Below are 57,671 nucleotides of genomic sequence, written 5' to 3' on the forward strand. Positions count from 1 at the left end.
CACGCTGGGCGATCTGCTCGCCGTCTGCCGCAACGATAACGAACGCAAGAAGCTTCAAAGCGAATTGTCGGCCAAGAGGCTTCGTTATCAGTCGCTAATGGCTGACCGCGGATGGCTGAATTCGGAAACGTTCACCGAATACGAGGATCAGATCCAACGAAAACTAACCGAGAACAAATAAGAAGCATATTAGCCCGCCCGAGGTTGTTCTGACAGCCCCGGGCGGGTTTTCTGTCCCCGCCATGTCATACAATATGCAGAAATTTGTATATTCTGTATATTTCATTGCTAAATACCGCAAAATAATTTCAGCAAGTAACAACACTTAAAACTTGGGGGGATTCAGGTTATGGGAATTTTCTCAACCCAAAATAACGAAAGTACCGATAAGAAGTCGTTAACAGCAGCTGAAGTATCAGCTCTTTGGCTTCAATACATGGGCGATACGATGGCGGTCTGTATGTACAAATATTTTCTGCAAATTGTTGAAGACAAAGAAATACAGCCCGTCTTGAAGCTCGCGTTACAATTAGCCGAGAGTCATGTTGCAAAAATCACCGCGTTCTTGAAAAGCGCAAATTTTCAGGTCCCCGTAGGATTTACGAATGATGACGTCAACCTTAGTGCTCCGCGTCTTTTTTCCGACCACTTTTTACTCTTCTACTCCTATATTATGACCATACATGGACTAACCGCTTATGGTTTGGCTATTACAAGCAGCGAGCGGCAAGACATCCAAAATTACTATTCTGAATGCATGGAATCAACAAATAAATTGTTTCAAAAAATAACGGCTTTAGGTAAAACTCATCCTAAATTTTCGAGCATGCCCACTATCCCTTCTCCTCATGGGGCGGAATTTATGAATTCTACGGGGATCCTTTCAAATCTATTAGGGGATAAGAGACCGCTCAATAGCTCTGAAATCGGTAATCTTTTCTTTAATTCCAAGAAAACCGCATTTGTTAGAACGTTAAGTTTAGCTTTTAGCCAAGTGACGGAACGGGAAGACGTTCGAAAATTTATGCAGAAAAACATTAAACTGGCGGGTAAAGACGCTGACAGCTTTAACGCTATTTTATTACAAGATGATTTGTCCATCCCTCAGAGGTGGGACGACGAGATCACGGATTCAACCGTAAGTCCGTTCTCGGACAAATTGATGATGTTTCATGCGGCTTTTTTAGTAAACGCGGCACTTTCTTATTATGGCGCAGCTATAGGCTCCAGCTTAAGAACGGATGTTGTTTTAAACTACAAGCAAGTATTTAATCACGCCATGCAGGCCGGCGTTATTTGTTACAATATTATGGTCAAATACGGCTGGATGGAGAAACAACCGGAAGCGGCTGACAGGAAGTCCCTATCGCAAAGCTCGTCGAAATGAGACGGAACAAGTGTTTTTAGCATATTCATGGTCGTCTCCCGGAACGTCTCGGTTAATAGGATCAACCGTTAATTTCCATATATTGATGACGTTATTCGTTACACCCGGTCGTAATCGGCTCTCCAATTTTGAATACCCCGCTTGATATGATCCGGGGTTGCGTTATCGCTCGTCGCCTTAGCGCATAAAACCAAAAATTCCTCATCCGAAGCAAAACGGAGCGCGATGATCTGATTGATCGTCAGACGGGGGTCCAGCAGCTTGCCTGTCAATACGAAGTGCCGCAGATTTTCCTCCGCACGAATCGCCCGATCCTGAGCCTTACAAGCAAATGCCCGGGAAAATATCATGGTCATGACCATCATGAGGGAAAGGACTGCGAGTAACAGAGGGGCAAATAGCGAGTCTCCGCTTCCCACCGAAAGAATCAGAAACACGATTGCAGCGATCAGCGTGATCAAACCGAGCGGTACAAGGAAAAAATGAAAAGCCGGAATCAACCTTACGTAGTTGCCGTAGTTTTGTGGTTTCATGTAGAGCATTCTCCTTTTTTGTCGGATTTTGAGTGAGTCCACACTCATGTCGCATCATACGCTTTTCCAGCATATCCTTGCTCACCCTTACATACCCTATTACATCCCGTAACACCTCTTGACATTGAGTGATCACACACTCATAATATGAGCATAAACAGCTTTTTATGACCTGTCAATAGAGCGAGGGATAATATTGGATTTAAAAACCAAAATAGCCGAAGCAGCCGAACGGGTGCTGTTAACGAACGGGCTTGCCAAAACCACGACAAAGGAAATCGCCCGGGCAGCCGGCTGTTCCGAAGGATCGTTATATAACCATTATAGAAGCAAGGAAGATATATTTCTCCATGTTCTACGAGGGCAATTAATAAATTTGATGAGAACCTTAACATCGCTTCAAAGCCTTGCCGGTAAAGAAACGGTGCGGAGAAATCTGGAGCAGGTGGCTCTTGCGGCGCTGGAGGATTACCATAATTCCATGTCTTTGATCTGCTCCATCTTCTCGGAACCGGAGATTTTGCTTCGTCACCGGGAAGGTTTTACTTTGCGCAATGAAGGACCGCATTGCGCCAACGAGGCGGTTGAAGCTTACTTGTTAAAGGAGAAACATCTTGGCCGAATCCGGGAGGAAGCGAATCCGGGAGCCGTAGCGGATTTGTTGCTGGGAAGCTGCTTTCAACATGCGTTCCAGTCGAACTTTTTAGGCAAAGAAGAATCCCAAGAAGAACGGATTGAATTTGCGAACCGTGTTTTGGATGCGTTGGATCCCGGACTAGCCTAAGGACATTCACGCGTTACGGCGAGAATTTAAAGGGCACTCCTACGGGAGCGCCCTCTAAAAATCTCATTGTTCGTCCATGCTTGCTTACCCCCTCTCAAAGCGGAACGCATCGAAGTCGAAGCTGCTTCCCGGCAGGAAGATGAAGGTCACCTTTTGCATCCCCGTCACCCTCTCCAAATCGAATGCTCTTTCTTCATATCCGTCGGATTTCTCGAATTCCACGAGTTGATTGCTTTCGCCGTCCTCGCCTGCAAACCGGATATGGATGGTGTTCTTGTCGATGGGCGATCTGCCGTTTATGACAAGCCTCGAAGTCCCTTCACCGGTAAAATCCATATGCGCGAATTCGAGGGAGACGTTATTCCCGATGCCTTCTACACGGCCGTCCAAGGCGGTAAACGCATCGCCGTAGATCCGGTCGCAGGAAGCCGCCGCGTTACGTTCGAACGCCCGGCTCTGACGCGCAAAGGAAAACCCTTTGATGTGCACCTTCTGACGCAGCACGAAACAAATCGACGTAATCCCGCGCAGCCTCTTGGTCAAGCGGTAGGTTTCTTCCTGATACACGTTCCATTTGGAAGGCTTCTGATAGATCACGTCGGCGACTAAGGCGCTGCCCGCTTCACCCGGCATGCCTTCCCAAATTTGCAGCGCATAAGGCTCGCTGGATAAAGCGAAGATCGGAATCGTGATGGTATCGGAGCCGAATGGGCCAAAGTCGATATCGCGGAAGCCTACCTGCGTTTCGCCGTCGCGGCTGGTCGCCACGCCTCTCTCGTTGCCGTTCCCGACATCGCCTTTGCCGTAATCGTAAAGCCCCGCCGAGATAAACCCGTACGGATCCTTATAGGCCGTGCCGAGACCAGTTGCCGTGAACTCCAGCTGGGAGATGAGCTTCGTCTTGTCCGTGCCGTTCCTGCTCGTGCAGCGAAGACGGAATGCGCCGTCGCCGATCGCGGTGATCTTCGCTTCAAGCCCGCTTCCTTCGACCTTGGCGATATTCGAGTCGATCCCTTCATCCGTAACGACGCGCCACTCTACGTCCCGATACGAAGTATTCTCCGGCCATAGCTTGGCCCGGACAACGATCTCTTTGGCGGATTCGTTGAAGCTCTGCCCCGCTTCGCTGACGATTTCGATCTTTCGCAGCGGAATTTCCTCCTTGCAGCCGGCCACGCATGGCAATTCTTGATTCCTTACGCTCGCGGACAGCCCTTCCGGCACCCCGCCTTCAGCCGCATAAGATACGAACTCCGCAGCCTCGGATGGCATGCCCTCGGAGGATACTTCGATTCTGATCTTCCCGGGCTGCAGCGTTGCGCCAATGATCGCCATAAGTTTGCCGCTGAACAATCTTCTGCTGACGCCCTTGTAGGGATCAAAATCAGTGCTGTCCCCATTATCGAGCCCAAGCAGCCTGCCTTCACCCGTAACCTCCACGCGTACGCGATTATTCGCGTTGTCGACGGGATGTCCCTCTTCGTCCGCCATGCCGATTTCCACGAAAATAAGATCCGTGCCGTCCGCCGCGAGATTCTCTTTGTCCGCTTGAAGAGTAATCGATTTCGCATCGCTGAAGGATCTTCGGACATCGGCAGCAATGATATTGCCCGCTTCGTCATAAGCGATCGCCTTGATCTCCCCCTGCGCGTAAGGGAGCTTCCACCAACCGACCAGCTGCGTTCCATGCTCATGATCGATCTCATGCGTTCCGACGGTCTCATCGTTGAACAGGAGCTCGATCTTTGGGGCGTTCGAGCAGACGCGAATATCGATGGTTTGCCCGTTGTTGAAGTCCCAGTACGGGAACACATGCACCATCGGATGCGTGCGGTAATCGGTCCAGGCAGCCTGATAGATATAATAGGAGTCTTTCGGGAACGTAGCCGTATCGATCTGTCCGAAATAACTGTTTTTGGTATGGTACGGGGTAGGTTCGCCGATATAGTCGAATCCCGTCCATAGGAATTGGCCCAGGGAGAACGGCGTATCTCTCTCCGCCAAGATACAGGCCTCCGCGGACTTCGCCCCCCAGCTTGTCGAACTGTTCCCCAGAGCGGAGCATTGCTCGTCGTCGTCGGCCAGAATCGACTTGTCGAACGGGAAGTGATAGATGCCCCTGCTCTGAACGACCGAGGCGGTCTCGCTCCCATAGATAATCCAATCCGGATGCTCTTCATGATGCTTGCGGTAATATTTCTCCGCATAGTTATAGCCGGCAAGCTTCACGATATCGGCGCACTTCTGCGCATTCTCCCAAGGCATGTAGTTGGAGCCGATCGTCACTCTCGCGTTCTGCTTCGGATCGAACTCCTGCACATACGCCATGAGCATTCTGACGACTTCTTGCCCTCTCTCGTCCGCATGCGTATCGTAAATTTCGTTCCCGATGCTCCACATGAGCAAGCTCGGATGGTTTCGGTCCCGCAGCACCCAGCTTCTCACGTCGCGATAAGCCCACTCTTCAAAAAATCTTGCATAATCGTACGGCGTCTTGGATCGTTCCCACATGTCGAACGCTTCCGAGACGATGAACAGTCCCATCTCATCCGCCAAATCCATGAGTTCCGGAGCCGGCATATTGTGAGCCGTACGGATCGCGTTTACGCCCATCTCTTTCAAAATCACGATTCTTCTCCGCAACGCGTTGACGTTGAACGCCGCTCCCAGAGCGCCAAGATCGTGATGCTCGCAGACGCCGTTCAGCTTCAGCTTTCTCCCGTTCACCTGAAGTCCCTGCTCCGGATCGAGCACAATCGTCCGGAAGCCGAGATGCTGCGTAATCGTCTCTTGGACTACGAAAGGTTGTTCTTCAGCCGGCTCGTCCGCCCTGCTCTGCAGCCGGGTGACCAATTGGTACAGGTTGGGCTCGTCAGGGCTCCATAACAAAGGCTTCTCCACGATTAAGGTTTGGCGATTCCGCGTAATTGAGTCTCGGCCAGCCGTTACCTGCTCTGAACCGGCAGCGATCGGCTGGCCCTGATAGATGACTTGATGCGAGATGATTGCATCTTCTTCGCTGTGCACATCCGTGTCGATCTCCACGGACCAAACGTCGCCCTGCCGCTTGGTCGAGACGTACACGCCGTCCGTTGCGATATAAGAGCTGTCCCTCGTCTTCAACCAGACGTTCCGATAGATGCCCGCTCCCGAATACCATCGGCTGTTCGGACTCTGGTGCACCACCTTCACGACGATTTCGTTATCCCCTTCTGCGACGGCCTCCGTCATGTCGTGCTCGAAGGAAGAGTAACCATACTTCCATTCGCCGACCAACCGTCCGTTGACATAGACGGATGAATCCATGTATACGCCGTCGAAGCATAGCAGAAGCTGTTGTTTCCGGCTGCCGTCCTCTTTCGTCCGGGTAAACCTTTTCCGATACCAGCCGATACCGTTCTCATAAAGCGCGGTCGTTTGGTAAATCAGCCAATCATGAGGCAAATCCACCGGTTCGAAGCGCAACCCGACTTGATCCGCAGCATCCGGGCCGCTCTTGGCAAATTCCCATCCGTCGTTGAACAATTTTTTCATATTCATAGTCGATGAGCTCGCTTTCGTTTATTTTCAATAAATCAGGCGGCCTTGCCGGTCGGCAATACCCGACTTCCGGTAGAAATACGTATTAATGACGTCCCGCCATTCCTTGGCGTGCTGACTTTGCTCGGTCAAACGGAAGGCGACAAGCTCGTAATAAGCTTCGTCAATCCTGCCTCTGAGCGTTTGCCATGATTCCAACAAAGCAGCTGCTTCTTCCACGCCGTCGAAGTGCGTGTCGTAAATATGCTGGATCACCGTCTTGCCGCTCTTTAAGACATGGGTGTATGGGACATGATGGAAGAACAGCAACAGTTCATCGGGACAAAGCTCCAGTGAGTTATACGTCTCGCGCCAAGGAGAATGGTATTGCGCCGCGTATCCGGTTCCCGTCTCGATCGTTCGATCGACCCCGATGCCTTGGCAATCCGCGAAGTGGTACGTCCCCCACTTCGAATACTCGTATCCATCCACGTTCGGCCCGTAATGATGATTCGGATTGACCATCCAGCCGACGCCGAGCGGTGAGGTGTAGCTCTCATAGATCCTCCAAGACTTCAGCAGGATGTCCGAGACGACCTCTTCAACTGCCGGATCGCATCCGAGGCTGAGCCGAATCCATTCACTCGTTATCCGCTCGGCGGATAACGCCGGGTTCCAAGCCAAGCGTCCGTAACCGTACAGGTTCGCCTGGGCAAGCGGATGCCCGGTCCAGCACGCATCGTCCCCGATGTTCGATACGGCCGCCAGTCCTCCGTATGGACGGCCCTGCAAGGCGCCGCTCGCGATCTTGTCGACGGTGGAACCCTCGCCGTGGGCATGCGTATCGAAACCGAGCACCTCTTTCCATAACGGCACCAGGTAGCAGACATGCTTCTGCTGCCCCGTATATTCCTGCGTAATTTGCAGCTCCAGCATTTGGTTCGTACGGCTCAGTCCTCCGAACAAAGGCGATACCGGCTCGCGTACCTGGAAATCCATCGGCCCGTTCTTGATTTGCAGGATGACGTTGTCCGCGAAGCGGCCGTCGAGCGGCATGAAATGATCGTAGGCCGCCTTGGCGCGGTCCGTCGACCGGTCGCGCCAATCCTGAAGGCAGTTGTAGACGAAGCAGCGCCAGATGACTAACCCGCCGTGCGGAGCAAGCGCCTCCGCCAGCAGGTTCGCTCCGTCGGCATGGTCCCGTCCGTAAGTGAAAGGACCGGGACGAAATTCGGAGTCGGCCTTCACGAGAAAACCGCCGAAATCGGGAATCGCACGGTAGAGATCCGCCGCTCGTTCGGCCCACCAATTTTTCACCGATGGATCCAGGGGGTCGGCCGTTTGCAGTCCGCCGATCGCGATCGGACTCGCAAAGTTAATGCTAAGAAATAATTTGATGCCGTACGCTCCAAGAACATCCGCCATTTTCGATAACGTCTGCTCATACTCCGCGGTTATTAATTTGGTTTCTTCGCGATGAACATTGACATTATTGATCGCGATGGCGTTGATCCCGGCAGAGGCCAAGAGCCGGGCATAGTCTCGGATTCGCGCGAAGTCCTCTACAAAACCGTTGTTGCGGTAAAAAAACGATTTTCCCGCATACCCGCGTTCAATCGAACCGTCCATGTTGTCCCATTGATTGATCATCCGCAAGCCGCTCGCGGGACTCTCCGCGATGTACAGCTCGTCTATCGGCTCTCTCATCTGCATGATCCGAATCAGGTGAAAGACGCCATACAACGCGCCCCGATCCGACGCCCCGATGACCGCAATACGGTCCGGCTCTCCCTTCTCGCCTTTGAGCGTCCGAATCACATACCCTTCATCGCCGAGCGCAGCCGCACCTGAGACAACCATCTGATCGATCTCCGTATCGCCTCTGCCTGTAACGCCGATCATTACGTCCGGCATCTGACGATCTCGACTCGAAGCAAGCCCGGGTTTGTGCCCGGTCATGGCCTCAACCGCTTCCGCCAGCTCTCTTGCTGCCGTATTCAGCACTTTGGTCTGCCCGGCGATTGCGATTGCCTGGCAACGCATACGGTACGCTTCCCGCAGCACGTCCCTCTCGACCGATTCATACCGCAGCCACGCTTCATAACCCATCTTTGCGCCTGTTTCCATTTTAAAGATCCCTCCGTTTTAACGAAAGGGCCAAATGCATGATCCATTGGAACAACATGCACCCAGCCCTGTTTTATTAAAACCTATTCATAGCCCAGCAAGCTCTTCGTCTTCTGGAAGATTTCATTCGCCTGGCTCGTATACCGCTCGCTGCCGTTGGCTTCCGCTTGTGCCTTGTATTTGTCCCAGTTGTCTAAGCTTTCCTGACCGGTAATGAACTTCAAAGTCATCGTCTTGACGTAGTCGATAAGAGGCGTAGAGATGAGGTTCATCTGTTCGCTCTCCTCCGCCGTACCCATAATCGGCGGCGCCAGCTTGCGCGGCTCCCGGGTACTCAGAATCCGGTTGAAGTAATCCTTCTCTCCCTCGGTCATCTTGGACGTCTTCAGCTTCGTATTGCCCCCATACGCAAACATGCCGCCGGCAAAACCGAAATCGGCATTCAACTGCTTCGCTGCCCCTTCGTTCATCCCGTTGTAATAAATATCCGAATGAAGCACAATGTTTCCTTCTGCATCCTTGGTATAGGTTTCTCCTTCTACGCCCCATAAGCTGAGCGTCTGGCCTTCATTGGAATACCAGAACCAGTCGATGAAACGAAGCATCTTGATGAATCCTTCTTCTCCCAGATCGTCGAGCGCGTTCTGACTGACCATAATGCCGTTCTCGAGCCTTGAGGTCTCGACCTGCTGCATGCCTTTCGGACCGCCCGGTTGGACGATCATGTACAGCTCGCTGCCTTGATCCTGCATTTTGGATTTGAAATCCGCCAGCTGCTGGTAGTTCCCGTTAATGACGTAACTGTCGCCCTTAAAGAACTTCGCTTGCGCGGTATCGTTTTCCTGCGTGAAGGATTCGGGATCCATAATACCGTCAGTTACTAACTTGTTGAAATAGCCCAGGTAGCTCTTGAAATCCTCCGATGTGTCGGCGAACTGGAACTGCTGCTTCTCGTGATCGAAGGTTACGCCGTTCGACACGCCCCAACCGCCGGTTACGCCGTATTGAACGGCCGCAATATTAAGCGTGGATTCGCCCAGGAACTGGTCGGAGAAGACATACTTCGCGCCCGTATGTTCCTTGACCTTCTTCATCGCCTCGTAGAACTCCTCGTACGTCCATTTCGCTTCTTGTCCGAGGACGTCTACGCCAGCCGCTTCGAATACGTCCTTGCGGATAATGTAGGAATAACCGCCGCCGGCGACTTCCCACATGCCCGGAAGCACGTAATATTTGCCGTCTTCCTTCATCTTGGCCTTCAGATCCTCTTCCATCCCCCAATCCTTGACGGCCTTCATGTAGTTCGGCATGTATTGCACCCAGTCGCTGACGGCCACGATTTGACCGGATGCGACGAACGCCGATTCATCGTACGTTTTAGGAATAATATAAGGGGCGTCGCCGCTGTTCACCAGCAACGATTTTTGATTCTCGTATTCTGTTCTTGCCGTAATGGACAAGTCGAAGCTTACATTCGTTTTTTCTTTAATGGCGCTCCATAGTCTCCAGTCCTCTTTATAAGGGTAATTCTCATGATCGCTGTACATCATGGAATAGGATACCGGTTCATTGGAGCGGAACGTCTGATCTTCGCCGAAGGCGTAATCCGCCGGCTTGTCTTCCGTGCCCGGGTTTTCCGATGGAGCGTTCGTGCTTTTGTTTGGAGCGTTGTCGTTTCCGGACGAACATGCCGCCATAAAAACGAGCATCACAACCAGCAATACCGATACCGTTGCTTTACTGAATCTAATCATTGCTCTGCCTCCCTTATTGGTTGAAGCTTTCTTTGGTTTCGCCGAAACGGCTGCGTCCATAGAAGGACGCGTATAAGCGTTTCTGCTTGTATATAACGGATTAGGCAGTTGCCTCACCGATTATATCGATTAACCCTTTACGGCGCCGATCATCATTCCTTGCACGAAATACCTCTGTACGAAAGGATACAGGCATATAATCGGCAGCGAAGTGAGCACCATGGCGGTCGACTTGACGCTTGCCGCGATTTGGCCGGTCTGCTCGGACGCAGCCCCGATTTCGGCCGGACTAACCGCATTGTCGATAATTTGCTTCAAATACAAGGCGATCGGCCACTTCTCCTTACTCTGCAAGAAGAGCGACGGTCCGAACCAGTTGTTCCACATGCCGACGATGACGAACAACGTGATCGTTGCCAGGATCGGTTTTGATAAAGGAATCGTGATCTTGGTGAAAATTCCGAATACGCCCAGGCCGTCGACGCGGCCCGCTTCCTCCAGTTCGTTCGGCAAATTGGCGAAAAACGTCTTCATCAGGATGACATTAAACGCGCTGATCGCCCCGGGGATGACAATGGCCCAGATCGTATCCCTCATGCCCAAGGTTTTAGCGACCAGGATGTAGTTCGGGATGAGTCCGCCGCCGAAATACATCGTAAACAGCACGAACGGGATAAAAAATTTGTTAAGGCGCAGCTTCGCTTTGGAAAGAGGATAAGAAATCACGGCCGTCGCGCTTACCGCGATGAACGTGCCTAATACGGAGTACAGAATCGTATTGCCGTAGTAACGGAAGAAGTCGGGCTTGCTCAGGATGACTTCGTAGGTCTGGGTCGTGAACTCCACCGGAAAGAAGCTAACCTTCCCGGCATAGATGGCGGCCTCCGAACTGAAGGACTGCGCCACGAGATAGATGAACGGGTATAACGTGAAGAGGACGACCAGGATCATGATGAATCCGTTTACAAGATTAAAACCGTTAAAGGATAAGGTTCGCTTCATAAATAGTCTCCTTTCTACCAGAGGCTTGATTTCGTCGTGCGCTTGGATATTTCATTCGCGATTGTCACTAATATGAGGCCGATGATGCCCTCGAACAAACCAACCGCTGTCGCATAGCTGAAGTTGCCTCCGGTAATGCCCATCCGGTAAACGTAAGTGGAGATGACATCCGCCGTTTCATAGGTCAAAGGATTGTACAAGAGCAGGATTTTCTCGAAATTCGAGCCTAGAATGCTGCCGATGTCCAGGATCAAGAGCACCATGACCGTTGGCAGTATGCCTGGAATCGTGACATGCAAGGCCAGACGGAACCGGCTTGCTCCATCGATCCTCGCCGCTTCGTAGAGCTCCGTATTGATGGCGGTCATCGCCGCCAAATACAGAATCGTTCCCCATCCGAGGCTCTGCCAAATGCCCGAGGTGACGTAAATCGATGAGAACCATTCCGGCAAGGAAATGAACGAGGTCGGCTCGTGCCCGAGCCATGCCAAGAAGGCGTTAATGGGGCCGCTTAAGGAAACCATCTCCTTGACCATCCCCGCTACGATAACCATCGAGATGAAATGCGGCAGGTACGATACCGTTTGCACGAATTTCTTCCACTTCATCCACCGTATTTCATTCAATAGCAGCGCGAAAATCAAGGTGAGCGGGAATTTGACCACAAGATAACTGACGCTTAACGTTAAATCATTGAAGAATGCCCGCCAGAAGGTCGGATCCTTCATGAACATCTCGAAGTACCTGAACCCGACCCAGTCGGATCCCAAAATATTCGGCCCTCCCCTATACTTCCGGAAGGCGATAATGTTGCCGATCATCGGCGCGTACTTGAAGATAATGAAGTAGATAACGGGAATGATCAGGAATGAATACAGCTTCCATTCCTTTCTGACATGCTTCCATAGCGGGCTTGTATCTACAACATTGTCGTGCGCATGAGCTGCCATGCATGATCACATCCTTACGAATTTTTGCCCTTGCCGCGATGCGGTTGCTTGCCCCATCAATGTACCTCCCGCGCCTCTCGGCTATCAATGTTCACTATCGAACATGATGTACGATAACAAGAAAATGACGGGTGACAACTTGAAATCAAGGTTCAATTTCATGAAATCCAGCGTAAACGGCTGTCGTACCCACAAAAAAAAGACGACTTCCGGTTGACGGAAGTCATCTGTTGATATAGCGCTCATATGCTTCTTGTTTTATTTCCAGTACCCGCCCGATTCCGAGCAGCCTCAGCTGCTTCACCATCTCGTCGTAGGCCTCGATGGGATCGACGCCCAATATGATGCGAAGCTCCGCATCATTCACAAACCCGCTAATCCCGCCCATAAGCGCGGACAGCTCATTTGCTTCTTCCGTCGTCGGCGTAATGGGAGGCAGCAAGTAATTTTCGTGCTTCGTTTTTTTCCACACATCAAGGGCTTGGTTGGTCTCCTCAAACTTCCATATCAGCTGCGCGTCCCGTTGAATCATCGGATAGTTCGTTTGGTGCGCATACTGAAGCATGACTTGATCGCTTGATAACCCGTCGGGATTCGCGACGACCAGATCCGTATACGTCGGCACGCCGTTCCCCATCGTATACGTTACGCCTTCGATGCCGTACGTATTCAGCAGGCTGCCTTCTTCCGAATAGGCGTAATCCAGCCAGCGAACCGCCGCCTCTAAGTGCTTCGTGGTGGCCTTGATCGCTGCCGAGCTGGTCCCCGCATACGCGTTGTCCAGCTGCCCGAATTCCGGGATCGCCCCTTGGATCAGCGTCGGATAGGGGGCGGCGACATATCGGGCAGCCGAGTCGTTCGACTGCGCCGCGAGGTTATATTTCTCGATGTAAGCATGCCAGCCGATCGTGGCGCCGCTTGTCCCGGAAGTCATCTTCTTATCCACGGTTTCCAGATCCAGGACGGCAAAATCTTTGTCGATCAATCCTTCCTTATACCACTGGCTCATCGTCGCCAAATAATCGCGATACCCCGGCTCCAAATAACCGTATGTGACCTTCCCGTCCTTGACGTAGAAATTGCCCATCACGCCGAACGCCCCCGCAAAACCAGCCGTGCGTTCGCCCAAGAACAAGGTTCGAAACGTCACCGGAGCGGAAGCTCCTTTCTTCTCCTTGAAAGCCTTCAACATTGCGTGCCACTCGTCGATCGTCGCCGGGACGGCTAGTCCCAGCTCGTCCAGCCAATCCTTGCGAACAATCGGCCCGCCGTATACCCTGTCCGATTCGGCACGAATAAACGGAAACGCATAGTAGACGCCGCTGTCCGTCTTCACCATTTTATCGATATCCGGGTGCTGCTCCAGTACTCGCTTAAAGTTCGGCGCATACCGGTCGATGACGTCGTTCAGAGGCAAAATGTATCCTTGCTCGATTGCCTTCTCCGGACCTCCCGGATATCCAAGCCAGTTATTCATAAAGATATCCGGCAAATTCCCCGAGGCCAGAAGATAACTGAATTTATTATCCTGCATAGGGACGCCGCCGAGATGCCGTATGGCGATACCCGTTCGTTTCTCGTATTCTTGGTCGATCGCCCCCCGGTTCGGCATCCCCATATCGGGAAATTCCGTCATTAGCGTTAGCTTGGCGGTTCCTTGCATCGGATACTCGAACGGCTTGCTGTCCGCTTCCGGACTATGCCGTTCCGAATTTGTTGTTTCCTTCGGGATATTCGCCTGCGTTCGTTCTTCTCCGCTATCCCCTCCGAAGCATCCGGATGCGAACAGGGCAAAGCCGATCATCACGATCCGGCCTCTCCTCAGCCAACCGAACATTTGCGCTTTCATGGCAAACGGCCTCCTTTCTCTTCTTGCCCGCTTCCGCGAACGTCAATGAATCGTTTTATATTTCCCGGGCGTAATCCCTTCGTATTTCTTGAATACGCGAATAAAGGCATGGCCGCTCGCGAAGCCGACCCTAGACGCCGTGTCGTCGATGCTCGCCCCTTCAAGCAACAGCGCCTTGGCGGCTTCAACGCGGGTCTGGCTAATATAATCGTGCAGCCCTCGATCCGTGTGCTCGCGGAATAGCCGGGATATATATTGCGGCGACAGACGGAAGTGGTCGCCGATCATCGACACGCTCAAGTTCGTATCGCTGTAGTTCCCTCGCACGAATTCGGCCACTTTATCTCCGATCCCGATACTCGTCTGGACGGCCAGCTTGCTTCGAAGCACGCCGAATACCCGGTCTAATATTTCCAGAAGCTCTTGATGAAACTCCGTCTTCGTGGAGCAAGACAGAAGTCTCTTAAGCGGTCGCCATTCATCCCACGCGATACCGGCTTGCTCCTGATCGGGAATCGTCTTGATCAGCGTCGTCGCTACGTCAAGCAAGACACATTTCGCGATTTCCAGCGACGATTGTCTTTGGAACGCCTGGTTCACGACGTCGTCGATCATCTGCTTCGCTTTGTCGAACTCGTCGGCCTTCAAGAAATTGATCAGAACCATCTGGTCGTTCACCGTGAAGAAATAACTGCTTTCGCTCGGCTTCACGTCTCCGTACCAGATTAACATCCCTTCCCCTAGCACCATGCGGTACTCTTGAGCTTCCAGCGCCTGCAGGAACGCTTGGTGCACGCCGTCCAAGCCGGTTTGCAGATCGCTCCCCGCCGTTGTGAACCGCAGCTTATAGCGGGCTGTGATGAATTCGGATGACTGAGCCAGGGCGTCCTCCATATCCTCCTTCCACAGCTCCTCTCGATCCGGATCGACGTTCACGACCGCCGAAAGCGTACCGTCCACATCCGCGAAATGAATCGTTAAGCGGTCGCCGATCACATCGCCCAGAATATTGGACACGATAAACTGCGATATATCCAGCAGCTTAACCTCGCCCTCGACGCTCTCGATATAAAATAGCAGCACCGCGAAACGGTCGGATGTCCAGGCCAAATGATGCGCCTTTGACAGCTCCGCGAGCGGTACGTTCCGATCCGCCTGACCTTTCAATAGCCTTCCTAAATAGTAGTTCTGCAAAACCCGAAGCTGCTGATCGTGTTTATTGCTCATGTCGTCCCGCTCGCGAATCGTCTCAAGCACGCTTCTCTGTATGAACGAATACTCGTCCAAGTCGGCTCCGGCCCCCTGCAGCGGACTCCTGGAGAAGACGCTCACAAGCTGCTTGACCGGGTCATAGTTTTTGCGTGAAAAATAATAAATGACCGCTCCGCCGATCGCAACGCAAAGCAGAAGTCCGAGCACATTCATCGTCTGGATGTCCCTTGCGCGTTCCCAGAAAACGTCCGTCGGGAATACGCTCACATACTTCCACCCCGTTGTATCGGACGACTCGATCGTAATCATCGACTCCGTTCCCTGGAAAGTACCGGTGAACGTACCCGTCCCGCGGTCTTTCCACTCATGGTCAGACGAAGATACCGGCAGCGCTTCTCCGGCATTCTGAAACAGGATTTGGTCGTTCGCATCCATAATGAACACTCGCCCTTGTTCGACCCAGTCGATATTTTCAAGCATCGTCCGGATCTTCTCGATATTGAGCGGAAATAACATCGTCCCCGCCGGGCCGTCTCCCGCTTGCATCGGGAACGACCGGATGTAGGAAGGCGTGCTCGTGCTTTTTCCTTGATTCTCAACCGGCAGCAGCACGTACCGCCCCGGCTGCTCTGTCTTCATCAAGTCAAGCCAGTCCTCGTAGGCGAATTTGTCCGTCTCGTGTTTGATCTCGAAAAACATCCGCTCCTCTACATACGTCTCGCTCGAGAGCACCGCCTGGCGAACATTCGAATAGATGTATATGCCTTTAATGAAATCATTCGTGGACAGCAGTTTGTTCAGTTCCCGTTTCGTTTTATAAATAAGGTAAGCGCTTTCTTCCGAAGGATCGTTTAACAGCTCCCGGACATCCGAATGAATCGACAATTGCGCGGCCAGACTCTCCGTCTGAAGCAGCTCCCCGTCTACAATATATCTGACTTGCTGCAGCATCGCACTGCTCGCCCGTTCGATCTCGTATTCCACGATTCCTCTTGTCTGGCTATAGATAATCACGCTAAGTATAACGGGTATGAACAAAATAACGGCGTACGAAACCATCCACCGGAAAGCCACGCTTCGCGTAAAGTTACCTTTTCCCCAATGCAAAACAACTTCCCCCTTACCGCTTTCTCGATGTACAAATTCAATAGTAGCACGAAACCTCCCGGCACTTCATATGTACAAATTGGTACCCCGATGTACAGTTTGTAAACTCGCCTGCTATTCCGGCCGCATCGGCCGCTTTTGCTTCGCATCGATCGGCCTGTCTATCGCACATGCAGCGAGAACACACTCTGCCAAGGTCCATGTGATGAGATGACTGGCTTGCTTGTTCTAATAAGGATTAAGTGAAACTAACCGATTAGCCTCATTTTAGGGCAGTTGAACTACTAATGCGGGATAGCGCATCGCTGGCAGCGATTAGGTCAGGGGTGAGGGTCCCCCTCGGCTCAAAGCATAGAGGTGTGATCGGGTGAACGGTTATATCTCTGTGCTTTTGGGTACCCCGAAGGGTGAAATCCCGGTTTGAATCCCGGTTACAGGGAATATAGTTTTTCTAATGGTTGCCATTACCGTTAATTCGCCGATTTGAGACTCTTTCAAGATTTAACGGTTGTCATAGATGCTATTTCCTTGTTTTCTAATGAGTTGGGCTAATGGCAGCACAGATAGCGGTGATTATAACCGTTAGGTTTTCAAGAACGGCTTTTTGGGGCGAATAGCGATGGTGGCAACCGTTAGACCATCTTCACAACGGCCTCGTGCGGCGTCCCTACCAGCTGCTTTATCTCCTCAAGCGATTGAACCAAGTGATCCCGAACGACTAGTTTATCCATCTTAGTCTCCTCCATCTTTTGATTTAATTGATAACACCGGCGTGCCCTGATTTTCGCTAGACTCCATGATTCAGAAAAAATTCCTTTTGACGTTTCGACGTGTTGGAACACGTAGGAGTAGATTTTCAAATAAATGGATAAAGTAACAACAACATACAGAAAACTGAAAGGTATTTCATATGATCCGGGAAACGTTCTTTTCGCTTAATTTCAATTCTCTCTGGTATTTAGGGTTGGGCACGTTAAGTACCCTCCTTCTCTTCTTCGTATTATTCAAAACAAAGAATTACAGGAGCCTTCTCCTGTTTTTAGGAATGGTCGGAGCAGGTTATACGATCGAGTACTTCATCTTTGTATTGTTGGAGAGCTATGCGTTTTATCCCAAGATCATCTCCCGTGATGCTTATTATGACAGTACGATGGGGGCCCTTGCATCGAATCTCCTGACTTTGCCCGCAACAGCCGCATTAATAGCGGTATTTCGATTGAACTGGATTTGGATCGTCATTTTCACAGGGATCATAGTTGGGATTGAATGGTGGTTCACAAAATTAGGCATTTATCGCCATAATTGGTGGCGGTTTGAATACACAGCGATTGGATTGCCGATCTATTATAGCTTTGCCAAAGCCTTGTTTGCACGGCTTATGCATCCCTTAAAGGGCATCCCTTATTTTTTGACGCTGTATCTTATCACATGGGCGCTTTTTACGATTCAGTTTGTCCCTCTCTCGTTTTTCAACAGCCGAAATTTTAATCTCGGTTGGTTTGAGAACCGTTCACATGATACAACTGCTTTTTCCTCCCTATCTGGAATGCTTTCAAGCATCTTTTTTGTTTGGTCGTCGCAGTTAAAGTCAAAGTATAGTTGGCTAAAGTACCTATGGCCTGTAGCTGTCGTATTTGGCGTTAACCAATTTCTTAAAATAATCGGAGTGCTGCATAGTCTTGTATGGTGGGATTTCCTGTACTGCAGCGCTATGAATTTCATCTTACTCATCGTCATTGATGCAATAAGTAAACGTTTAAGGAACGGTCCGATCTCCGGGATGAACTAATGAAAGCCACTCTTTCGAGTGGCTGCTTTTTCTATTACGCAATTTATCGATGACGCGACTCGAAACATGCACTCAGCTTTTCATTTTCTCCAGTACCTCTATATAAAAGACCTGCAAAAATTTTTTTATGTTTACTTTACCTTTTTCAGGATTCTCCTCTTCGTCCATGACCTTCATTTTTATCCGGATATCTTGAAAATCGAAGTAAAGAGGGGCATAATGTTCAAACTTCGGGTTACTGTAATCCGTCAATCCGATCGAAGCCAAATGGGTTAACGCGGCCATAATGGTCCGCCTGATTCGCTGCTCAATCGCCTTCGTCTCTTTCTCGACATCGCTCTTGCTTTGTTTATAGGTTCGGGCGACGGATTCATACAATTCTTTCAACGGCGGAAAATCGCCTGCCTGCCGATACTCAATTAAATATTCCATTAAAGAAACGACATCTTTACTGCCGGTTTCACCGATTATCCCTAAATCCATTAGAATTGGCTTCACAACCTCGCGAGCGGTTGGTTCTCTGCGGACCGCCGGCAATTCTACGGGATCGAATTTCGCTAATGATTGCTTGATTTCAAGAATATGACGCTCGTATTTCCGCTGCTCGTTCACTTTCAACAATACGGCTTCCACTTCCAGACGGTTTATCGGCTTATGGATAAAAAACTCGATTCCTCTTTGATAAGCCAGTCCTACCACTTCTTTATTTTCAATTTGAGAAATCATAATAAACTTTCCCTTATAACCCCTGTCTTTCAATTGCGTTATCGTCTCGATCCCATCCTGATCCGGCATTAATAAATCAATCAAAACGATATCCGGCTTCAGTTCAAGAATGATACGGGTTCCCTCCGATCCTTCTCCGGCCGTGCCGGCAACCTCGCCAAGCTTGCACTGCTCAATAATGTTTTGAAGCATCCGCCTGCTAACTGCGTCGTCATCCACGATAACGAAAGATATCGACATTTGCTTCCCCCCCTTTTTGTAAAGCGGTTATCGGAAGGCGAATGAAAAATCGGGTACCGCCAGCCTTCATCGATGACTCCACTTCGATACCGCCTCCGAAGGAATGAACGATATCGCGTACGTGAGAGAGGCCAATCCCCGTTGCCGCAATTCCCTCTATATTAAACTTTGTCGTAAAACCCGGTTCAAAAATAATTTTTTTATCCTTTTCGGAAATGCCTATCCCCGAATCCGTAACCACAAACAGGATTTCGTTTTCCTTTTCCGCAGCTTCCACTCTAATCATACCACTTTTCTCTATCGCTTCTACAGCATTAGACACCAGGTTGTTAAGCACCGTCAATATAGGTATATAATGAGGGGTAAAGAAGTTTACATCCGCTTCTACTTCTATAACCATTTTTTTGCTCAGCATTTCACTATATTTTTGATTTCCTTTTACGACAAAATCGAGAATCTCCGAGAGGCTCAGGTCAACTACGATTTCACTGTCATATAATTCCAGCAAGCCTGCCAAAATACGCTGGGAATCCTTCTTCACTTCATGGATTTGCTGGGCGACCTCTAGTACTTGCCCGCTGTAGCCGCCTAGATTCTCTTCTTTTAATTTTCGGGACAGATTAAAGCTGTTTACGGTAATGGACTCAATCGTTTCCATTGATTTTCTTAAATAAAAGACTTCCCCATATAAACCTGCCCCAATATTTATCATTTGCTCCATCCGCTTTTGCTGCTCCGCATGGAGGAACCGCATTTGACTGATCGAAATGCTGCTGTACAGTCCGATTACAAAATAACTTCGCACAATTGCAATAGCTATTAATTGAAACCATTCATTGAGATGAAATGCATGTGTGTCCAGTATCATTCCGCGCACGAAGAGCTCGGTTACGTTAGACGCGAAGTCGATCGCGGAAACGATCGCGCCTAAAACAAGGGGATGATACTCGTTTATTCTTTTTTGAAACCCGCTCATTCCGAGCGCAAAAACAACATAATAAATACCGGCCGCCAAGTTATTTTGTATACTTTCCATAACAGAAAAGGAGTTTGTAGCGATCATCCATTCTCCTGCCTGAAAGACCATGCTGAACAATCCTGACATGAGCCCGATCGTTAAATAAGGCAAGTGACGCATAAATAATAGAAAACATAAAAATATACTGACACCCAGACCGATACGAAAAAAATCGCCGCTGAAGGGATTAATCTTGAATTGAGCGCCAATGGCCGTAGCCATCGCTATAGCGATCAATTGAAATCTTTCATTTTTGATAATCGTATTCATCCTGCGATCGGCTCCTGACGAGAGTCAGACATCAAATCACCTTACATGAACCTATCTTCTAATAATATATATACTAACATATATTTCACGTTAATTGAATAAATGGACGCCATCCAGAAGGTGGGATGTTATGTTTCTGTACATCGAAAATAAATAAAGCCAAACGACGATGTCATTCTTAAAGCTGTACAAGATTTTATTGCCAAGATAAACAAGACACCAATGAAGACGGTAGACAGGCTATGCATCCAACTATAAGTATTTAGTGCCGTCTATATAGTTAATTGTTCAGTCGTAGAAAAAAAACCGTCCTCGCGGACGGTCCTTTTAACGTGATCGTATGGCTGCTGTACGAATCGTGTGACTTGAACTTATTTTCAAATGAGGTCACACGATTGTATTGGCCTACTGTAACCATCCGTTTGTTTTGTTACGATTAGGGGTTAACAAACTGCCACTGCAGATTGGTACTGGAATTGCTGCTCCACAATTTCAAGTCGGAGCCATTTGCAGCATTGCCGCCGCTATCCAAATAAAGTCCGGCAGCAACATTTTTTATCCTGTAATTACTTCCGTAGGCCTCCAATACCCACCGCTGGTTGTTGCTGGTACTGTTGCTCCACTGCCCGCAAATGGAGCCGTTTGTGGTAAGACCCATACCGTCAAGATACAAACCTGTAGCGACATTCTTGATTTTATAGTAGCTTCCGTAAAATTCCATTACCCACTTCTGGTTGTTGCTGGTGCTGGCGCTCCATTGACCTGCGTTGGAGCCGTTGGTCGTACGGCCTATGCCGTCAATATACAGCCCTGTCGTCACGTTTTTCATTTTAGAAGTGTTCATGACACCCATGATCGCATCAATAATACCCTGCTGCGTTACGGCATAGGTAGAACGGTTAAACAATCCGAAACCATACTGGCCGTTGACTCCGTTATCCCAAATAACCGGTACGGAACTGTATTTCCTGGCCGTCGAGGCTACTGCTTTCGCAAATGCCGCACGGTACGTATTATTCGCGGAATCAAAGGCCGTTTTATCGATGGAACCATATTCACCGACGACCACGGGATATCCTTGCGTTACGAATTTATCGTACGTGGACTTCAACTGCGCATCCAAATAATCTTCCTGTCCCCAGGTTGATTTCTTCGAAGCGTTGGTAGCCGTTGCACCCCATTGCGTGATGTTGCCGGATTCTTCGCCGACGAAGTCCCAGGGCGAGTAATAATGAACGGAGATCATGATTCTCTTCTCGGAACTTGGAATCGTTGAGGATCTGTAATTGTCCGTAGGAAGCGCAAAACCAGTATAACCATTGTTGCCTGCCGTGTAATCAATATTCGTATTCCAACCTGGAATCAACAGCCATCTTGCCGCATTGTTTCCGCCGGTTTGTCTCACGGTGTCCACAAAGATTTGATTAAACGTATTAATATTTGAATAAATAGCGAGGTCAGGCTGTGCCCCACTATATGTCTTCCCATCGAATACTTCGTTCATTGATTCGAAGATCAAATGCTCGTTATAATTGACGAATGTATTGGCAATCTGCTGCCAAACCTTTTTAAATTTGTCTCGAATCGTATTTTGATCGCTTGCATTCGGCAACAACCAATTATCTGACGGGGTATTGGGGGTTGTAGAGTGATAGCCGTCATGGTGAATATTGAGAATGACAAACAAGCCCTCGCTGTAAGCATAATCGACAACTTCTTTCACTCTGGCCAGATACGCAGAATCAATGGTGTAATTCGGAATAGAACCGATTTTTTTCATATACGTAACAGGGATCCGAATGGATTTAAACCCTGCTGCTTTTACCTTTTGAATTAACGCTTTTGTGATAACTGGATTACCCCAAGCTGTTTCGCTAGGAACACCGTTAATATTAGCATCTAATGCGTTGCCTAAATTCCATCCTGCACCCATTTCAAAAACAACTTGTGAAGAATTCAATTGTGTAAAATCAGCTGTTTCTGCTGCTGATACTACCGGACTCCAACCGGAAATAACCGTTGCACATACCAATGCCATGGTTAACAAATAGACGCTGAATGACTTAACTTTTAACATCATGCCAAACACCTCCGTCTCTTATTTTTGTTTCTTATGAACCGGGTTCAACTAAAGAACTCCCATCCGATAGCGACTCTATTAATTCCCCCTTTCTATTTAATAGTTTCTTGGAATATCCTCCCGGAGACTGAAGTATGAGCATCTTGATTATATAAGAATAAATGCATATAATATCACCCCATAAATTGTCACAAAAATCATATAAAAATCATGAAAGCGTTTTCATAAAACTCTCTAGATCGGAACAATCGCTAATTTCCAAATGTGTATCGGTACAGTTTGATAACCTATATAATGGTTACAAAAGAGAGGAAATACTTAATAGAAGAGGTTCTATGTTAAGTCATGGTTTTACCACTATGATGATGACGTATACCATTCGGTAAAGGAGCGCGGCACCATGAAAGAAACGATATTATTGGTTGATGATGAGGAAGGCATTCTGATCATGCTGGAAAATCTGCTTCGCAAAGTAGGCTATTCCTCGATTACAAAAGCCGGTTCCGCCGCTGCGGCGCTTACGGCTGTACGAACGGCACGCTTTGATATGATCGTGCTTGATGTCATGCTTCCGGATATGGACGGGTTTTCCTTGTGTACGGAGCTGCGCAAAACCGTAACGACGCCGATTCTGTTCCTTACCGCCCGTTCCAGCGATATGGATAAGCTGCAAGGATTGTATTTGGGCGGGGACGACTATGTAACGAAACCATTCAACCCGATGGAAGTGGTGGCGCGGATTCAAGCCCATTTGAGAAGGAGCTCCCGTTATGTGTCCGATGCCGTGAGCGCCGAGGAGCTGTACCGGTACGATACGTTTACGGTTAACCGGACGAGCGGACAGCTTATCGTCAACCGCGTTGAGGTACCTTGTCCGGCGAAAGAGCTTGAACTGCTGCTCTATTTTTGCAAGCATCCGAACCGTGTGTTCACCGCCCAACAATTATATGAGCAGGTATGGGGCGCTATGGTAGAAGGTGATGAGAAAACGGTCGTGATCCACATCTCCAGACTACGAAAGAAGCTGGAGGCCGATCCGTCCGACCCGAAGCTCATCGTGACGCTAAGAGGGATCGGGTACAAGTTCGTTCCGTCCTCAGGAGGTTAAAAACTTGAATTTTATGTTTCGTATGGCGCTGCAGCTGCTGATGGCTTTCTTTTTCCTGTTTGTTTGCATACAAGTGATCGTGATCGTGGTGGCCTGGATTTTCTGGCCGGGAATGATCCAGTCCGGAAATAGCACCGGTCATTATGAGAGCTTTGTTTTGATTTTATTCACCGTCCTATTTCTTCTCACCCTGCTCCTTATTGGCTGGTATCTATGGAAGCCGGTTTATTTCTTTATGTCTTGGATCAAATGTCTGGCAAACGGCCAATATGATTTTCCGAGGCGCTGGGCCGAAATCCACTCCCGCAAAAGAGGATCGTTAAAGTTTCCATACGCCGTTTACAAGGAGCTGTTCGAGCATATACAGATGCTGGCGGGCACGCTTCAAAACAACGAGAAGGCGCTTCGAGAGTCGGAACAAATGAAACAAGTGTGGATTCGCGGCATATCACACGACTTAAAAACGCCGTTAACCTATATATCCGGTTATTCCGCCATGCTCACCAATCCGGAGTACCAATGGAGCGAAGCGGAAAAGAGAGAATTCCTCTCCGTCATTCAGCAGAAAGCCGCCCATCTTCAGGAACTTGTACAAGACCTTAATGAAAACATTCAGGGGCACATCCCTCTCTTACCCGAGACAGCGGATATCGTTGAGTTCGTACGCCGTGCAGTAGCGGACGTCAGCAGCGCTCCATGGGCGAACGGTTATCATTTTCGAATGGATTCGGAGCCGTACCCTATCCCGGTATCCTGCGACCCGAAGCTAATGATGCGCGCTATCCGCAATTTGCTCGTCAATGCCGTCGTCCATAATCCGGAAGGCACCAAGATCACTGTTCGGGTTGCACTGCTTCAGGACGGGATGACGGAGATCCGCATCGAAGATAACGGGATCGGCTTCAGCGAGACGCTGGTTAAGAATACTGCAGAAATAACATCTTCCGGCCGTTCCGGCCTGGGACTGTCCATTGCCAAGCAGCTTATTGAAGCCCATGGCGGGCAATTCATCGTCGCCAGCAAGCCAGGTGAAGGAACCTCCCTGTCCATCAGGCTGCAAGCAGCGCAAAGTTAAGGTGAAGTTGAGCTTCCGTTTACCTCATGTTTACCTGCGTTCTCTATAATAACGGTAACGACGTTAGGAAGGAGGATGTTCATTAATGATAAATCAGGCTTGGTGGTTTTCGAGAAAATGGGGGTATGCCGCGTCAATCGCGCTTATCCCCTACCTGATTTTAAAAACTCTTTGGGCGAACGGATTCGCCGTTCTGGCTACCGGGCAAGGCATTGAGCAGCTCCATGCCTCCATCCGGAGCAATGCCGATCCGTTCAGCAAAACACTGTACGCTATCGGAATCGATCCAACCGCAATACTCGCGCTGATCGCCTCACTGCTTGCGCTTGCTTTGGTTCAGAGGTGGGGACAGAAAATTCCGCGCTGGATTCTGCTCCCCCCAGCAGGTTTGGGCGGTTTATTGTTCATTACGGTTTGTTTTGTAACGTTAAATAAACTGTTTACGGGTGACATCCGTATGTCCGATAGCCCGGAATTCCATCCCTGGGTGCTCGTTCCGGTATACGGCGGCTTCTTCGCTTGGGGCGTTACGATCAGTATGGCCGCTTTGTGTTACTTCGTCAGAACGAGAAACAAGGTACCTTCCAGCGGTAACATAGCGCGCTGAAACGGAAGCTCCCGACGTAAATCGTACGGTGGGTGACGGGGTGCTAGTGAAATATTTCACAAAATAATGCTCTGCTTATCTAATTCAAAGGGGATGAACAATTATGGCTCTCAAACAACGTATTGATGTGACGCATGCAGGAACGAATATTCCGAAAGCTCCGCCGCTTCGCTGGTGGAGACATTGGCCGGAATGGACCCGCTACGCAGCGATCTTGTGGTCGGTTATTTACGGTGCGCTGGGCGTATACTGGTCGCTCGGAGGAATGGGTTTTCCATTTGGGCTGTTGAACGATCCGAATGCGGGACCCTCCTTTTCCAGACTTATGACAGCCGGGACCGCAGGACCCGTCATCGCTATCGTATGCTTTCTTGGTGTGATCGCTCTCTTGATGGGCAAGTTCAAAGCCCGGGGTTTTATCCGGACGATTCTCCTCCTATATGCTTGGAGTGCCGCAGCGGTTCTCTGCTTCACGATCCCGGACACCCGTGCACTCATCGCAGCGGCTTACGCTCCCGTTGCGCTCATAGGAGCCATTTTCGGGCAGCCGTTAGATTATTTCGAGTTCTTAACGTGGCCGGTGGTGAACCAGTTTGTCTGCCTTGCAGGCGGTTTTTTATGGGCAGCGACCGCTCTGTCCTATCAGCGCCAGACCAGAGACGCCTGCAGGTATTGCGGTCGCAAAAACAATTCGAGCCATTGGTTGGCATCGAGCTCCGCGTTGGCCTGGGGAAGGTGGATAGCCTATGTGGCGATCCTGGCCCCTGCCTATTACGATATCACCCGCATAGCATGGCTGCTGGGAATACCTCTGGGGGTGACGCCGGCATTTTTTCAAAGCCTTCAGGATTCAGGAGCGGTCTGGGCGGGAGCGGGCCTTGCCTTCGTATCCGTTGCCGGCGCAATTCTAACACACGGTCTAATCATGCCGTGGGGTGAGATCTTTCCACGTTGGATTCCGTTCCTGGCGGGGAAGCGCGTCCCTCCTGCCCTCGCGATCGTACCTGCCGGACTGGTCTCCATCATGTTAACCATTACCGGCATTCAAGTGTTATGGGGCTTCACCTTGCACGCCGATTTGCAGAATTGGGGAGCAACTACGCCGCTCCTGCTCATACCGGTATGGGGGATTGCCTTAGGGGCCGCTACGATTTTCTACTATTACCGCAGGAAGGATCGCTGCAGACATTGCACACACTCCTGAGAATGCTTGGCGCATCCGGGACTTTTTCCAACATAAAGCTACAACACATTATTACATCAAGATCTCGGTTTTTGTTTTAAAGGCTTCAAACCACTTCAAGCGATCAGCGTCCAGCGCGTCATTGTTTATCGTTCGTAAAACAATTGAAAGTCAACCAAATCAAGCTGTTTCCCCCTATGATTTGCTCCCTTTTGAAAGGAATCGAACTTGCTGCAGGAGCCGACAATCGGACTAAGATTTTTGTCTAAATATTTTTATGCACCCGGTTTATAACTCGACAGAAATTGTGTTGCATGCCTGATATACTCTAGTTAACTCTTAATACTAGTTTGGGGGGAATGGAAGAATGGAAGCTATTTTATTCTTTATCTTGAGTCTTATGATGGGAGTCAAACGCGATATGGCAAAACAGACCGATAAAGCTAAACCAGCCTGTCTTGGCAGAATCTATTCGTTTGAAGCGTACTTGATTGAGAAGCAACCGATATCCGTCTTACCGGATAGGCAGAAGAATACTGTGACGCTGCAGCCATTCATCCCCGTACAGAAAAGCTCGCAACGCAGTCCGCGTTCCGAATGGCAGATTTGGTGCGAGAATAATAGAATGTTATTCCGGAACTCCGCATAACACGACAGAAATGATGATTTGTTGTTGGTGTAACGAAGTTAATCCGATCAATAGGGAGGAATAAAAAAATGAAAGCAATTATCTACTTTTTCTGGAATCTGATGATGGGATTCAAACGAGTCGCTATTAAACTGTCCGATATGGTTACAGCAAGTCTTGTTTTAATTTATTCTTTTGAAGCGCACATGTTTGGGCATCAAAGGGCAGCCGCCTTGCCGAATAGACAGAAGCAGCATTACATGATGCTGCTGCCATCCGTCTCTATACAGAAAGACTCGCAAAATCGACCGCATATGAAAAGGCAGATATACAGCGAGTACAATAAAATGTTGTTCCGGAGTTCCGCTTGAGAAGTTATGTTCAGCATAACTTCTCTCATGTTAAAATTTGAAATCACGAATTCGCTAATCGATTTTCAAGCTTTTGCTTATGGAACCCCTTCACAATTAACCAGACTGCCAGGCTCATCTCATAAACGCCCACCGGCAGAGCAATGAGTCCTTTTGCTGCTGAGAAAGGTTCTACAATACCAAACAGTTCAAGTAATCCGGCTATGAATACTGAAACAGCTGTAATCATACCGAATAGCGCTAGCCGTTTCGGCACCAAGCCTGTTCTATAAAGTAAATAACTATACATTATCGTATTTACGCCTAGCATGAAATTCGGACCCAACATAGAAGTCCAACGATGAAAGGCTTGCAGCATGTAACCGATAGCGAGAAGATTTTCTTCCCTTTCTACGCTGCCTGCTTCATAATGTATACTAAGCTGCAACAAACCTAATATACTCACCACGCCTATTGCAATAAGAACGGCTTCCATAAAACGAAAACAAAGATATCCTAATGCCATGTGCTCATTCCAACGACGAATATAAGGGAACAGCATAACTGCTGTCCCAACTGCCGTCAGTACGAGCAAAAGATCATTGATTACACCGATTAAAACCTTCGTCTTAAATCCATCGGCTACGGACATATACCATTGCTCTGATAGTACCGGTTGATAAAAGACAACCGCTATGACTGAAGTGACCGCAGCTACGATATAAAAAATACCTAATAAAATTCCATTCTTTCTGTCTCGTGTCATTGCTTTACCTCCTGGAAATAATCAGTTGGCTGATTTTCAATGCTATACCCTTTTCGAAATATTCAGAAACACTTGATATAAGGAGTTACTATGGAACATCATGAAGTAATTGAATTGGCTTTGGATCATATTGAGAAAAACTTGCAGCAACCTTTAACCGTGGAGTCTGTTGCCCATACCTTCAACATGTCCAAATTTTATTTTCATCGGCTTTTTTCTGCCATGATGGGTTGTTCATTAAACCAATACATACTATCCAGAAGATTGAATGCATCACTAGAATTAATTCAAAACGATAATTTTTCTCTAACAGATATTGCCTACCAGCTGAACTTTGGAACTCAATCCTCATTCACCCGCGCTTTCAAACGCCAATACGGTATGGCTCCAAGCTCACTAAGAGTAAAAAATATGAACATGCCTCAAACACCAATACCTTCAGTGGTAAAAAGACCCATTAAAAACATCAATGGCGATGTTGTCGCCGATTTCACCCTAACGGAGCTCGAATCAACCAGGGTGAGCGGCATCGCTTTTGAAGTTGATCTGGCAGTTGATGATTACAAGTCGAAAATCCGATCTCTTTCAAAAATGCTATTAGATAACATTGATGAAACAATAACTGGATCCTGTTATGTCATCTATTCAAACTGCCAACCGAATTCAACCCGCTTCAGGGCCCTGTTCGGGGTTCCGCACGATATCCAGATAGATATCCCTTTTTATTTTACCGTCGATGTTCCACAGCTCTTCTGTGCCAAGTTCAAATATTTTGGTGATCTACTTGACATAGGAGATGTCTTCATAGCTGATTATGCAAGATTTTTGAAGATTTCCAAGCAGGAAACGGAGCATTCACATATCGAACTCATTCAAGTTTTTGATAACATTCACAATCTGGATTCGGCCTATCACATCTATGCGCCTGTCAAAAAACTGCCTATTGATTTAGATCTATAACATCGGCTTACAGTACTCATCATGCCCTTTATGATCCTCCTTTCGGTTTCAGTTATTATTTTGATGAACAAAAGATAACATATTAGTTGTAAAGCAGACTTTCCAAATCTTGCTGTAAACGAAAAAAAGCACCTCTTTCGAGGTGCATAATAATGATTTTTCGGGCTATCCGTAACACTACAATGGCGAAATTATACGGACTCAAATCTTTTTACCAGCGCCAATGCTTCTTCATGGCCAGGCTCATGTTTTAATAATTCTCTCGTGTAACTCAAAGCATCTTCTACTAATTCCAATTCGAAACAACAAATGGCTAGACAATAATAGACGGCGGATGTTATCTCCTCTTGGTCTTCTTGAATCGATATTTCCAAAAAACGTTTGGAGTCCTCGTACATTTCCATCTCGAACAGTAACAATCCGGCCTCAAGCGCGATATCATAACGCTGATTCATGACGTAATACGACGACCACATAAGCTGTATGCCCCGAAAAATATCCTGCTTTTCTTCATCATTCGCATCCGGTAACAGACTGGAAACCTGCTTCGTACTCTGAAAGAAAAATTCCGCGTCATATCCGCCTAAACGCCAAAAACTTAATATTTGCTGCAATTCCATGCTATCTACATGGGGATCTACCCATTCCTTCAAACTGAAAAATTCGTCCGGACCAAAGCGCTCAATACAGCGACGATAGGCTAATCTGGTTTGGAAGCAGTCCATCGGCGTATCCATGTTGATTATACAACCTACATTGATATTTTTATAATGATGCGGGGGAAATAACGCGAGAGCTCCCCTCTGTTCCAATATTTGCCGAATCGCATGGTAGTTTGCCGTTAAAGAGAAACTTCCATGAAGGATTAACTCCGGCGGATCAGCGAATTTCCAGTTTTCAAGCAAGTGATCCCCTTTGTCTGCTGTCAGCAATAGAAATCCCGCTTGGGACAATTGATTCAATCGATCTAAACAAGTTAATCCGGCGACCGGAAATAAAATATGCGAATCTTCCAATTGTTCCTGATAAGCAGCTATGACATCGCGATAAGGATAACTTTTTTGCTCGTACTCCGGCGCCCGCCGATACTCGTATTGCAAGATATTTGATCAAGTATTTCTGACGGTTTAAGTGAATCCTTACGTTCAGGATATTCGATGAAAACATCCGCTTCATAAATTTGACCTTCATCCACATAAAGCAGCTCTTGCGGAATACTATCAAAAAAGTAGTTCGCCACAATGATTAAAAGTTGTTTTAAATTTCCTTCACGAATGGCGGCGTCCGACACAATCAAATGCAGAACCGTATCTTGAACGGCATCGAATCGCGCAAAATCGAGTATTCCCTTGGCAATAAACGATTGTAGAGCCGGATGCTCCTTCCAGGCCAAAACATTGTTCATCGCCAAATCCGTCATGATATATCGAAACGAAGGTAACGCTATCCCCGCGTAGTCTATCAACCGACATAATTCGTGTAATACATGGAAAGCAAAACGCCCTGCTCCCGCCCCAAGCTCCACAATTTGGACAGGGTCTGCGCGATCTTCCTTATTTGCCCGATCTTGAAGAAACCCGAATATCATTTCTGCATATGCCGCAGCGATCAATGGATTGCACGTTATATATTGAGGAACTTGATCGTTGTTCCAAGCCTTCAATCCTTCTTCTTCATAATATTTCCGCTGAATATTCCATATCGGCGCTTCACTAAAGCGGTAACGTTGTTTATTGATACCTGTCATTTAAACCTTATCCCCTTATTTGTAAAACACCTTATCTACATTGTATTTGGCTTTGAATTCGTTAATCATATAGGTTTCATAAATTTCTCTATGGACGGGGTCCTCGACGATACAAACCTCGATTTTGGTGACTTCGCCCCTGTAATTTTTCATAATGGATACCGTATCTTCAAAATGTTTTTTGATTCTGGGTCTCAGCTTTCGTGCTTTGCCAACGAACAGAAGTTCATCCCGATCATTGTAAAACATAAAAATCCCCCCTTTTTCTCTTGAAATGAGGTGAAAGTCCGTAAACCCGTAAATATGGCTTAACTCAGGCTCTTTCTGTTTGTGTATGATGACATCCGGTGTTGGAATCGTTATTTGTATCATATCCATTCACTCCTCTTCTACTGTCTATCCTTTATTCGTATATCCTATTATAACCTCCTGTATTCATGATGTCCTCCATTACGATATGAATAATATTGTATTTAAGCTTTCTCTTTAAGCCTTCGTTTTTGAAACCGATATATAATATATACTCATTTGCTGATGAGTACCATTGGTTATCAGATCCTGGGAGGCTGCGAACATGTAATGCGGAGTTTAATGGCGAATATTAAACAGCATATCTATACAATTGTTGGACTGACATTGCTCGGTTTATTCTCTTTGGCATGTTTGAGTTACCCCTTCAAGTTGGTTCTAGGAATGGAACTCTATTTCACGAGTATTTTCACTTTTATTGCGCTTAGAATATTCGGTTGGAAAAAGGCTGTCGGCTTGGCAGTTACTGTTCAACTATTGGCTGTCGCTATTCTGCATGAATCGATGCACTTGGCGATTTTATCGCTATTGGAGCTAATAGCCGCATCTCTCTGGACATTGAAAAAAAAGAGGAGAATATTATTACCCACCCTATTGTTTTGGATCGTAATTGGCGGTCCGTACATTCTGTTGGCAGGCCTATCACAAGGACTGCATCTCAATTTCTATTTGATTCTAATTGTGGCCGTCCTCTTTATTAATGCTTTGTTTAATGCGTTATTGGTTGACGTGGCCTCGACTTATATTCCCTACACAAGGCCAAAAAGCACAGGGAGAATCCGATTATCCCGCATGCTGATAGATTTGACAGTCTTTAGTATTATCGGATCTTCCTTTTTATTTATTCTTAATACAGGTCACAACGCTGAGCGAACTATGATTTCCGATTTAGGGACACAAGCTGCTTCGACAGCAAATTCAATCCTGGAGTCTTATAAGCAATGGACAGGCGGACAAGTCCAAGCGTTGGCTCTTCGAAGCTGGGTGCAGCTTGGGCATCTGCAAGAATTGATAAGGAACTCATCAGGCTTTGCTGTGAATCAGGCAGTCTATTATGACGGCAATGGAGAATTCATAAGATCATTTCATTTCAACAATGAAGACTCGACTCTACATTGGATCGGACCGGGACATTGGACTCATATAACTGGAAATTTGCATAAATGGGAGCCCGTAAACACATTTACTAATTCCCCTGGCGAAAAATTAAGGGAGACGGCTTACGTTTATAAGCTTAATGTCGACGATTCTACCCTCTTATTGCGTTTTTCTACAGTTAAATACGCCGAAGAAGTCGTCAATTATTATCTATCGCAGTCGATAAACGTATTGTATATGGTTATGGTGATTGGCTCTCTTGCCCTTTTTTTGCATCGTTTCGTGATTCGATCCATCAGACTGTTGGCCAAAATCACAACGGATTTGCCGCAGCAAATAAGGACCACTAAATCAACGGAATGGTTCGATTCACACATTGAGGAAATTTATACTTTGATTCAGAACTTCTCATTTGTTGCTGAGCAATTAAAGCAAATTCTAAAGGAATCCAACCATCATGCTAATTACGATACCTTAACCGGACTTGCCAATCGGAGACATTTTAATGAATTCACCCAACACGTTCTTGAGGAAAGTTCAGCCCTGAAACAGAGCGTTGCCTTTATGTTTATTGATCTTGATCGATTTAAGCCTATCAATGATAAGCTTGGACATGGGGCTGGAGACGAATTGCTTGTGCAAGTAGCCGACCGTTTGAAGAAGGCTTCCGGAAGCAAGGCTTTTGCTGCGAGACTGGGCGGAGATGAATTCGTTATTGTATATCGCGATACGAGTAAGTCCGAAACTCTGGAACTGGCGTTGCACATTAGCGAACAACTTCGGATTCCGTTCATTATTAGTCGTCAAGAGGTCAATATCGGCGGGTCAATCGGAATAAGCATGACTCCAGACGATGGATTGGATGCGGAAACCGTGATTAAACACGCAGATATGGCCATGTATATCGCCAAAGAGCGGAATGACCATTCCTTTGTTTTCTATGAAGATATAGCAAAGCAATTAGTGACGGACAATTGGGATATTGCGCACGAACTCCAGTCGACGCTGGAAAACAACCGGCTCACCTTGCATTACCAGCCTATCTTAGATAATCGGACAGGTGACATTGTTAGAGTGGAAGCCTTGGCGAGATGGCCGCATCCGATTAGGGGACTCATACCGCCAAGTGATTTTATCCCGATTGCTGAACAAAAAAATATGATGGGTATTCTATCTGAATATGTGATTCGCGAAGCTTGTATACAAGGGAAACGATGGTCTGATGAAACCCAACGCAGGCTAAAGATAAGCGTTAATTTATCCAAAAACCAGTTAGCGCAACGCGAAACCGCAGAAATGATAGAAAATATATTAAATGAGACAGGCTTCGCTGCAGACCTGTTAGAAATTGAGGTAACGGAAGAGGCATTTTCCGAAGACCTTGAACTCGTTGCCGCTTCTCTCCACGATTTGCGTAATCTTGGAGTTCGAGCATGGGTTGATGATTTCGGGAAGGGTTATTCGTCCTTAGCCATAATCGATCTCCTGCCCATCCATGGTATCAAGCTGGACCGATTATTTATTCAACGGTTGTCACACAAAAACAGGTCCGTCAGCATCATTCGTCATATGATTAACCTTGCAAATGAACAAGGCTGGCAGGTCATAGGAGAGGGCATCGAGCATGAAGAGGAGGCACGGCTTCTCATTGATGCCGGATGTTACTTGCTCCAAGGCTATTACTTTGGGAAACCAATGAGCGCTTCACAGCTTACAAGGGAGTTGTGCCCACGGGAGGGAACAGGAAGGGGGAGGGAACGTGATTACTAATGCCAGGCTTCAATCGTTTACGATCATACTTTGTTTTCTGCTAGGTGTGGTCTTAGCCGGTTGTTCCATTGACTCTCCACCCGAGGATTCATTCACTTCGCCAGTTCCCAAGGCGGATTCAAGTCAAGATTCCGATACGGGGGATACACTGCGGATACTGGCAACAATGGAGAATCAAAGTTGGATCATTGACGAATATCAAAAAAAATTCCCTGGTCGAGCAGTACTTTGGGACTACGCTACAGGGGATGCTTTTCTTCAAAAGCTGGGCACAACGCCTGCCCCCGATCTGGTCATAGCCGGGAACGAACTTCTGAACGTTCTAAGCGGATTCGACTTATTTGAAGATGTCGGTATAGAGCCCTATCATGCGGGGGGACTTATTCAGAAAAAGTGGTTTAATCGTTTGACACTGACGCCATTTCAATCCATTGACGGTCAATCGCTTATTGCGATCCCGAAAGATTTTCCAATGGCAGGGACGTTCTATCGAGCCGACATACTGGAGGAATACGGCTTTCCTTCAGATCCCGAAGAGCTCGGAGAGTATATGGAGCACCCCAAAAATTGGATTCTGCTTGCCGAGACTCTTAAGTCTCATGGCATTGGGGTAATTGGTTATACGCATGATGTGCTCAATATGGCTGCGGCTGGATACGGCTATTTCGACCATCATGGAAATTACGCGAGAAACACCGCGGATTTAGTGCCGTATGCCTCACTTATGATTGATATGGAGCGCAAGGGTTTGGTTTCGAACTGGAATATGTGGGATGATAAAGGTCAACAAGCCATTAGAGATAGTAAGTTGGTTATGCTATATATGGGAGAATGGGGCTGGGACCTCATCAAACAGTGGGATCCTGATCATTACGAGCAATGGAAGTTCACTCGCCCCCCATTTAACGCCTATTGGGTTCATGGAGGATCCTTTTTCTCGATCATGAAAGCAAGCCCGAATAAAACCTCAGCATGGGAGTATGTTCAATTGTCGATGGAGATAGAGGGGCCTTACAGAGAAAGTCTTACCAGCTGGAAATGGCATTCCGGCGTTAGAAATTACCGGTCTTCGCCACTTGCGGTAAAGGCGGAGGAAATTTGGTCGAAACAGCTGCAAAATTTGGACACGGATATGTCCGGATCGCAATTGCTGCAAACAGTGGAGACCAAGACCTTAGAGGAGCTTGGAAATGATCTTAAAATTCTTAACGGATTGTTTAATCATTCGAGCCAAACAGACGTGAATCATGAGTAATATTGTACTTTAACGTTCCGAAAAACGAAAAGAAACCGTTTCTTGGTAAATGGAATCACCCCTTTACCAAAGAAACGGTTTTTACATTTTGCTCAAGGAGGCGGCGACATCCCCCTGTATAGCTTCTCCTTCCCGGGATCCGCGACCGTTCTGGCCAGCTGCCTTAAGCTTCGCTTGAGTTATCGTATTCCGTCATTGTCCGTATTAAGTCTGGAAGACCATACTTGGGTTTCAAACAGCCTTCGCTGGCTTCGGAATTCCAGCGCTGTGATGCCTTCGGTTTCCTTGAATATTTTCATAAAATGCTTCACATTTTCGAATCCAACCTGATCACTGATTTCGTACACCTTCAAATCGGAGTGCACCAGCAGCTTCTTCGCCTTGTCCAGCCTTAACCGGCGAACATAGTTCGAGAAACTCTCACCGCAATATTCTTGGAAGGCATGGCTGAAATACGAGTAATTGAGTGAAAAATGGTTAGACACGACCGCCATGTTCAAATCGTCCGCATAATGCGTCTGCAAGTAGGCGAGAACTTTTTGCATCGTATTTTGATCCGTAGACGGCGCTTGCTCCTTCCGATCTTGGATGAACCGATCCAGACTAACGAGAAGCTGCTCAACAGCTGCATAATAATGTTCATATCGATCGAAATTCCCGATATGGCCAACATAGGCGTATCTACTTAATAGGCCAAGCACTCTATTTCCGTAGATGCGGAACACCATGTCGAACAGCTCTTCATTGAGCAGCTGGCTGATCCGTTCCAGGTAGCCGATTTCACAGCTGCTAATGATACGAGCATCTAGAATTTGATCGAGAAGCTGCTTCATTTCATTCCCGCGTCCCATTCCCATCAGATTCGATAATCGTTGAATTAACTCAACAGGAACGACATACTGCTCATTGCGCTCACTTATGCTGGTGTAGTCCAGCACATCAAGTTCAGGAAGCACAATACTGTATTTCAAGGTTTGCTTCGCTTGGCTGTATGCCCTCCTTATCTGCTCTATCCCTTGAACAGACTCGCTAATCGCGATTCGCAGCTGCGACTCATATACACTCAACCTCCACCGTTCCGCCAACTGGTAGAACAAGACCGGATCGCGCGCGATCATAATCGTTCCGCCCTCACCATCACGCGTGAGCATCCAATCCATATGCCCTTGTAACAGCTCAGCGATTTGATTCCTGAAAGCAGCAGCATCCGTACTGCTAGGCTGTGATCCTCCACCGCTTCGCGTAAGCAAGCCCAGTGTATATCCAGCATCCAACCAGCTATAACCGGCCTGCTTCAGCTTGTTCTGTGATATCGCATCACCCAGATCCTTCTGGGTCAAATGCTGGGTAACTAGCTCGGCAGCAACAAGGCCGGCATCTTCACCCGCCTTGTCTGCCCGCTCTTCTCTCATCCTTATGTCCCGCATTAATTGCCCCAGAACGGCGAACAACTCGTCCCGCATCACAGGCTTCACGAGATAATCCTTCACAGCATAGCGAATCGCTTTCTGCGCATATGCGAACTCATTATAGCCAGACAACAATACAACCTCGGGTTTAACCGGATGACTTTGCAGCTGCTCGAGAAGTTCGATCCCATCCATAATTGGCATTCGGATATCTGTGAACATAATATCCGCAGGCTCCAGGCGAAGCAGCTCCAGCGCCTCTTGTCCATTCTCGGCAAATCGGTAGTTGAACAGATGAGGAAACTGTCTCTCAATTACCGATTGCAAGCCCCTCCGAATGATCTTCTCGTCGTCGACGATCAGCAAGCTAATCATAGATGTCTAATCCCCCTTCCATGACCCGATACGGCAAAGTCATCATTATGCGTGTATAGCTTCCTTCCTGACTCTCGATCTGAATCCCATATTCTGTCCCATAGCTCATCACGAGGCGTTGGTCCACATTACGCAGACCGATTCCATTGCTGTCCTGATTATTTTTGCGAACGAATAATTGCCGGACATTCTGGTAAGCGAACTCTTCCATTCGGAGCATTCGATTCAATAAGCCCAGCTTCTCTTGCGGTATGCCACAGCCGTTGTCAGTAATCTCTATGACACAAGCTTGATCACGACGGACGGCAGAGATCGTAATGACAAGATTTCCGTCACTGGAATGCATGCGGCTCATCCCATGCTTGATTGCATTCTCAACTGCGGGCTGCAGTGACATTTTGAGCGATTCCTGCTTGAGGCATTCCGGTGCAATCGACAATCGGAGATCAAGTCTTCCATCATAACGGATGTTCATGACGGCTACATAATGCTGGACCTGCTTAATCTCATCGCTAAGCATCACGTGATCCCGATTCCATTCCATCGAATACCGCATTATACCCCCTAGCGAGGTCATTATGTCCGATATAAGGAACTGCCCTTCGATCTCCGCCAGCATCTTGACGTTCTCCAGCGTATTGTAGAGGAAGTGGGAATCGATCTGGTTCTTCAGCGCCCGAAGCTCAGCTTCTTTGCCTGCCGCCTGCCTAGCTGCCTGCTCTTGAATGAGCTCGTTAATCTTCAGAATGAGCTTGCGGTAATGCAAGCCCAGCTCTCCTACCTCATCGGTGCCGGTAATCGGCGGCAGCTCGACATCGAAGTTACCGCTTCTTACCTGTTTCATCGATTCTCTTAACGCCTTAAGCCTGCGCAAAATCATCGCCTGCATCGAGTAAGACAGCAGTACGAGAAATGCTGCCAGTAACGAAATGAGTAAAATATAACGAACTCTCGAATGTTGAATGCCTTCCAACGTGTCCGCAAGACTAACCATACTGATCAGGTGTACGTCGATCGATGGAATGTAGATCTGAGATGCCAAGTAGGATTGACCATCAATCTTAAACTGTACCGTCTCGCAATCTGTATTGCACGTCAGATTCACGCTGTTCATCAATTGCTCCGCGCTGTGCTGCTCGAACACAGGTGAAGCCTTCAAGCTGAATACCTGTCCGCTCCTGGCTACTACGATAAGCTGGGAGTTCATGTCCTGCACACTACTGAACGTTTGGGAGAAGAAATTCGACAGCTTCATCGTTATCTCTAGAATCCCGTTATGTGTTGCGTTGTCCGCATATTTGAATTCCTGCAAGTACGTCATGAAAGGCTCTTCCGGCGATACTTCGGATGGCGCACCGGTGAGGGCGACGTTCTCCTGTATCTCCCACCAGGGCAAACCGCTCTGCTTCATCACCTCATCATGCCAGGGCTTGTCCTGAATACGTGATTCCTGCAGGATGACTGGCCAAATCTCATTCACATAAGGGTTGTCTGTGAACAACCGGACATTCGCAATTCGTGGATTGTTGAACAAAAAATATTGAAAGCTGTTGACCACATTATACTTAATATGAAGAACACGCGCTGCATCCTGAATTTGTTCAATTTGCAAATAATTATTCATTTCCCGATTGGATAACGCAAGCTGACCGGTCCATCCCATCAGCTCCATGTTATTCTCAATGTTCGTCTTCTCGACCGCCAGCGCATTCTCGTTGTTCTTCGTCAATTCTCTCATTGCCTTAGCGGACTCTTCATTGAGCGTATACCAGGAGAATAGAACAACCGGTATGATGATAACGAACACAAATGACAGAATCAGTTTAACTTGAAGCGAAAGTTTAAACGTAAATGCACTTATCCCCAATAACCGACGGATTGCAGCGAATCCCATCTCCTGCTTCACATCCTACTGCTTCCTCTATAGAACTATTGATTGAGCGACGCCTTCAGCTTCTGTACATTTCGTTCATAGGCTGCTTGGCGGCTGGCTACGATGGCTTCATATTCGGGATCCTCGGTAATGCTGTTCATGAATTCGGCGAACAGTTGGTCGAATTCAGCATCCGACTTGGACATCAGAAGCTTCGGCAGCGTCTTGGCCCAGAGCCGCACGTGTTGATCTTCCGCAATACCTTCCTTCGTTGTCGGGTCCGGATCCAGAATGTCGAACTCGCTCATGCTGATCGCCTTGCCCTTCGTCCAATCGGCAATTTGTTTGGCAGGCTCTGCATCCATCCCCGTCATCCATGCTAGTTTCATGTTCGTATCCATTAGCATCCAGTACATATAAGAACCGCCATATTTGCTATCGAACGCTTGGCGGTCGGAGTTGAGCAGATGCAAGACCTCCGGCAGGAACTGATCTTTGCCGTCTATCGTATCGTAGGTAACGCCCTTCTCTCCTAAGTGTAGATCCTTGTTTCCCTCTTCGCTGAGCAAATAGCTAAGGAAGGCAATTGCCCGCTTCTTATCCTTGACGTTCTTCGAGATGAGCGTCACCGTCCAACCGGAGATGCCATTTCCTGCAAGTGTTGGCGCATCATGCGCATCATTCGCCGGACCATCAATCGCGATATACACCTTATTCGGGTCCTTCTGATACAACGCTTGGTTAATTTCAGTAAAATCAGACCACTGATACAGCATGGCAAAATAGCGCCCTTGCGATATTTTTTCATCCTTTTCCAGTCGTTTTTCATCAAGATAGACATCTGTCGGCATCAATCCGTCCTCATTCGCTTGGCGGAACACCTTCAGCCATTTCAGATAGGTTGGATCGCTTCGACGGTCGTACAGTTTGCCGTTTTTCTGCTGCGGAATGGCTAGGAAGTTCTGAAGATACGCATCCAGCGAATAGTTGCCGGTTTCCGTAAATTCATGCAGGCCGATCGGAATGAGCGGCTGGCCGTCCACTTCCGGAAACTTCTCCTTCGCAGCCTTCAGCGCGCCGAGAAACCCTTCCGGCGTGCTCATATCCGGTTTCCCAAGTGCTTCATACATGTCTTTCCGAACAACAAAGCTCTGGTTAGACGTAAAAAACTGACCATATTTTCGATAATCCGCAGGGGATGAAGATGCATTCGGGTAGCCATACACATTGCCGTCAGCCTGTGTATACCAGCTAAGCTTCGCGGGGTCTGCGACTTTAAAGAAATAAGGATCATACTGATCCGCCAGCTCATTCAATGGAAGCATCATATCTCCCTTAATCATCTTCTGCACGGCTTCCTCGTACCAGCCCAGCGTGATGAAGTCAGGGAGCGACCTTGCCGCCATCATCGTATTGAGCTTCTCGCTGGCCTCGCCAGCAGGCACAATAAAGTTCAAGCTGACGCCCGTCTTCTTCGTTATATAATCGGAAACGACGTTGCCTCCCCACTTGCTGTTGAACCAATCGAAATTGATATACCAGTCAAACGTAATCGGTGTCGTATCCAGCTTCCAGGCAGGCTCATCCGGAGAACGCTTCTTTTGAGAAGCATCTGACTCCATAAGATTGGCGTTGGAGTTCGTATGATCCTCGGCACTGCCATTGCTCGATGTGCCGTTGTTCCCGGAACAAGCCGCTAACGTCCAACACGTCATCATAGCTAGCAACAGCATTGCCGATTTACGCATTTTATTCATTCAAATTGCTCCTTATTCAGTGTAGGTTGTACAGCTTAATATTCCATTATAGCAATATATACACATGCAAAAAAACGGGCTGGCGCTTCACAACCCTCAATTTAGTATAACGTTTCCTACACGCAATAGAAAGAGCTCATGATAGGGTTACTATATTTTAAATTTCCTGCGCCGCCAACGCGAATAAGCGAGTACGACAAGGAAATATTCCTTCGTCTTACTCGCTTTCGTTAACTATGGACAGCCAATAGCAGCTGTTTTTTCCATAACTCAATATAGATTGGAGGGTTCTAGAAAAAAATCGATACATTTCTGAACAGAAGGATTATTGTAATGATACTTTTTAAAAATAAGCTTGATCTCACGAACAGGCGTTGGATCTACGAGACGAATCATTTTCAATTGCTGACCAGAAAAGCTTTCAATTAAAGAAGCAGGTAAAATAGCTACCCCCATCTTTTGCAGTACCATAGAAAGAAGAATTGCCGTGGAAGTTGACTCAAACTTTGATTGCAAGGATTTGGCGATCTTAGCGCTGAATGTATGAAGATGCTCGATTAAACTTATGTCCCCAACAAATAAGGAAGTTTCTAAATCTTCTAGCTCTTGAAAAGAAACAAAGGTTCGATCTGCCCATGGATGATCCGCATATACGACCAATGCTTGTTCTTCTTTATACAGGTGCATCATATGAATTTCTTTGTTTGGATCATGATTGTCGGTAATGCCAATATCGATACTACTATTCAATAATTGCTGTGATGTATTTTCTGCACTGGAAAATTTTAATGTAAAATCAGGATACTGTTCATGGAATTTCAAAAAACGGGGTATTAAACTAAAAAAATCCATAAGCGAGATGCCTATCGAAAGTTTATTTACCCGAGCCCGAGCATTGCGCAACTCGTAAGTTTCTTTCTTCGATTCTTCAATGAGCCTCATTACGGAAAGAGCTTTTTCGTAAAGTATTTCCCCGTCAGCTGTAATTTTCACCCCTCTACCCGCTCTCTCAAACAAAGGGCTTCCAACTTCTACCTCTAGAAAGCGGATCTGTTGACTTATAGTAGGTTGAGAAATCATTAAAACTTCTGCAGCCTTAGTAAAACTTCCTTCTTTGCAAATTTGAATGAAACATTCTAATTGCCTGAACATGAAAGATTCACCTCAACCTCACTTACATATGAATCCATCTCTTGAATGAATATGCGTACACTGGACCTCATAGTAACGGCATTAAGATATACAAGAGATATATCCCAACAAGGAATATGGCCTTCTAATTTTACAATGCACAAAGAATCGTCCCTTAGACTTTCGAGCAACGATGTTGGTATAAGAGCTGCTCCAAGTCCACGACGAACCCAATGAATCAATACTGAAGTGGAGGACGTTTCTATTATCGACTTCAAGGTAAACCCACAAGAGAGACAATACATTTCAATTAATGATTTGTTTTGTTCTCGGAACATGATCGAATTCATTTGCTTTAAAGATCGAAATGAAATCGAAGATTTATCGGCCAAAGGATGTTCGGAGTGAATCAATAGCGCCATTTCTTGTTTATACAAATGAGTCGAAATGATCGAAGCGTCAGAAATCGGATATGCAGTGATTCCAATGTCTACCTTTTGTTCCAAAACTTTATTCTCGGTATCCTCTGCATCGATAATTTTCAATAAAATATTCGGGTACTTTTGGTGAAATCTCATGAAGTAAGGAGCAAGATATTCAAGTTCAGCAGGACAACATCCAATAGAAATTGTTTCTCCGGATTTATTGTTTCGGCCATATATTTCATTTCGCGCCCCTTCAAGAAGATCCATAATAGCGTTACCCTTATTCAAGAGAATTTTTCCCGCTTCCGTTACTTCAACTCCCCTACTTACCCGATCGAACAATTGAATATTATACTCGTCTTCCAAAACCCGAATTTGCTGACTTAGTGTAGGCTGAGTCACACCTAATTCTTCTTTAGCTTTGGTGAAACTTCCCGATTTGCATATTTGAATAAAATATTCAAGTTGGCGCAATTCCATAATGTATCCCCCCTTAGTTATCCGTTCCAACCCAACTGATCATTCGTAATAGCTATAAAGTTATTTCGAATAAAAAAATCGTTCCTCATTGCGAGTGATATGCCCCTCCTTAGAATTGACATTGGAAAAAAGCTGAGCGATAGCCGCCTTGATGGGTATTGCCTTTCTGGTGCATTCGGGGTGATGTGCTATATAAACATTATAAGAAGAAACCTGCCATTTAATATATCCGCTAGGTTTCAGGTGAAGGTTGCTAGATTTTAGGGTTGGTGCGTTGGGAACACTATGCGTGTAGTCTGAAAATATGAAGAGCCCGCTTCTCGTTAGGAAGCAGGCTCTTCTTTTACAGCATATAGTCATTGTATTCGTCCAGCCATTCGTTTACTTGGACTGGTATCACTTTTCATCTACTTAATGTCCCTCACTACCGCCGAACATTTCTTGCGAGTAAATAATACCTAGACCGTATGCGCCGCCGTGTTCTTTAGCAATATCTGTTGTCGCTTTGTACGTTTCGGAACGTGCCCAGTCGCGTTGCAGTTCCAGTAGGTACTGTTCCCAAGTGATCGGTGCGGCGCCCGCTTGAATCATGCGCTCGATGGCCATATCGTGCGCTTCTTCTGTGACACCGCCTGAAGTATCGGTTACGATGTATACTTCATATCCTTGATCGATCGCGGAAAGAACAGCTGATAAGTCGCAAACCTCTGTCCATAGACCGGAAACGACAAGCTTGTTCTTACCATAGCTGTTCACTTTATCAACAACTCGTTGATCTTCCCAAGCATTCATTGTTGTGCGGTCAATTGGCTTCTGCTCAGGGAATACCGCTTGGATTTCCGGGAAAATCGGTCCGCTGAACGACTCTGCAGCAACAGTAGTCAGAACGGTCGGCACCTTGAAAGCTTTAGCTGCTTTGGCAAGTCCGGTCACGTTATTGCGCAATTCCTGGATGTCAATCGATGATGTACCAAATGCCATTTGCGGTTGGTGGTCGATCATGAGCAAGGTATGGTTCGTTGGCGTCAGCAATCTTGAAGACGGAACCGCCTTTGCCTTAATGGCAGGTGAGCTAGCACCAACTGTTTCCATCTTTGCAATGAGAATCGATCCGAATGCGCTTGTCGATACGACAGCAGTTAAAAGTGCTAGAGTTGTAATGCGGCTTGAAAGTAATTTTTTCATGGTTATTAGCTCCTTTTATATTGAATAATAGAACTCTTGTCTTTATAGTATGAAATCGACATCTATCGATCAATTCTATTTTTCCTATACGTTCTATAGGTTTAAACTATAGGGTCATTCGATCGACTACATCGTATAAGAACTCCCTATTGCGTTATTTAATGCTCGTATCAAACTATCTCGAAACAAGAAAAGCAGCAACTTCAGCTAGCCGAGAAGCGTAACCCCACTCATTATCATACCAAGCGGCTACGGATACAAGCTCGCCCTGCACTTGCGTCAATGGCAGATCAATAATCGATGAATGAGGATCTCCTACAATACGGGAAGAGGCCCATTCACCCTCCAATATGTTTAGAATTCCCTTAAGCTCACCTTCCTTAGCAGCAAGGCGGAACATTTCATTGATCTCCTGAACGGAGCATGATATCTCTGTTATCAGATTAAGCTCAGCAATGCTGCCTGTGCGAGTTGGGATTCGGTAGGCCTTTCCAGTAATTTGGAGATCACTCCAAATAAACTTGAGAGCCTTTGCTGCTCCCGAAGATGATGGAATAATATTTTCAGCTGCTGCCCAAGAATCACGCCGGTCCTTCATAGGCTGATCTGTTAATGATTGTGTATTGGTATACGAATGAACCGTTGAAAACAAACCATATTTAAGGCCGTAATTTTCCCTAACTAATTTCACCACTGGTGCCAGCGCATTGGTTGTACAGCTCGCCATACTGATAATTTTATGCTTATCCGGATCGAAGCTGCCCAGATTAATCCCTTTAAGTAATACGGCGTCGCAATCTTCGAGACTTTTACTAGGTCCGCTGACAAGCACTCGCTTAGCGCCACGATCCAAGTGCAAATGTGCAACAGGTCTGGTTACAGCACGCCCCGTACAGTCAATCACCAACTCAACACCCAATTCTCTCCAATTAGGAACTTCGCTGGACGAATTCAAATACCGGATTTCTCGGCCGCCTATGATGATAGCTCCTTCTTGACTGGAAACCGCTTCTTGCCAACGCTTGTAATTCGTGTCAACCTCAAAAAGCGCCGCAAGTGTAGATTCATCTTTAATATCAGAGATAGAATACGGTACAAAGAGCCTCTCCTGAAGTGCTGCTCTAAGTAATTGCCGACCGATTCGTCCGAACCCAAATATTGCAATTTTGCCCATGATATCCTCCCATTGTGGTGAAGAAATGACCTGCAAGGAAAACTAACTTTTTTAAGACCTTCCAATAGCGTTAGTAATTCTTTTGTCTCATGCGGAGGGGATACCGAATCATTCATTCCAGCACCAATGAATATAGGTGTTTGCGATAATTCCGGCAGTGTTACACCGCGACGAGGAACCATGGGATGGAATAAAATCGCACCTCTAAGAGAAATGTTGCCAGGTTCGATCTTGAATCTTTTCGATAATATGTTTCATTGCTTGATTGACTCCAATTCCCGTACTTGAATAGGGGTCAGGTTCTTTTCAATTTCAGCACGGCTGTCTTCAAACCATGATGGCAGCATTAATGCCTCGCCCAGATGATCTTCAAGCTCATCATTTGCGAACCCTGGCGGATCTGTCGCGATTTCAAACAAAATGCCGCCTTGTTCACGAAAATAGATAGCATGGAAATACTGGCGGTCAATAATCGGTGTAGGATGAAAGCCGCTACTTTCCACATGGCTTCTCCAAGCATTGTGGTCTTCGATATCCTTGGCTCGCCACGCGATATGGTGAACGGTGCCTGCACCGGGGATCCCCCATTCCATGGGCTCCGTACTCACATCAATGAGGTTGCCGATGTCTCCTTCAGCCTTATAGCGAATAAAGTCACCATCCTGCCCTACCTTTTCAAGACCTAAAACGTCCTCAAGAACCTGCATGGTCTTTGTGGATGCAGTGCTGTATAGTACCGCGCCCCCAAATCCTTTGATAGCCTTATCCGTTGGAATACCTCCGAATGACCATGTATTGAGAGCTCCTTCTTCCCGTTCAACGATCTCTAACTGCAGACCGTCACGATCGAGAAATTCGATATAGTTCTCGGAAAAACGGGTGCTTTCTGAGAAAGAAATATCGAACGCTGCGAGGCGTCCTTTCCAAAAATCAAGTGCGTCAATTGGTACTGCGTATGTTGTTGTACCTACTTGTCCTCCTCCTATGCGGCCTTTACGAGAATGTTCGTGCGGGAAGAACGTAATAATGGTTCCAGGGCTGCCTTTTTCATTGCCGAAGTACAAATGGTAGACTTCGGGTGCGTCAAAGTTAATTGTTTTTTTTACAAGACGAAGGCCTAGGACTCCAGCATAAAAATCTACATTTCTCTGCGGATCTTGTACGAAAGAAGTAATATGATGGATGCCAACCGTTTTCTTTATGGTATTACTCATCTTTCGAAACACTCCTTCTTTTTGAATTTTCGATTTTTCTAATATCTGAACCTACTCCTGATTCAAATCATATAGAATAGTGCAACAACGAACAATTCCATTATTTCTATACTTGTATAGCTAATTACTATATCTTTCGCATTAATCACTATAGTCCACATACAAAAAAGCCGGTGATTTTCCCCGGCTTTTTGCGATAACCTAACAGATTAGAAAACGGATCAAGATTAACCCAAGAATGATTTCAACATCCATACATGCTTTTCCAGTGAGCTATGAATGGCCAAGAGCATATCTCCGGTTGTCTCATCACCCTCACGGTTAGCGATACTCATACCCTCTTTAAGCTCATTAACAATAGTTTCAAAATCAGCTGCAAGCGTGCGAACCATCTCAGTTGCGCTCTCATTACCCACTGCATCTTTTACCGTTGCGGTTTCAATAATTTCACGCAAAGTCGCTACGGGGCTGCCGCCTAATGCCAGTAACCGCTCGGCAAGATTGTCCACATGAAGCGCAGCTTCCGTATATAGTTCTTCAAACTTCAAATGTAAAGTGAAGAACTGTGGACCTTTAACATACCAGTGATAGTTATGGAGTTTGGTGAACAAAAGACTCCAATTCGCTATCTGTGTGTTTAGCACTTGCGTAATTATATCAGACATAAAAAGCTCCTTTCCAATCTAACGTCGATTTCAAGGAACTACTATAGCACGGCAACCAATTTGTGTATACTTGAATATTTCAGACTCTCAAACTGGATTTTAAATATAAGATTAGGCTATATGAAACATAGAAAAATCGATATTGATCGTCCGAACCAATGTTTATAAGATGGTGTTACATATCTAGCCTTTGGAAATTCGTTAACTTAGACTCCTTGACTGGATAAATCTGACCAAATACAAAGGAGAATTTGAATGAGAGTACGTTTCATAAAAAAAGAGGAACACTCTGAAAAAAGGGGGCTCACTTTTGATTAATCCCGTGAAGTCAATAGCACCGCGTTATAAACTCATGACCCTTATTCTATTCTTCTGCTCATTGATTGTTGTCTCTTCGGTTTATTTAACATTACCCCTGCTCTCTGTATTTGAGGACGAATTCCAGATTTCATCATCCAAAGCAGCCTGGGCGGGCAGCGCCTTTTCTTTTGCTTTTGCTGGTGGAGGACTCCTGTTCGGTGGTCTTTCTGATCGCTATGGACGAAAAAAAATGATGATATCGGGGTTATGTTTGCTCACAGCTACAACTCTTGTTATCGGAACGATTGATGAGTTTCAATGGCTTATTGTTCTAAGGGTTCTTCAGGGATTGGCAGCATCCATGTTTCCGCCTTCAGTGTTAGCCTATGCTATAGAGATGTTCCCAACGAATAAAAGGGTAACGATCCTCGGCTTTATAAGCACCGCCTTTTTAATGGCCAGTATTGTAGGACAGATTTATAGCAGCATCGTCGTATTGGAACTAAGCTGGAACTATGTATTTTATATCCTAGGTCCAGTGTATTTTGTTTCATTTATTTTGATTGCAATATTTATACCTAACGATAAAACCCAGAAGCCGGTAGGCAGCTTCTTCACTCCCTTTAGGCATATTGGGGGTATTTTCAAGAAAAAAGGGTTGCCACTCTGTTACATCATTTCAGCAACTCTCTTTATTTCACTTGTCGGGTTCTTCTCCACGCTTGGAAGTTTTCTAAGCAGCTCTCTTTTCGGTCTAAGCCATCAGGAAATTCTATGGGTTCGTGCAGTTGGTATCATCGGCATGTTCATTTCCCCGTTTGATGGGAGGTTAGTCGCTAAGATTGGTGTTAAAAATGTTCTATGGTGTGGTTTGATTTTGGCCAGTATTGGACTTGGTCTGGTTGGCGTCTGGGAGAACCTCGCATTTTTAATCTTAGCGAGTATTGTTTTTACTGCTGGCATCGCGATGGCCCTTCCCGCCTTGATATCATTAATAGGTACTCTGGCTGGTGAGTTAAGAGCTAGCGCTCTTTCTTTCCATATGTTTATGCTTTTCATTGGCGCTTCACTTGCTCCCATCGTCTCCATTTATCTGATCGGCACCGTTAGTCATATGTTCACTTTCGTAATATTGGCTGGATTACTGCTCTTAAGCACGGTTGTCCCATTCTATATTCGGTTAGAGAAAAAGGAAAAAATCATTACCCCGATCAATCAGCATAAGCAAACTAACGTTTAGAATTATTTATAAGCCAAATGAAATAACGGTAAGCAGAAAGGCGATCTCGCATAGCTGAGATCGCCTTTGGTTTATATCATGTTTTCAGATCTTCTTAGCCTGTTATTCGTAATGGCCCATTATCGTTGACTTTGATCGTAACATCGGACATGATGATCTTACCTGCCTCTCGGTTATTTTAGTTAGAAGACAAAGCAATCCAAGTCACAGAAACCGCTACCATGATTATGGTTACACCTATGATGGAGATGGACCTGTTGAGGTGTATGGACGCCTGAACCTCCCCCATAATTGGTCCCATTGTAATAGCCTCCAAAGAAATTATGCGGAGACCAGTCTGGACTCGCTTTGGGAGCTGCCGGCGACAAAGATTGAAATTCGGAAGTACCGTAGACAATCTTACCGCCCACGACTGTAAAGACAGATTCGATTTTCTTAATATCTTCTTCGGATACACGGAAGAAATTCTCAGAAAGAATGGTAAAATCAGCATAGTGACCTTCCTTGATCTGCCCTTTCACATCTTCTTCCTTTGAAAACCATGCATTCCCCGTAGTATACATCCGAAGCGCTTGGTGTCTCTCTACACGATTAGAAGCAGGATACAGGGTTAACCCTCCCAGTGTTTTACCCGTCACTAGCCAGTATAAGGCTACCCAAGGATTATAACTAGCTACTCTGGTGGCATCAGTCCCCACACCAACGCGCAATCCGGACTTCATCATCTTGGTTATCGGAGGAGCATTTTCGGCTGCTTTTGCCCCATATCTATCCACAAAATATTCACCCTGGAAAGCCATCCTGCTTTGAACCGCGATCGATCCTCCTAATGCAACGACCCGTTCCAAATCCTCCTCATGAATCGTTTCGGCATGATCCAGAATCCAGCGTAAGTCTTTAAATGGCACCTCTTTATTCACGAGTTCAAATACATCGAGAAAACGTTTAATCGACTCTCCATAGGTTGCATGAAGACGAAATGGCCAGCGTTGTTGAACGAGATGCTGAGTTACTTCGAATAGTTCGTCTTCTAATACGGCTGGAAGTTCCGGACGGGGTTCGACAAAATCTTCGAAGTCTGCTGCACTATAAACAAGCATTTCACCGGCACCGTTATGGCGATAGTAGGAACTTCCCGTATAAGGCTGTGACGTAGCGGTCCATGCTTTAAAATCACTCAATTCATTCTTGGGATGCTGAGTGAATAAATTATACGCAGTGCGAACCGTAATTTCTCCACGTTTATCAAGTTCATCAAACACTTGATAGTCATCGGGATAATTCTGAAAGCCCCCTCCAGCGTCAATAACACTTGTAACTCCGAATCGATTCAATTCCCTCATGAAAAGTCGGGTTGAATTCATTTGGTCCTCGTATGAGAGTTTTGGCCCTTTAGCTAAGGTTGCATACAAAATAGTTGCATTAGGCCGAGCGATGAGCATTCCTGTAGGATTACCTTGACTATCCCTTTGGATTTCTCCACCTGGTGGATTAGGTGTATCTTTTGTATACCCGATTACTCGCAAGGCAGCTTTGTTCAAAAAAGCTTGGCGGTAAAGATTGAGGATAAACACGGGGGTTTCTGGAGCAATTCGATTGATTTCATCTAGAGTTGGCATCCGGCGTTCCATGAATTGAAACTCTGTCCATCCGCCTACAACACGGACCCAGTGAGGTGCTGGTGTACGATCAACCTGCTTTTTCAACATACGCAATGCATCCGCTACTGATGGCACCCCATCCCAGCGAAGCTCGAGGTTATAGTTAAGACCGCCACGAATGAGATGAATATGGGAATCGTTCAAGCCCGGTATTAACATTCGTTTGTTTGCGTTCACAACCTGTGTGGATGATCCAACATATTTCATGATTTCGGCATCATCTCCCACAGCCAGAAATTTGCCATCCTTAACTGCAACTGCCGATGCTGCAGGTTTTGAATCGTCCATCGTTACGATACTGGCATTATGAATAACCAAACTAGCTTCATCTACTTTTGTTTTCTCAGACATGATTTAGTTCTCCTTTGAAATTTTTTTGTGTTAGTTGTGGCTAAACCAAAGTTTTATCCATGGAATCAACCTCTGCCCTAGAAACATACCAAGGAGACCAATCAGTCCCAAAAAAGGCGGTGCAGGAGAGGGGATCCGAAACGATTGAAAAACAACGCCAATTACAATACCAGTAGCTAAAGCTAGAAACATAGTGCCCCACATCGTCATATCCTCCTTCAGCCCTTTCAGTTGTTTTGTTCTTACAAGCTAGCCTTCTATTCATAAGTTTATAAAACAGCATTCTTACTAGCAATAAGGCTTTCTCTATAGCAGCCATAGGAATTGCTTATGCAAATAATTTGTAAAACTTTTGATATGTATAGTTTTTCCCTATGCATTATATAGAAAAATGAAGATTGTTTGCACAATTACATTTCAATAGACTAGATACATGCAGCAGGATTTACGATTTTATGGACCTGTTGCAATAAAATAGGGGAAGCGGGGATTATTGTATGTTTAATGGAAAGTCCGATTTACTTACGGCTGAAAACTCAGCTATTATTCTTGTAGACCATCAGCCTCAAATGCTATTTGGTGTACAAAGTGCTGATCGCCAAACTATCATTAACAATACGGTTGCACTTGCAAAAACGGCTAAAGTTTTCAATGCACCAATCATTCTTACAACTGTTGCTGCTGAATCATTTTCAGGTCCTATTCATCCGCATATTCAAGACGTTTTTCCTAACCAAAAACCGATTGACCGTACAAACATGAACTCTTGGGAAGACGAAAACTTCGTGTCGGCTGTGAAACAAACAGGTCGCAAGAAGCTGATTATGGCAGCTCTTTGGACGGAAGTTTGTCTTGCTTTCCCTACAGTTTCAGCCATCAAAGATGGATATGAAGTGTACATTGTAACGGACGCTTCAGGTGGGACTACCACGGAAGCACATGACATGGCCGTTCAACGCATGATACAAGCGGGAGCAATTCCCGTTACTTGGATGTCTGTTCTTCTTGAGTATCAACGCGATTGGGCACATCAAGAAACGTATGATGCAGTCTTGGAGATTGCTATGCAACACGGTGGTGCCTACGGTACGGGTATTGTGTATGCTCAAACGATGTTTGGTGGCCACGAGTAATACTCATACCAAAAGAGACAGGAAGTGAAGTCTAATGGCTAAATTAACAGTCGGAACAGAAAACGGTCAACCCATTGAATTATATTTTGAGGATCTTGGCGCAGGCAAACCTGTAGTTTTGATCCATGGCTGGCCGCTGAGCGGGCGCTCGTGGGAGAGTCAAGTTCCAGCGCTCATCGATGCAGGTTACCGCGTGATTACCTATGACCGCCGCGGATTCGGACAATCCTCTCAACCGTGGAACGGTTACGACTATGATACGTTTGCAATGGATCTCCACAAGCTAATTGAACATCTAGACCTCAAGGACGTGACACTGGTCGGATTTTCGATGGGTGGCGGAGAGGTTGCCCGTTACGTTGGCACATACGGAACAAGCCGTGTCAAAAAAGCCGTGTTGGCTGCTGCGGTTCCGCCGTTCTTCTACAAATCCGCCGAGCATCCGGAAGGCGGTCTGGATGAAGCCACCATTAAGGGCTTCCAAGACGGTTTGAAAAAAGACCGTGTCGCCTTCCTTGACGGCTTCACTCACAATTTCTTTAAAGCAGGGGATAGAACCGACTTGGTCAGCGAGTCCTTCCGTGCTTACAACCTTGATATTGCTTCTTATGCTTCGCCAAAGGGGACGCTGGATTGTACTGATGCCTTCGGCCGGACGGATTTCCGTGGCGATTTGGCGAAATTTGATATCCCATTGCTTGTTATCCATGGCGATTCCGATGCGATTGTACCGCTTGAGGTAAGCGCTCAACTTTCCCACGAAGCTGTTGCAGGCAGTCAGCTCGTCGTAATTGAAGGCGGACCGCACGGTTTGAACGCGACTCACCCTGAAGAATTCAATACCGCTTTGATTCACTTCCTTAATACTAAATGAATGAACAGACACGGGAATCATATGTTACTTCATTTAGAGTGCCTACGAGACTTTTCGTATCGGACTAAAATTTAGCCGTCATTTATGATACGGTTCACCGTAACATCCACAAAGCGAAAAATTAAGAGCACCGGATTGGTGCTCTTATTAGTGAAACCAATCAATTCCTTCCGTGAGGTTATTCTGAAAAACAAAAAAACCGTTTCTTGGTAAATGGAATCACCCCTTTACCAAAGAAACGGTTTTTACATTTTGCTCAAGGAGGCGGCCCCATGATTGTCCCGAGTCCGCCTTCTTTACGGATTACTTAATGACGACGTATTCCAAGTTAACCAGCTTGGCGTAGGTTACGATTTGGTCTGTCGTCAGGTTCAAGGAAACAACGGTATGATGGCCGCCGCCATTCTCGATCCAAGCTTTCACTCCATCCTGGAAGTTCGGCTTCACCGTCCATAGGACGCGAGCGACAGGAAGATTAGGAGCCGGAACCGTCGGCTCGAATGCGGAAACCTCGTTGATCAGCAATTTATAATGCGTGCCGAAGTCCGCCATGGATACGACGACGCCTTCGCCGGCTTTGCCGTCGAATACGAGACGCGCAGGATCTTCGCGATCGCCGATTCCGAGCGGGGAAACAATGATTTTCGGCTTGTTGCATGCCAAGGACGGATCTACCTCTAGCATATGGGATTGCAGGATAGCTTCCTGACCGGCCGCCATCTCGTAGGTGTAATCCTCCATAAAGCCCGTGTTTTGATTGCGGCTCATCACTTTCATCAAGCGATCGAGCGCGGCCGTCTTCCAGTCGCCCTCGCCGGCAAAGCCGTAGCCCTGCGCCATCAGACGTTGGACGGCAAGACCGGGAAGCTGTTTCATGCCATGCAAATCTTCGAAGTTCGTCGTGAAGGCATTATAACCTTTCTCCTCGAAGAAACGTTTGAGCGCGATTTCATAGCTTGCTTGGACTCTGACGCTGGCTTCCCAAGCCTCTTTGCTGTTCGTGCCGTAATCGAATTCGTAGAGCTCCGAATACTGACCCATCAGATCATCGATTTCCTGTTTCGTTACGGCATTCACGTACTGCACGAGATCGCCGATGCCGAAGTAGTCCACGGTCCATCCGAATTGAATTTGGGCCTCGACCTTGTCCCCTTCCGTTACGCCAACGTTGCGCATGTTGTCGCCGAAACGGGCGACTTTGATATTGAAGCTTTCGTTATAGGCAACCGCTACGTCCATCCAATCCGCAAGCTGCTGCTGCACCTCCGGACGTTCCCAGTAGCCTACGACGATTTTATTTTGTTTCTTCAGACGGGCATTGATGAAGCCGTATTCGCGGTCGCCGTGAGCGGCCTGGTTCAGGTTCATGAAGTCCATGTCGATCGTTGCCCAAGGAATGCTTTCATTGAACTGGGTTGCCAAGTGGAGCAGAGGCTTCTGCAGTAATTTCGTACCGCGAATCCACATTTTCGCAGGCGAGAACGTATGCATCCACGTGATGACACCCGCTACTTCGTCGCGATAGTTGACCTCTTTCATGATGCTTGTAATTTTATCCGCGCTGACAGCCAGGTCCTGCAAGACAAGCGGGTAAGGGAGCACACCGCTATTATTCAAGGCATCCGTCATCGTCTGCGCATGGGCTTTCACTTCAGCGAGCGCTTCTTCCCCGTACAGATGCTGCGAACCTACGACGAACCAAAACTGTTTAGCTGCTGTTGTTGACATCTTCATCATCCTCTTTTCTTTATTATATAATGGCTAAGACTATTACTTCTGCCCGTAGTAGGCATCTTTCCCGTGCTTCCGAAGATAGTGCTTATCCAGAATGCCTTGAGGCAGTTCTTTAGCAAAATGGTTCAATTGCCGCGCGTACAGATTCATTTTGCACACTTCCTCCAGCACGACGCTGTTCACGACCGCCGACTTCACGTCTTTCCCCCAAGTGAAAGGCGCATGTCCCTGGAGCAGGACAGCCGGGATCGCCATGACATCCAGTCCGCGCTTCTCGAACGTTTCGATAATAACGCGACCCGTCTCCGCTTCGTATCCCCGGTCAACCTCCTCTTGGTTCAAGAACCTTGCGCAAGGCACTGCGCCATAGAAGGTGTCCGCATGCGTCGTCCCCATGACGGGTACATCGAGTCCCGCTTGCGCCCAGATGGTTGCCCACGTCGAGTGGGTATGCACGATGCCGCCGATTTGCGGATAGTGTTTGTACAACACGGCGTGAGTCGCGGTATCGGAGGAAGGTCTCATCTCTCCCTCGACCACATTGCCGTCGAGATCCACAACGACCATGTCGCCCGGTTTCATCTTCTCATAGCTGACTCCGCTCGGTTTGATCACGAACAGGCCGCTTTCCCGATCGACGGCGCTCGCATTGCCCCAAGTGAATTTCACGAGTCCGTGCTTCGGCAAATCCAGATTCGCTTGGTATACCTCTTCTTTCAGTTGTTCTAACAACGTTAGTCCCTCCCGTTCTCTAGCAGATGGTCTACAGCGGCTTGTTCGATAGCGAGCCCTGCTCGGTATCGTTTGATGAATGCTTGGAACCCTTTGACATCCATTGCATCCGGAGCAATCTCCTGTCCTTCGGCATCTTTAAACACTTTCTGCTCGAGGAAGTTCTCCAGACTTTCATCTTGATCCTTGCCCGCCATGTAAGAAGCCAGAAGCGCCATGCCCCATGCCCCGCCTTCGCCGGCCGTCGACATGACCGAGATCGGTACGTTCAGCGCAGCGGCTAACGCTTTTTGTCCAACGACAGGGGTTTTGAAGAGGCCGCCATGAGCCAGGATGCTGTCAATGGCCACCTGTTCGTTTTCGGTCAAAATGTCCATTCCGAGCTTCAATGCTCCGAAAGCCGTGAATAAGTGCGTTCGCATGAAATTGGCCAAATTAAAGTTGCTTTCCGGCGAACGAACGAACAACGGCCGGCCTTTGTCGATTCCCGTAATATTCTCGCCCGATAGATAACCGTAGCTAAGCAAACCGCCGCCATCCGGGTCGGCTTCCAATGCCTTATTGAGCAGCACGCTAAACAATTTGCCGGAATCCGCATGGAATCCCATGGCTTCGGAGAATTCTCGGAACAGTCCCATCCAGGCGTTGAGATCGCTGGAGCAGTTGTTGGCATGCACCATGCCGACCGGACTGCCGTCCGGCGTCGTGACCATATCAATCTCCGGATAAACCTTGGCTAATTCTTTCTCCAATACAATCATCGCAAAAACGGAAGTGCCCACGGAAATGTTTCCCGTACGCTTCCTGACGCTATTCGTGGCAACCATGCCTGTGCCGGCATCGCCTTCCGGAGGACATAGCGGAATGCCGGACTGCAGATCCCCGGCCGGGTCCAGAATGGCGGCTCCCGCTACCGTTAGCTCGCCAGCTTGCACGCCGGAGAGATGCACTTTGGGAAGAAGATCCTCAAGCTTCCACGGATAGCCTTTGGCCGCGATTAATTCATCGAATTGCTTGACCATCGTTGGATGGTAATTATGGGTTGATTCATCTATAGGGAAGATGCCGGAAGCATCTCCGATGCCGATTACTTTATTGCCGGTCAGCAGCCAGTGGATATAGCCCGCCAGCGTCGTTACGAAATCAATGCGAGGCACATGCTCCTCTTCGTTTAATATCGCTTGGTACAAATGGGCGATACTCCAGCGTTCGGGGATATTAAACTGGAACAAGTCCGTTAGATCCCTTGCTGCAGCACCGGTCGTTGCATTGCGCCAAGTCCGAAACGGCACTAGCAGCTCACCCGTGCTGTCGAATGCCATATAGCCGTGCATCATAGCGGAAAAACCGATCGAACCGACTGTTCGGAGGGTGACCCCGTAATTCTGTTCCACTTCCTGCTTCATTTCACGATAAGCGGTTTGGAGGCCTTTCATAATATCCTCCTGGTTGTACGTCCAATAACCGTCTTTCAGCAGATTTTCCCACTCAAAGCTTCCCGATGCGATGGTCTCGAAACGACGATCGATCAGCACCGCTTTGATCCGCGTAGATCCGAATTCGATACCCAGCGAAGTTTCGCCCTTGGTTATCGCTTCTTTCAAGTCCGCATGATTCATGATCACGTATTTCCCCTCTCTGTTCGCGAGTTGCACAGAAATGAAATCGCACCTATCTCGATCTCATTTCGTGATTTGCACAGAAATGATATCGCTCAAATCGCGATCTCATTTCGTGACACAACCCAGCCGAATACGATTCGTATAATAGCAGCTTCCGATCGAACCGGTCGCTCGATGAGAAAACCGGAAGATTCCGGTTAAAAGAAGGCGCTTTCCCTTACTGACAGCCTTAGTATATTTTCTGTACGTACATTTGTCAATATAGTCTGATAGTTATACTAACATAAGTCGCAATGCCATCCCTGGTTGTCTCATCAATGTGTATTTCTGAGAATAAGAGTGGAATTTGTACCGTTGAAACCGCAAATACATGTCGCTGCATTTGCATTTCATGCAATTCATGCTAAAATGTGTACGTACAACTTTCCGAACAACGATGAAAGAAGTGGATTGCATGAAGCCAAAGTACCAGATCATCATTGATGATATCAAAAGTCATGTCCTCTCGGGAACGTACAAATCAGGCGAGAAAATCCCTTCGGAGTCCGCTTTGCAGGACAGCTACAACGTTAGCCGGCAGACGGTTCGAAAGGCCATTCTGGCGTTATCGAACGAGGGGTTCCTAAGAAGCGAGAAGGGATCCGGCACTTACGTCAGCGGCCAATACCTGTCCAGACCAGGCGGGAAAACCATGAATAAAACAATCGGCGTCATTACGACCTATATCTCGGATTACATCTTCCCCTCCATTATCCGCGGCATTGAAAGCCGATTAAATGAAGATAACTATTCCTTGCTGTTAGCCAGTACCAATAATGATATCGCACAGGAAAAAAAGGCGTTGGAAATGATGCTGTCCTACGGCGTGGATGGACTGATTATAGAACCTACCAGAAGTAATGTATACAACCCCAATATCGCCTACTACCTGTCTTTTAAGGAGAAGGATGTTCCGTTCGCGATGATCAATGCCTATTATGAAGAGCTGGAGGTTCCTTTCTTCTGTCTGGATGACGTGCAATCCAGCTATCTCGCAACCCGGGAGCTGATTGCCAAAGGACATACCCGGATCGGCATCATTGCGAAAATGGATGATTTACAAGGGAAGTTTAGAATGAAGGGTTATATCAAGG

Annotated in this window: 44 protein-coding genes and 2 pseudogenes (2 of these 46 running past the window's edge); 17 read left to right on the forward strand and 29 right to left on the reverse strand. The window is 47.1% G+C overall.

Annotated elements, in window-relative coordinates; all coding sequences use genetic code 11:
* Nucleotides 1–181, forward strand: partial view of a DnaJ family domain-containing protein gene (locus H581_RS0102090; protein WP_028608565.1) — the 3' portion only. The gene continues 200 nt to the left of window position 1, outside the view; 181 of the gene's 381 nt are visible here — the last part of the coding sequence; its start codon lies beyond the left edge, outside the window; its stop codon occupies nucleotides 179–181.
* Between the two features lie 168 nt (nucleotides 182–349).
* A complete protein-coding gene (locus H581_RS0102095; RefSeq protein ID WP_028608566.1) occupies nucleotides 350–1,387 on the forward strand; it encodes a DUF3231 family protein in 1,038 nt (345 codons plus the stop codon).
* A 98-nt stretch (nucleotides 1,388–1,485) separates the two neighbouring features.
* On the opposite strand, the gene H581_RS0102100 is transcribed toward H581_RS0102095, so the two are convergent.
* Nucleotides 1,486–1,920, reverse strand: coding sequence for a DUF6526 family protein (locus H581_RS0102100; RefSeq protein ID WP_028608567.1), 435 nt, complete (start codon nucleotides 1,918–1,920; stop codon nucleotides 1,486–1,488).
* Between the two features lie 196 nt (nucleotides 1,921–2,116).
* Here H581_RS0102100 and H581_RS32765 point away from each other — a divergent pair, with 196 nt between their 5' ends.
* Nucleotides 2,117–2,704, forward strand: a complete 588-nt coding sequence (locus tag H581_RS32765; RefSeq protein WP_051250391.1) for a TetR/AcrR family transcriptional regulator — start codon at nucleotides 2,117–2,119, stop codon at nucleotides 2,702–2,704.
* Nucleotides 2,705–2,788: 84 nt separating this feature from the next.
* Here H581_RS32765 and H581_RS0102110 read toward each other — a convergent pair whose 3' ends face one another.
* The 7 genes from H581_RS0102110 to H581_RS0102140 form a co-directional block, all read right to left on the reverse strand.
* Nucleotides 2,789–6,244, reverse strand: coding sequence for a glycoside hydrolase family 2 TIM barrel-domain containing protein (locus tag H581_RS0102110; RefSeq protein ID WP_028608568.1), 3,456 nt, complete (start codon nucleotides 6,242–6,244; stop codon nucleotides 2,789–2,791).
* Nucleotides 6,245–6,271: 27 nt separating this feature from the next.
* Nucleotides 6,272–8,350: an alpha-glucuronidase family glycosyl hydrolase gene (locus H581_RS0102115; protein ID WP_245599873.1), complete on the reverse strand. Its 2,079-nt coding sequence runs from the start codon at nucleotides 8,348–8,350 to the stop codon at nucleotides 6,272–6,274.
* Nucleotides 8,351–8,433: 83 nt separating this feature from the next.
* On the reverse strand, nucleotides 8,434–10,104 hold the full coding sequence (locus H581_RS0102120) for an ABC transporter substrate-binding protein (RefSeq protein ID WP_028608570.1): 1,671 nt from the start codon (nucleotides 10,102–10,104) through the stop codon (nucleotides 8,434–8,436).
* 129 nt (nucleotides 10,105–10,233) lie between these two features.
* A complete protein-coding gene (locus tag H581_RS0102125; RefSeq protein ID WP_028608571.1) occupies nucleotides 10,234–11,106 on the reverse strand; it encodes a carbohydrate ABC transporter permease in 873 nt (290 codons plus the stop codon).
* Between the two features lie 14 nt (nucleotides 11,107–11,120).
* Nucleotides 11,121–12,056 carry an ABC transporter permease gene (locus H581_RS0102130; protein ID WP_028608572.1) on the reverse strand — a complete coding sequence of 312 codons (936 nt, stop codon included), beginning with the start codon at nucleotides 12,054–12,056 and terminating at the stop codon, nucleotides 11,121–11,123.
* A 223-nt stretch (nucleotides 12,057–12,279) separates the two neighbouring features.
* The gene (locus tag H581_RS0102135) at nucleotides 12,280–13,905 is read right to left on the reverse strand and encodes an extracellular solute-binding protein (RefSeq protein ID WP_156889478.1); all 1,626 of its coding nucleotides are present in this window, start codon (nucleotides 13,903–13,905) and stop codon (nucleotides 12,280–12,282) included.
* Nucleotides 13,906–13,947: 42 nt separating this feature from the next.
* The gene (locus H581_RS0102140) at nucleotides 13,948–16,224 is read right to left on the reverse strand and encodes an AraC family transcriptional regulator (RefSeq protein ID WP_028608574.1); all 2,277 of its coding nucleotides are present in this window, start codon (nucleotides 16,222–16,224) and stop codon (nucleotides 13,948–13,950) included.
* Nucleotides 16,225–17,134: 910 nt separating this feature from the next.
* Between H581_RS0102140 and H581_RS0102150 the strand changes: the two genes are divergently transcribed.
* On the forward strand, nucleotides 17,135–18,013 hold the full coding sequence (locus tag H581_RS0102150; RefSeq protein WP_028608575.1) for a hypothetical protein: 879 nt from the start codon (nucleotides 17,135–17,137) through the stop codon (nucleotides 18,011–18,013).
* A 72-nt stretch (nucleotides 18,014–18,085) separates the two neighbouring features.
* Here the strand turns inward: H581_RS0102150 and H581_RS0102155 are convergent, their stop codons facing one another.
* The 3 genes from H581_RS0102155 to H581_RS0102165 form a co-directional block, all read right to left on the reverse strand.
* Nucleotides 18,086–18,979, reverse strand: coding sequence for a response regulator (locus H581_RS0102155; protein ID WP_051250392.1), 894 nt, complete (start codon nucleotides 18,977–18,979; stop codon nucleotides 18,086–18,088).
* Entirely contained in the window at nucleotides 18,951–20,267 is a 1,317-nt protein-coding gene (locus tag H581_RS0102160; protein ID WP_028608577.1) for an ATP-binding protein, read from the reverse strand. Before H581_RS0102160 ends, H581_RS0102155 begins: the two co-directional genes overlap by 29 nt.
* A gap of 436 nt (nucleotides 20,268–20,703) precedes the next feature.
* The gene (locus H581_RS0102165; protein WP_245599874.1) at nucleotides 20,704–22,347 is read right to left on the reverse strand and encodes a cellulase family glycosylhydrolase; all 1,644 of its coding nucleotides are present in this window, start codon (nucleotides 22,345–22,347) and stop codon (nucleotides 20,704–20,706) included.
* 400 nt (nucleotides 22,348–22,747) lie between these two features.
* Between H581_RS0102165 and H581_RS0102170 the strand changes: the two genes are divergently transcribed.
* The 6 genes from H581_RS0102170 (at nucleotide 22,748) to H581_RS0102195 (ending at nucleotide 27,319) form a co-directional block, all read left to right on the forward strand.
* Nucleotides 22,748–23,455 carry a response regulator transcription factor gene (locus H581_RS0102170; RefSeq protein WP_028608579.1) on the forward strand — a complete coding sequence of 236 codons (708 nt, stop codon included), beginning with the start codon at nucleotides 22,748–22,750 and terminating at the stop codon, nucleotides 23,453–23,455.
* A 13-nt stretch (nucleotides 23,456–23,468) separates the two neighbouring features.
* Entirely contained in the window at nucleotides 23,469–24,530 is a 1,062-nt protein-coding gene (locus tag H581_RS0102175) for a sensor histidine kinase (protein WP_084134426.1), read from the forward strand.
* 85 nt (nucleotides 24,531–24,615) lie between these two features.
* A complete protein-coding gene (locus H581_RS0102180) occupies nucleotides 24,616–25,137 on the forward strand; it encodes a hypothetical protein (protein ID WP_028608581.1) in 522 nt (173 codons plus the stop codon).
* Between the two features lie 103 nt (nucleotides 25,138–25,240).
* Nucleotides 25,241–26,341: a hypothetical protein gene (locus H581_RS0102185; RefSeq protein ID WP_051250393.1), complete on the forward strand. Its 1,101-nt coding sequence runs from the start codon at nucleotides 25,241–25,243 to the stop codon at nucleotides 26,339–26,341.
* Nucleotides 26,342–26,687: 346 nt separating this feature from the next.
* Nucleotides 26,688–26,969: a hypothetical protein gene (locus H581_RS0102190; protein ID WP_028608583.1), complete on the forward strand. Its 282-nt coding sequence runs from the start codon at nucleotides 26,688–26,690 to the stop codon at nucleotides 26,967–26,969.
* Between the two features lie 68 nt (nucleotides 26,970–27,037).
* Nucleotides 27,038–27,319: a hypothetical protein gene (locus H581_RS0102195; RefSeq protein ID WP_028608584.1), complete on the forward strand. Its 282-nt coding sequence runs from the start codon at nucleotides 27,038–27,040 to the stop codon at nucleotides 27,317–27,319.
* Between the two features lie 43 nt (nucleotides 27,320–27,362).
* Here the strand turns inward: H581_RS0102195 and H581_RS0102200 are convergent, their stop codons facing one another.
* Nucleotides 27,363–28,064 (reverse strand): DUF4386 domain-containing protein, encoded by a 702-nt coding sequence (locus tag H581_RS0102200; RefSeq protein ID WP_028608585.1) that lies wholly within the window; start codon nucleotides 28,062–28,064, stop codon nucleotides 27,363–27,365.
* 90 nt (nucleotides 28,065–28,154) lie between these two features.
* Here H581_RS0102200 and H581_RS0102205 point away from each other — a divergent pair, with 90 nt between their 5' ends.
* On the forward strand, nucleotides 28,155–29,024 hold the full coding sequence (locus tag H581_RS0102205; protein ID WP_028608586.1) for a helix-turn-helix transcriptional regulator: 870 nt from the start codon (nucleotides 28,155–28,157) through the stop codon (nucleotides 29,022–29,024).
* A gap of 191 nt (nucleotides 29,025–29,215) precedes the next feature.
* Here H581_RS0102205 and H581_RS32770 read toward each other — a convergent pair.
* Both H581_RS32770 and H581_RS0102215 read right to left on the reverse strand, forming a co-directional pair.
* Nucleotides 29,216–30,771 (reverse strand): annotated as a pseudogene (locus H581_RS32770) (tetratricopeptide repeat protein).
* Nucleotides 30,772–30,786: 15 nt separating this feature from the next.
* A complete protein-coding gene (locus tag H581_RS0102215) occupies nucleotides 30,787–31,143 on the reverse strand; it encodes a nucleotide excision repair endonuclease (RefSeq protein WP_028608587.1) in 357 nt (118 codons plus the stop codon).
* Between the two features lie 207 nt (nucleotides 31,144–31,350).
* On the opposite strand from H581_RS0102215, the gene H581_RS32775 reads away from it, so the two are divergent.
* Nucleotides 31,351–33,948 carry an EAL domain-containing protein gene (locus tag H581_RS32775; RefSeq protein ID WP_051250394.1) on the forward strand — a complete coding sequence of 866 codons (2,598 nt, stop codon included), beginning with the start codon at nucleotides 31,351–31,353 and terminating at the stop codon, nucleotides 33,946–33,948.
* On the forward strand, nucleotides 33,938–35,203 hold the full coding sequence (locus H581_RS0102225) for an ABC transporter substrate-binding protein (protein ID WP_028608588.1): 1,266 nt from the start codon (nucleotides 33,938–33,940) through the stop codon (nucleotides 35,201–35,203). The genes H581_RS32775 and H581_RS0102225 overlap by 11 nt, the downstream gene beginning before the upstream one ends.
* A gap of 179 nt (nucleotides 35,204–35,382) precedes the next feature.
* On the opposite strand, the gene H581_RS32780 is transcribed toward H581_RS0102225, so the two are convergent.
* The 10 genes and pseudogenes from H581_RS32780 to H581_RS0102270 form a co-directional block, all read right to left on the reverse strand.
* Complete coding sequence (locus tag H581_RS32780; RefSeq protein WP_051250395.1) at nucleotides 35,383–36,987, reverse strand: response regulator; 1,605 nt, start codon at nucleotides 36,985–36,987, stop codon at nucleotides 35,383–35,385.
* Nucleotides 36,980–38,881 (reverse strand): histidine kinase, encoded by a 1,902-nt coding sequence (locus H581_RS0102235; protein ID WP_028608589.1) that lies wholly within the window; start codon nucleotides 38,879–38,881, stop codon nucleotides 36,980–36,982. The genes H581_RS32780 and H581_RS0102235 overlap by 8 nt, the downstream gene beginning before the upstream one ends.
* 35 nt (nucleotides 38,882–38,916) lie before the next feature.
* Complete coding sequence (locus tag H581_RS0102240; RefSeq protein WP_028608590.1) at nucleotides 38,917–40,617, reverse strand: extracellular solute-binding protein; 1,701 nt, start codon at nucleotides 40,615–40,617, stop codon at nucleotides 38,917–38,919.
* Nucleotides 40,618–40,887: 270 nt separating this feature from the next.
* Nucleotides 40,888–41,769: a LysR family transcriptional regulator gene (locus tag H581_RS0102245; protein WP_028608591.1), complete on the reverse strand. Its 882-nt coding sequence runs from the start codon at nucleotides 41,767–41,769 to the stop codon at nucleotides 40,888–40,890.
* Nucleotides 41,754–42,653 (reverse strand): LysR family transcriptional regulator, encoded by a 900-nt coding sequence (locus H581_RS0102250; RefSeq protein ID WP_028608592.1) that lies wholly within the window; start codon nucleotides 42,651–42,653, stop codon nucleotides 41,754–41,756. The genes H581_RS0102245 and H581_RS0102250 overlap by 16 nt, the downstream gene beginning before the upstream one ends.
* Before the next feature lie 411 nt (nucleotides 42,654–43,064).
* Entirely contained in the window at nucleotides 43,065–43,838 is a 774-nt protein-coding gene (locus tag H581_RS0102255) for a hydrolase (protein WP_425414569.1), read from the reverse strand.
* 175 nt (nucleotides 43,839–44,013) lie between these two features.
* The gene (locus tag H581_RS0102260; protein WP_028608594.1) at nucleotides 44,014–45,012 is read right to left on the reverse strand and encodes a type I glyceraldehyde-3-phosphate dehydrogenase; all 999 of its coding nucleotides are present in this window, start codon (nucleotides 45,010–45,012) and stop codon (nucleotides 44,014–44,016) included.
* A 59-nt stretch (nucleotides 45,013–45,071) separates the two neighbouring features.
* Nucleotides 45,072–45,224: pseudogene (locus H581_RS38715) on the reverse strand (carboxylesterase); the annotation flags it as partial.
* A gap of 42 nt (nucleotides 45,225–45,266) precedes the next feature.
* On the reverse strand, nucleotides 45,267–46,226 hold the full coding sequence (locus H581_RS0102265; protein WP_028608595.1) for a ring-cleaving dioxygenase: 960 nt from the start codon (nucleotides 46,224–46,226) through the stop codon (nucleotides 45,267–45,269).
* Between the two features lie 227 nt (nucleotides 46,227–46,453).
* The gene (locus H581_RS0102270) at nucleotides 46,454–46,891 is read right to left on the reverse strand and encodes a Dps family protein (protein ID WP_028608596.1); all 438 of its coding nucleotides are present in this window, start codon (nucleotides 46,889–46,891) and stop codon (nucleotides 46,454–46,456) included.
* Between the two features lie 310 nt (nucleotides 46,892–47,201).
* Here H581_RS0102270 and H581_RS0102275 point away from each other — a divergent pair, with 310 nt between their 5' ends.
* Complete coding sequence (locus H581_RS0102275) at nucleotides 47,202–48,431, forward strand: MFS transporter (protein WP_028608597.1); 1,230 nt, start codon at nucleotides 47,202–47,204, stop codon at nucleotides 48,429–48,431.
* Between the two features lie 182 nt (nucleotides 48,432–48,613).
* On the opposite strand, the gene H581_RS0102280 is transcribed toward H581_RS0102275, so the two are convergent.
* The gene (locus H581_RS0102280; protein WP_028608598.1) at nucleotides 48,614–50,443 is read right to left on the reverse strand and encodes an amidohydrolase; all 1,830 of its coding nucleotides are present in this window, start codon (nucleotides 50,441–50,443) and stop codon (nucleotides 48,614–48,616) included.
* Between the two features lie 30 nt (nucleotides 50,444–50,473).
* Nucleotides 50,474–50,653: a DUF1427 family protein gene (locus tag H581_RS36865; RefSeq protein WP_028608599.1), complete on the reverse strand. Its 180-nt coding sequence runs from the start codon at nucleotides 50,651–50,653 to the stop codon at nucleotides 50,474–50,476.
* A 287-nt stretch (nucleotides 50,654–50,940) separates the two neighbouring features.
* Between H581_RS36865 and H581_RS0102290 the strand changes: the two genes are divergently transcribed.
* Nucleotides 50,941–51,576, forward strand: coding sequence for a hydrolase (locus tag H581_RS0102290; protein WP_028608600.1), 636 nt, complete (start codon nucleotides 50,941–50,943; stop codon nucleotides 51,574–51,576).
* 34 nt (nucleotides 51,577–51,610) lie between these two features.
* The gene (locus H581_RS0102295) at nucleotides 51,611–52,450 is read left to right on the forward strand and encodes an alpha/beta fold hydrolase (protein ID WP_028608601.1); all 840 of its coding nucleotides are present in this window, start codon (nucleotides 51,611–51,613) and stop codon (nucleotides 52,448–52,450) included.
* Between the two features lie 303 nt (nucleotides 52,451–52,753).
* Here the strand turns inward: H581_RS0102295 and araA are convergent, their stop codons facing one another.
* From araA to H581_RS0102310, 3 genes are read right to left on the reverse strand one after another with little or no spacing between them, the layout of a single operon-like run.
* On the reverse strand, nucleotides 52,754–54,178 hold the full coding sequence (araA, locus tag H581_RS0102300) for an L-arabinose isomerase (protein ID WP_028608602.1): 1,425 nt from the start codon (nucleotides 54,176–54,178) through the stop codon (nucleotides 52,754–52,756).
* A 42-nt stretch (nucleotides 54,179–54,220) separates the two neighbouring features.
* A complete protein-coding gene (locus H581_RS0102305) occupies nucleotides 54,221–54,916 on the reverse strand; it encodes an L-ribulose-5-phosphate 4-epimerase (protein ID WP_028608603.1) in 696 nt (231 codons plus the stop codon).
* Between the two features lie 2 nt (nucleotides 54,917–54,918).
* Nucleotides 54,919–56,535 (reverse strand): xylulokinase, encoded by a 1,617-nt coding sequence (locus H581_RS0102310; RefSeq protein WP_028608604.1) that lies wholly within the window; start codon nucleotides 56,533–56,535, stop codon nucleotides 54,919–54,921.
* A 457-nt stretch (nucleotides 56,536–56,992) separates the two neighbouring features.
* Between H581_RS0102310 and H581_RS0102315 the strand changes: the two genes are divergently transcribed.
* Nucleotides 56,993–57,671: the 5' portion of a GntR family transcriptional regulator gene (locus H581_RS0102315; RefSeq protein WP_028608605.1), read on the forward strand. Its footprint extends 413 nt past the window's final position; only the first 679 of its 1,092 coding nucleotides appear in the window; it begins with the start codon at nucleotides 56,993–56,995; its stop codon lies off the right edge, out of view.

Source organism: Paenibacillus harenae DSM 16969 (genome assembly GCF_000422465.1).
GTDB classification, from domain to species: domain Bacteria; phylum Bacillota; class Bacilli; order Paenibacillales; family Paenibacillaceae; genus Pristimantibacillus; species Pristimantibacillus harenae.

Bases quoted from the DNA above. Each gene is read 5' to 3' on its own strand.
- H581_RS0102095 (WP_028608566.1), top strand. From the start codon at position 350: ATGGGAATTTTCTCAACCCAAAATAACGAAAGTACCGATAAGAAGTCG.
- H581_RS0102100 (WP_028608567.1), bottom strand. From the start codon at position 1,920: ATGAAACCACAAAACTACGGCAACTACGTAAGGTTGATTCCGGCTTTT.
- H581_RS0102110 (WP_028608568.1), bottom strand. From the start codon at position 6,244: ATGAATATGAAAAAATTGTTCAACGACGGATGGGAATTTGCCAAGAGC.
- H581_RS0102115 (WP_245599873.1), bottom strand. From the start codon at position 8,350: ATGGAAACAGGCGCAAAGATGGGTTATGAAGCGTGGCTGCGGTATGAA.
- H581_RS0102120 (WP_028608570.1), bottom strand. From the start codon at position 10,104: ATGATTAGATTCAGTAAAGCAACGGTATCGGTATTGCTGGTTGTGATG.
- H581_RS0102125 (WP_028608571.1), bottom strand. From the start codon at position 11,106: ATGAAGCGAACCTTATCCTTTAACGGTTTTAATCTTGTAAACGGATTC.
- H581_RS0102130 (WP_028608572.1), bottom strand. From the start codon at position 12,056: ATGGCAGCTCATGCGCACGACAATGTTGTAGATACAAGCCCGCTATGG.
- H581_RS0102135 (WP_156889478.1), bottom strand. From the start codon at position 13,905: ATGAAAGCGCAAATGTTCGGTTGGCTGAGGAGAGGCCGGATCGTGATG.
- H581_RS0102150 (WP_028608575.1), top strand. From the start codon at position 17,135: ATGATCCGGGAAACGTTCTTTTCGCTTAATTTCAATTCTCTCTGGTAT.
- H581_RS0102155 (WP_051250392.1), bottom strand. From the start codon at position 18,979: ATGTCGATATCTTTCGTTATCGTGGATGACGACGCAGTTAGCAGGCGG.
- H581_RS0102160 (WP_028608577.1), bottom strand. From the start codon at position 20,267: ATGAATACGATTATCAAAAATGAAAGATTTCAATTGATCGCTATAGCG.
- H581_RS0102165 (WP_245599874.1), bottom strand. From the start codon at position 22,347: ATGATGTTAAAAGTTAAGTCATTCAGCGTCTATTTGTTAACCATGGCA.
- H581_RS0102170 (WP_028608579.1), top strand. From the start codon at position 22,748: ATGAAAGAAACGATATTATTGGTTGATGATGAGGAAGGCATTCTGATC.
- H581_RS0102175 (WP_084134426.1), top strand. From the start codon at position 23,469: ATGTTTCGTATGGCGCTGCAGCTGCTGATGGCTTTCTTTTTCCTGTTT.
- H581_RS0102180 (WP_028608581.1), top strand. From the start codon at position 24,616: ATGATAAATCAGGCTTGGTGGTTTTCGAGAAAATGGGGGTATGCCGCG.
- H581_RS0102185 (WP_051250393.1), top strand. From the start codon at position 25,241: ATGGCTCTCAAACAACGTATTGATGTGACGCATGCAGGAACGAATATT.
- H581_RS0102190 (WP_028608583.1), top strand. From the start codon at position 26,688: ATGGAAGCTATTTTATTCTTTATCTTGAGTCTTATGATGGGAGTCAAA.
- H581_RS0102195 (WP_028608584.1), top strand. From the start codon at position 27,038: ATGAAAGCAATTATCTACTTTTTCTGGAATCTGATGATGGGATTCAAA.
- H581_RS0102200 (WP_028608585.1), bottom strand. From the start codon at position 28,064: ATGACACGAGACAGAAAGAATGGAATTTTATTAGGTATTTTTTATATC.
- H581_RS0102205 (WP_028608586.1), top strand. From the start codon at position 28,155: ATGGAACATCATGAAGTAATTGAATTGGCTTTGGATCATATTGAGAAA.
- H581_RS0102215 (WP_028608587.1), bottom strand. From the start codon at position 31,143: ATGATACAAATAACGATTCCAACACCGGATGTCATCATACACAAACAG.
- H581_RS32775 (WP_051250394.1), top strand. From the start codon at position 31,351: ATGCGGAGTTTAATGGCGAATATTAAACAGCATATCTATACAATTGTT.
- H581_RS32780 (WP_051250395.1), bottom strand. From the start codon at position 36,987: ATGATTAGCTTGCTGATCGTCGACGACGAGAAGATCATTCGGAGGGGC.
- H581_RS0102235 (WP_028608589.1), bottom strand. From the start codon at position 38,881: ATGGGATTCGCTGCAATCCGTCGGTTATTGGGGATAAGTGCATTTACG.
- H581_RS0102240 (WP_028608590.1), bottom strand. From the start codon at position 40,617: ATGAATAAAATGCGTAAATCGGCAATGCTGTTGCTAGCTATGATGACG.
- H581_RS0102245 (WP_028608591.1), bottom strand. From the start codon at position 41,769: ATGTTCAGGCAATTAGAATGTTTCATTCAAATTTGCAAAGAAGGAAGT.
- H581_RS0102250 (WP_028608592.1), bottom strand. From the start codon at position 42,653: ATGGAATTGCGCCAACTTGAATATTTTATTCAAATATGCAAATCGGGA.
- H581_RS0102255 (WP_425414569.1), bottom strand. From the start codon at position 43,838: ATGAAAAAATTACTTTCAAGCCGCATTACAACTCTAGCACTTTTAACT.
- H581_RS0102260 (WP_028608594.1), bottom strand. From the start codon at position 45,012: ATGGGCAAAATTGCAATATTTGGGTTCGGACGAATCGGTCGGCAATTA.
- H581_RS0102265 (WP_028608595.1), bottom strand. From the start codon at position 46,226: ATGAGTAATACCATAAAGAAAACGGTTGGCATCCATCATATTACTTCT.
- H581_RS0102270 (WP_028608596.1), bottom strand. From the start codon at position 46,891: ATGTCTGATATAATTACGCAAGTGCTAAACACACAGATAGCGAATTGG.
- H581_RS0102280 (WP_028608598.1), bottom strand. From the start codon at position 50,443: ATGTCTGAGAAAACAAAAGTAGATGAAGCTAGTTTGGTTATTCATAAT.
- H581_RS36865 (WP_028608599.1), bottom strand. From the start codon at position 50,653: ATGACGATGTGGGGCACTATGTTTCTAGCTTTAGCTACTGGTATTGTA.
- H581_RS0102290 (WP_028608600.1), top strand. From the start codon at position 50,941: ATGTTTAATGGAAAGTCCGATTTACTTACGGCTGAAAACTCAGCTATT.
- H581_RS0102295 (WP_028608601.1), top strand. From the start codon at position 51,611: ATGGCTAAATTAACAGTCGGAACAGAAAACGGTCAACCCATTGAATTA.
- araA (WP_028608602.1), bottom strand. From the start codon at position 54,178: ATGTCAACAACAGCAGCTAAACAGTTTTGGTTCGTCGTAGGTTCGCAG.
- H581_RS0102310 (WP_028608604.1), bottom strand. From the start codon at position 56,535: ATGAATCATGCGGACTTGAAAGAAGCGATAACCAAGGGCGAAACTTCG.